The organism is Psychrobacter sp. UBA6766 (assembly GCF_002453355.1).
Taxonomy (GTDB): domain Bacteria; phylum Pseudomonadota; class Gammaproteobacteria; order Pseudomonadales; family Moraxellaceae; genus Psychrobacter.
The window spans coordinates 136,051-179,073 of record NZ_DKGQ01000025.1; the positions used below are offsets into that span (position 1 = coordinate 136,051).

The window sequence follows — 43,023 nt, forward strand, 5'->3', positions numbered from 1 at the left end:
TTAAAAACTCGCTGTTTAAAAATTGGTTGTTCCAGAGTTGGTAGTTTTAAAAGCTGCCTATAGCGTAACAAGAATGGCTGGCATACTTGGTTATGAAGCGTGCCAATTGCATAGTATTTGGTTATGGTGTGTATACCCTTTGCAAGGCAGCCGTTTATAAAGCCGTTAGAGATAAAATAAGAGATTTATAAAAAAGTTGGAAAGGGCTGATATCAGTTTAATGAGTAAAAGATTAACGAACCAAGCGATTAAGGCCATCGGCAAAAGCTTTTTTATCACGGTCGCCGTACGGTCTTTGTCCGCTCATTTCTTGCAATTCAAGCACGCCGGTACCGCGCATGGTATCCATAAAATCACGCATGTTAAGCTTTTGCTTGATATTATTTTTATCATAAACAACGCCGCGCGTGGTAAGCACCATACCGCCTTTATCCAAAATATCATTGGCCAACGGAATATCGCTCGTAATTGCTAAATCACCTGCTTGGATTTGCTCGACGATATAATCATCAGCTTTATCAAACCCCGATGGCACCACGGTCATAACGAGCAATGGTGATTTACGCAGTTTGATTGGCTGATTGGCGACAAATATCGCCATGGTTTGTGTACGCTCAGCGGTTTTGATAATCAAGTCTTTAGCTATCAATGGCACTGAATCTGCATCTACCCAAATCTGCATTATTTTTGAGCCTTGTCTGTTTTTAATAATGCCTCTCTCAAAGCGTCTTTTGAGCTATCTTTCACACTGCTCTCAGTATCTTCTAAAGCACTATTACTATTAGGTTCGGTGCTGTTTGTTTCCTCTAGTGTTTTTGCCTGATTCTCGGTAATAGTAGGCGCTAATTTCTTATCAAGGCCTACTTTATTAGGCAAGATAGCAACCAGCTTAGCGAGGGCAGGCTCTAAATCCGCAACGTCATTTGGCATCAAGGTAATATGGGCAATCTTACGATCTTCGCGTTCGGCCTTGTGGTAACTATGATAATGAGCACCATCGATACTTAATACCGCATTGATATCAGGATACTGACCTAAAACGTTGAGCATAATCGCCGGATGAACGTTGTCGGTATCGCCCAGTGGTAGATTCACCACTGCGCGAATATGATTCTCAAACTGACTGGTGATAGCACCTTCGATACTCCAATGTCCGGAGTTATGGACGCGTGGGGCGATTTCATTTGCTAACAGATAGTCGTTACCGCGAGCATCTTTACTGACAAACAGCTCAAGTGCCATGACACCGACATATCCTAAATGGTTCATCACTGTAGTAATCGCATTGGTTGCTTGCTGAAATAAATGGCTCGTACCAACCGCAGGCGCGCGGGTTTTGGCCAAAATACCATGATGATGATGGTTTTCGACCAAATCATAGCAGCGCACTTGACCGTTTTGTGCGCGAACAGCAATGATAGACACTTCACGGCTAAAGTTAATAAAGCCCTCGGCGATTAAGGGTGCGGGCGCGGATGTCAGTGAGCCTTTTCCACTAACCGCATCTTTAAGATCTTGCCAAGCGGCTTTGATATCGTTTTCTTCCTTGATAACAAACTGACCTTTACCGTCATAACCACCGCGGCTGGTTTTGAGGACAATCGGCAATCCTAACTCATCACAAGCCTGTGTTAATTCAGCTTCAGAATTGACCGCCATAAATGGCACGGTGGCGATATCAAGCTCATTAAACAACTGCTTTTCTTTTAAGCGGTCTTGGGCGATATCAAGGGCGATCGGCGGCGGGAACATGCCTTGTTTGTTGCCAGATTTTGATAAATTAGCCAATTGCTCGACAGTTGCTGTTGGCGTGTTTTCAAACTCCAAAGTAAACACGTCAGCTGCCGCGATAAATTCATCTAATTGCTCACTAGGAAAAACTTTCCCATACAAACTGGCTGGGCATTCGGCATTGTCTTCTAAAAACACACACTGATAACCGAGCGGCATAGCAGCTTCGGCAAGCATCATACCAAGCTGACCACCGCCTAAAATACCGATGGTACGAATGGTTTGGGTAACAGGATAAGCGTTTGCGGTAGTCATGTCAGGCTCTTTACATTTAAAATGAATAAGGGGTTTGGTGTATGAATCTCTAAGAACACGATATTAAAAGACGGCATTAAAAATAGGAAAAGGTGCACTGTATGCACCTTATATTTAGTAGAACTCATTTGGATATAAATATCAAGTTTAGACCATCAATAGCAAGATTATTTATGTTAGCGATGTTTGCTAGAAGTTAGCATCAATCTAGTTGGTTTTATGGATTTTTTATGGACTAACGATACCAGGCGTTGGACTCGCAAGAATGGTGTCGGTTTGCGATTGGCGTAAGATATCAAGCCTTGTGGCAATTGACTTATCATGCAGGGCTAGCACTTGAATGGCAAGGAGAGCAGCGTTATACGCGCCAGCAGTACCAATGGCTAAGGTACCTACGGCCACGCCTTTGGGCATTTGTACAATAGAAAGTAGACTATCCCAACCACTAAGCATCGATGATTTTACTGGAACCCCAAATACAGGCAATGGCGTTTGGCTGGCACACATACCAGGCAGGTGCGCTGCACCGCCAGCGCCAGCGATAATCACTTGTAAGCCGTTGCTTTTAGCGCTTTTAGCATAATCAAACAATCGATCAGGCGTACGATGCGCGGAAACCACTTCGCACTCAAAAGCGATATCAAAGTCTGCAAGCAACTGTGCCGCCGCACTCATGGTTGCCCAATCAGACTGAGAACCCATGATAATGCCAACTTTTGGCTGACCCGCAGGGGAGGTGATGGGACCGTTTTGGTCGATAGCAGCGTTTTGTTTGGCAGAGTTTTCAGTAGCGGATGTAATGCTCATGCTTTGATATCCTCAAAAAGACCATCATACAAAAGTTTTGCTACTTTCGTAAAGCCAAGTTTACTGTTTCATACCAAAGCAAGCTAAATAACGCTATTTTTTAGATTTTTCCTTGCGTCTTAGTTTTTGTCTTCGTCTTCATCATGGCGATATTGCACAAAGTTACTGGCCTTCAATGGCAATGGCTGCGCGGTATCAAGTTGATAACAGGTCATATAACCGCTATCCACTGCTGCTGAATAATCGGTGCAAACCACCTGCGAGCTTAATGGTTCAGGATTGCCAGTGAGCCAATAATGACCAACAAATACAGGCTTATGAGTTTTAAGGGCAAATTCAATGTTTTCTGCCAAGGCATCATTTGGAATCTGTGCCAATCCTGACTTGGGCGCCCGAGCTATCTCGTGAATAGTGCGTTTATTCAACTCATCAAGCCACCATCTTACGCGAACTTGTGAGCGCTCCGCACCATCTTTATCAACCATGACCAAACCATCAGGTAATGCCGTTTCTACGCCTTTTAGTACGCGCTCAAGCGCTTCATAAGCGAGGCTGTGTTTTTGTAAAGTGGCAATCACCCCTTCAGGCGTTAAGCAGTTGTCAGCAGTTAACAAAGGCTTTAAGACCGCCATGCTATCGACATCCCAGCAAGCGTGTACAAAACAAGCGTCATTGGTCTCAAGCCAGAGTGGAATCTCATAAAAGCGCTGTAGCCAATATTGATGGGCGTCTGAGCCAAACGGTAATTCGGCTAAAAACGCTTCGTGTTGACGTACGTGAACATCGCTATGCGAGCGTAGATAGCGCTCAGGTTGCTTTGGGTCAGGCATAGCAAAGGCCAAGGCATTATATTCATGATTGCCCATCACCGCATCGGCAACGCCTGCATCTAGCATCGCAAAAACAATCTCAAGCGTAGCAACCTGCTGCGAACCCCGGTCAATCAAATCGCCAATAAATAGCGCCCGATGACCTGACGGTGGTACAAAGTGGGTACCGTTATGCACATAGCCCAATTGTTTTAACAGCCCAACCAGCTTGTCTGCATACCCGTGAATGTCACCAATAATATCTATAATCATAATTATTTATCAAATGTTAAATGGTTTGTTCAAAATGAAATTACTAACAATATAAAGCAACCTCGTTAACTGCAATGGCCGCTCAATTACTAAAACTACCGTTATAAACTAAGCTTGGACTTCAACTTTTTCAACTGAAATTTACCACTATTACTAAAACCCAGGGGATAGTTTCTAAAACCCAGGCGATAATAATGCATTTAAAAAGTGTGGCAGTACTCGTGGTTCTAAAATAATGGTCGCAATCACCCCAAACGCGCCGCCCCACATATGTGCCATATGATTGATGTTAGAGCCGCCGCGTTTATCGGCGTAAATACTATAAGCGACATAGGCGACGGCAAATAGTATGGCTGGAATAGGAATAATGGCAAATAGATAAATCTTTTCCCATGGCGCAAGCAAAATAAAAGCAAATAAAACAGCTGATACCCCGCCTGAAGCGCCAAGGCTTAAATAACTGGCGCTCTTTTTGTTCTTAAGGTAGCTTGGAACCATCGCGATTACGATGGCTAACATATAAAAAATCACGAAACCGTAACCGAATAAAAATGACTGATACAAGCCTTCGATAGCACGACCAAAAAAGTACAGGGTGAACATATTGAAGAGCAAATGCATGGCATCGGCATGGATAAAGCCATGCGTTACAAAGCGATCCCATTGGCCATTGTTCACGGCCGGCGGATAAAAGATCAGCCGATTAAACAAGGCCTTATTTTGCCACGCCAATAAACTGACAATAACGGTGATGAGGATAATAAGTGTCGTGTGGTTAAGCAAAGGACAATCCTTAGGCCGAGCCTGATAGATGGCAGTGGTAGAGCGTCGTGCTTAAAGCCCAAGTGTATTGGCTAGATAATAACGAATAATAATTATATCACTTATTATCTATAACTAATATTTATGAATAAGTCCCTATAAATACTTACTACCTATTAATAATGCTAACGATTGGAGCGTGACACGAACGTCGATACAGTATTAAGTCGATAACAATATTAATAAGGCAAAAGACTGATAAGTGACAAAAGTATGCTTTAATAATTGTTTATAGTGAATAATATAACAGGGTGTCTAAACCAATGAGTAATACTTCGTATACTGACCGTAATGATTAACGACAAAATGATAAGTAAAATTAAAAATACGTAATAGAAGGTTATAAAGAACAAGCAATTTATATACCAACATAACCCATTAAGCGGTTAATTTCGTAGGTGTTCTAAAATTTGCTCATTAAAAAATAAACTGCCGTTATATATCTTAAATCGTCGCCCACAGTCGCTCCAAAGGCCGTAACTTATGAATATTATCGACCAATTAGAACAGATAGTGACCCCAGCCGTTTTAGGTAGTCTTGTTAATAGTGACCCTATTAATAACAACTGTGCCGATAGCGGTCATATTAGTGGCGTCTACGCTAATAGCGCAAGCTTCATTGAAAACAGCAGCGTTTCCTATGTCAGCTTATTAGAACAGGTTTATGCCATTCTTGCAGCGCGATTGGCGTTGCCGCAAGTTTACTCGCAACTACTGCGCGATGATTCGCTGATTGCGAATGATAATATAGTAGAGGCGCCTTTATTTGAGCAGCTATGGGAAGCGCCAAACGCGCGTCAAACTATTATTCAAGAGCTTGCAGCAACCCATCATGTTGATGAGATTACTACCATGAAGCTCATTATGAATGCCGCACCGCTTGCTTATCGTGAGCTTAAGGTAATGGCAAACGGACAGTTTTTACCCGCATTTTTACAAAGCGCGCAACCGTCATTGCGTCATTATTTGCCGATATGGGCAGCGCCTATCATTACTGCAACACAAAATGCTACCGCGACGCAAAACGCTACAGATGAATTGTTTGATTATCAAAACGCGGTAGTCAACGATGCGGAAATCGCCGTCGCGCCTGTCTCATTAAATAAGCATGACAGCGCTGAAGCAAGCGTGATAACTTCTACTGCAAATTTGGCAGCCAACCCTGTTAGCACCAGTTTTGATGATTCTCTTAGTGCAGCGACTATAGATACAAATGCCCTAGATACGGACGCTATCCATGTCAACCCTTCTGAGCACTATTTAGCAGAAAACGCTAGCCTAAAGCGTGAGAAAGTACGAACCCGCAACCAACGCAATGATTTGCTGATACGGGTGTTTTTATTATTGGCAGCCATTGCAGCGATTGGCCTGATATGGGCTTTATTAATTAAGCCTGATGACGCGCCGCCCGTGGAACCAGTAGTCACAGCTACCTCTGCCGCGCCGCCTACAGATGAGGCACCAACGCAGGTTTTGACTCCTGCCGAGCTTATCGTTGGTGTGGATGATAGTGGGAGCCTATATACTTGTAGCGCCTCTGTCGGCGATGCCGAGCTACAAAGCACGCTGCAACAGGCGCTCAATAGCAGTTTTGGTGAGCAGGCGAGTATGTGTCAATTTACGGTACAAGAGGGCGTTGCCAGAAATATTGCCAATATGCCCATTGGGGCGCTACCCAATATCTTGACATTACTAAGGGCTACACCATTCTCCCGTCTACAGTTGCAAAACGACCGCGTGACAGTAGCAGCGCCCGACACGCTGCAATTGCAGAGATTAACCACCGATATACGCACTCTATTACCAGCAATGATGGTCGACAGTACTGCGCCATTGCCGTTACCTAACAATGGTGAGAATAGTATAGGAACAGATAATGGGGCGACGATGAATGACGCAAACAGTCAATTTACCAATGATGGTAGCGGCGCAAACGAACAGTACGCTGCTAATAATGCCAACAGCAATAATGATTATCAAGCCGCTGACGATGATACGGGAGATAGCGTGACGCCTGCACCTGCGCGTAGTAGTAATTTTAATAATCCGCCCAGATATAATGAACCTAGAGCCAACGAACCTGTTAATAACGTTCCTAGAAACAATGACCGTCCAGCATCAACAAGGCCACCAGGACCTTTTTCAGAATCAGAAGTAGATGATATGGCAAGCAGTGTGATTGTGGCAGAGCCTGCACAAGTAAGATAAGTGGCTAAGAAAATAAACCTCGTTATTATAAAAACAATGATAAACAAAGAAAGCAAAAGGAGTGCAGTTTCATAATTGACTGCGCTCCTTTTTGTTAGTAGCAAAATGAAGATAACGAAAATAAAAAGGAGCTATTTTAAATCTCCATTACAATTTTAAATCTTCATTACAAATGGCTACTTACACCATGAGGCGTCAGACTGTTAATTATACGAATGTTAGAGATTTGTACTCTATACACCTTACCGTTACGAGTAACAAATGAAACATTACTTAACGTAGCAATTGCACAACAGCCTACTAATTGTGAACGCAGCTTTAATAATTCTATAATAATAGAAGTTGAATATAGAGGACGCTGATATTTATTATATTGGTTTTCTATTATGATGACTTTTTATTAAATAATCAGTCAATAAGTTAAATATCGATTACTAGTTGTTAAGTATTAGTGTTCTATTTTTTTATTTTTGAGAATTTATTTTATATCAAACAAACTATTCAAAATAATGATTAATTGAGGAATGAGATTATGGATATTATCAGTCATTTGACACGGACGGTTAGCCCAGCGGTACTAGGAGACGATCGCGATCCCGCCAAGCAAAATTTACTCGAACAATTTTATGCTATTTTTGCGGCCCGCCTAGCAGACAACGACACCTACAATCGTTTTGCTAATGCAAATATCGCGCGTGACGATCAAGGATTTTATGATCAAGTATGGACCGAGAGCGCGCACCGCGACCAGATCGCCCGTGAACTTTCGGGCAAACACAATGTTGACGTCACTGCTACTCGTGGTTTAATTGCGATGGCCGCCCCTCTTGCGTATCACGAAATAAAAAGCTTAGCAGGAACCACACCAGTCCCACAATTTTTGAATGACAATTTGGCCAGTTATCAGCACCATATCCCGGCGTGGGCAAGCACCGTCTTGCCTGTTGGCATGGTTGCTGCGGCACCTGCTGGCGTGCATATGTCTGATACGGTCAGCACAGATCCGATCCGCCGACAAGAGGAAGAAAAAGGCAGCTTTATGAAAGCGCTGCTCCCGATTATTGGCTTGATTATTTTAGGAGCATTGGCGTGGGCGCTGCTAAGAGGTTGCCAAGACAATCCTGAGCCAGTCGCTACGCCAGTTGCTACTGAGCAACAAGCAGCCAATGATGGTCAAACCGCGGTTGCGGCTGACATTGAGCCAGCTTCTTTGCGTATTGCGACTGGTGAAAATAGCGAATTGTACGCTTGCCGTATGAACGTTGGTAATGAGACGTTACAAGGCAATATTATGGATGCCTTGACCACATCATTTGGTGATGAGGCCAATAATTGCCGTGCCGATGTTGACGATAACTTCTCGATAGACATGCCTGCTGCCGCTCAGCTTTCTTCTATCTTGCCCATCGTGAAAAATGTACCAAATGCTAGTATGCTGATTAAAGGCGACAATATCACTGTAAATGCTCCTGATGCTGCGGCATTAGACAAACTGGTTGCCGATTTACAGGCAGCAGCACCAGCGATGACCGTACAAGCAGAAAGTCCGCTAGATGAGCAAAGCGAGATTGATAATAGCTTAACGGCGTCGCAAACCGCGATGGACAACCTTGGTGAACATCCAGATCCTCGCGATGTAGCGCGTGCGTTAAGTCTACAAGTAGTAAATTTTGAAGTAGATAAAGCCGTTATTCCGGAGGCTAATAAGCCTTTGTTAGACAATGCGGTTAAGATTATGGAACAAGTTCCAGATATGAAGCTCATGATTATTGGCCATACAGACAAAACTGCCGATGCTGCCTATAATATGAAACTGTCACAAGAGCGTGCGCAATCGATGAAAGATTATTTGGTTGCTCAAGGTGCCGATCCAAGTAAGCTCATGACCAAAGGTATGGGTGAAACAGATCCAATTGCTGATAACGCTACTGAGCAAGGTCGTTTCCGCAACCGCCGAATCGAATTCGTTGTTTATGATGAAACTACGATGGCTAACGATGGTATGGCGATTAGTAATAATGCGCTTGATCCAGATTTAAACCCACTAGACAATAATAACGATGATGTTCTGCCTGATGGTGATGACCGTACAGGGAACAATTTACCCGCACCTAAAAGTTCGATACCAACACCAAATAGTAAACCTATTGACCCAGACTTGAATCCATTAGACCGTAACAATGACGACATCTTGCCGGATGGCGATGATGCCAGTCGTGGTAGTGCCTTAGACCCAAAAGCCAGTAACTAATATTGGATTTTACTGACTTATAGCCAGTCAGTTTTCAATGAAGTATTCATAATGAAGTATTCATAATGAAAAAACCGCATCTTAATAAAGGTGCGGTTTTTTATTTTATTAAATAAATTTCGCCTGTTTAAATGTATTACTTATAAGCCGTTGGGTCTTTTAATTCAGCATGCGCAGTGGTTTGAGTATCTGCCTGACTCACAAAAAAGGTCTGTAAGATATTATTTTTTGCTTGTTGCCAATAATCAAACTGCTGGCACGTCGATTCAAGGGCGCCTTGCCAGACAGGAATCTGTCCACGCATGGTTTTGATACGTTTTTGGTTGGGATAGGGCAGCTCTTGAGCCGCTTTGGCAGCCTCGTGAGCCGCAACGCGATCATTACAGACCAAGGCAATATCGCAGCCGGCTTCAATCGCTGCTTTAACACGGGCGCCGACATTGCCTGCTGCTTTCGCGCCCGCCATCGATAAATCATCAGAAAATAAAACCCCATCAAAATTCAGCTGCTGACGTAAGATATCTTTGAGCCAAATTTTTGAAAATCCTGCGGGTTTATTATCCACTTGTGAGAAAATCACATGCGCGGGCATTAACGCATCAAGCCAAGGCAGCGTCTGGGCAAAAGGTTGCATATCACTATTGATAATCTCATCTAAGCTGCGCGTATCAATGGCTTCTGCCACATGTGAGTCAGGCGCGATGGCACCATGACCGGGGAAATGCTTCCCGGTAGTAGCCATCCCCGCTGCTTTCATCCCGCGCATAAATTGGCTTGCCAAAGCAATAATGGCTTGCGGTTCATGATGAAAGCTACGATCGCCAATCACTTGGCTAATACCACCTCTATCGAGTACTGGCGCAAAGCTTAAATCGATGCCGACCGCCAATACTTCTGCTGCCATCAAATAACCACAATCGTAAGCGCGATCAAGGGCTTGGTTGGGGTCTTCGTTGAACAAATCGCCGAGCCTACCCATTGCTGGCAATGGCGTAAAACCTTGACGCAATCTAGCAACGCGGCCGCCTTCTTGATCAACGCCAATCAATAAATCGGCATTATGCTGGCGTATATCGTCACACAAGGTTCGTACTTGCGACGCATCTGCCACATTACGCGCGAATAATATGACTCCGCCAATTTGTGCTTGTTTGATTAAACTGACATCTTCAGCAGTCAGTGCGGTACTATCGATATCAATCATTAAGACGCCATACATTGCGTAATCCTTATCAGGCTATACTATTATTTTTACGGTTAAATTTTAATATGGAACCATATTATCAGTTAGATTCGAAAAAGCGCTTAGGAATGACGCTCACTATTTCTTGTCAGCACTTTTTTACCGTTACCTTTTTACCGTTATGGTTTTTTTGGCACTATCAACCACCATTCTGCATTATATTATGACAGTTATTGCAAGATGAGCATAATAGCGCTGCTTAATTGATTTAAATAAGGTTACTTTAAATGATTGATTTGGCTGAGTTGTTGAAGACTTATCAAATAAGCGCATGCAAGTTATTTGTTAAAAAATTTGGACATTAAGCAATAGATAATAGCGATATTGTGTGTAAGATAGTTTATACAGTTTGAGACAGTGACCTATTTATAGCTGTGCTAGTATTGACTGATTTTTTAATGATAAAACTAAAATAATTATCATGTATCTGCGTGCTTTGCTAGTATTGACTGATTTTTTAATGATAAAACTAAAATAATTATCATGTATCTGCGTGCTTTTAATGCTAGCGTAACGCATGGTTTAATGGTAAATATAATAGAACGAAAAACCGCTGAATTTTGTAGATAATAGTCGATTAGGCGACCTTTGTTAACATCAACAATTGAGCAAGTTTGCATGCTTTTAACTGAAAACAATTAGGTATATATGATGAAAAAACAACCAGCACAGTGGTTACTCAGTGCAGCGTCAGTGGGCGTCGCTGGTCTTATCCTTACTCAAAGCTACGGCACCGCAGTGGCTGATAGCAATACTGCTGGCTTTAAGGCGACCCCTGAGCAACAGGTTACCACCCGCCAAGTAGCCGCTTTGCTGGATCGTAGCCACTATCTTAATAAGCCACTCGATAGCGCAACGGGAAGCGAGATTCTGTCTATGTATATTGACAGTCTCGATCCAAACCATACCTTATTTTTGCAATCTGATGTCGATGAATTTAAGAAAAAATATGCCGATGAATTTGCAGCTCGTCTAAAACGTGGCGACTTGTCCGCTGGAGTAGAAGTCTTTGAGCGCTATCGTAAGCGCTCTAATGAATATTTTGCCCTATCAAAACAAATGCTCAAGACCAACATTGATTTGACCAGCAAAGATAGCATCGTCCTTGACCGCGAAAAGCTCAATCATTTTAAAACCAAAAAAGAGCAGCGTGACTATTGGACGCGTCAGCTGAAGTTTCAGCTGATGAGTATTACCCTAGGTCAAGAGGACGAGAAAGCAAAAGAAAAAGTCTTTTTAAGTAATCCTGATATCACGCGCGGGCAAGACTTGGTGCGTAATGACGAGCGCACGCCGAGTGAGATTTTGCTCAATCGCTTATCGCGTCAGCAAGAGCAGCTTGCCCGTCTAAAAGACGATGAAATCATGGAAACCATCTTGAATACGGCGATGCTCACTTATGATCCGCACAGTAATTATTATGCGCCAATTCAAGCCAATGAGCTGCAAATTCAATCAAGCTTACAGTTAGAAGGGATTGGGGTTTCTATCCGTCCTGACCGTAAAAACCCAGATTATACCCGCATCGTTACCTTAGTAGATGGCGGTCCAGCGGCCAAATCTGGTCAGATTAAGCCAAATGATTTGATTATTGGTATTGCCAAAGACGGCGAAACCATGATTGACGTGGTAGGTTGGTCAACCCGTGAGATTGTTGGTCTGATCCGTGGCAAGCGCGGCACATCGGTGACTATTAAAGTACGTCAACCGAATACGCCTGATGCCAGCGCCCGTAATGTGACCGTAGTTCGCGATATTATCCAGCAAGAAGAGTCGGGTGTAAGACAGCGTGTCGTCGAAGTGCAGCGTCCTAATGTCGATAAAACGCCAAAACGTATCGGTGTACTTGAAATACCCAGTTTTTATTTAAACTATCGCGCCCGTCGTAATGGTGAAGAGTATCGTAGCGTCAGTGACGATACCGAAAAAGCCCTTAAAGCGCTCAATAAAGAAAACATAGACGGTTTGGTGGTTGATTTACGTAATAATCCGGGTGGTTCGCTTGATGAGGTGGCTAAGATGCTCGGCTTCTTTATTAAGAGTGGTCCATTGGTGCAAATCCGCGATAATCGCGGCAACATTCAGGTCTACCGTGATGACGATGGCGGCGAGCAACTTTATGATGGCAAGATGGTTGTTCTTACCAATCTTGCTTCAGCGTCCGCCAGCGAGATTTTTGCCGCCGCAATTCAGGACTATGGTCGCGGCTTAGTGGTCGGTAGCACAACAACTGGTAAAGGTTCAGCGCAAATCCAGCTAGACAGCTTGGCTCTGGGGACGGCAACCTTAACGCAGCGTAAGTTCTACCGCATCACTGGTGGTAGTACGCAAAATAAAGGCGTGGTACCTGATGTTGAATTGGTTAACATTTACGATGATGCAACCTTTGGTGAGCGCGCCCAAAAAAACGCCTTACCGTGGGATACCATTAAAACCGCACCTTATAAGCCTGAAGGCAAGTTCTCGAACAGTACGCTAGCGACGCTAAATCAGCAATCAAAAATCCGGCAGCAAACAAATCCGCAGTTTGTTTATTTATCAACGCTAAACGATATTCGTAATATGGAAGATGAGAAAAAACCGATTCCTCTTGATATCAATAGCCGCCGCGCCAAAATGCAGCTGATAGAAAAACGCTCACTGGAAGCTGAAAATAAACGCCTTATCGCAACGGGTGAGCGTCCTTATGCCAATTGGAATACCTACCAAGCCGCAATGGATGCAAAATTTGAAGAGCGCAGTCAGATGAAAGAAAGTGAGCGCCCTGAGCTACCTGAAGACGAAGCCTTTATTAAAGAAGCGGCGTATATTATGCTCAGCGCCGATGCAGAAGTGCAGACCAGTCCAGAAGAAAAGCTATAGAAATTTCAATTTTCAAAGCGTCGCTATCGTCATTAAAAATGCGTGTAAGCATATGCTTACACGCATTGACGTTTGAACCTCTTACTAACCTAGGGTCAATCTGCGATTATACCTGTACGGCTCGATTGAACGAAACGGTTCATAGGTACTAGGGATTGGTACTTTAAAGGTCGTATCAGGGAAAGGTGGTTTGTTAATTAGGGATGATAAGGCTGGATGCCTAAAAGTTATAAGATGCTCCGGGATTAAGTATCTGATAACATTAACATGGATGGTTAGTGATAAAAGCCGCATAATGCTTGTCGTTATGCGGCTTTGTTACGTCTGAAATAGCTTTTAATCCAAAAACTTTATTAAAATTAATCCAAAAAAAAGGTCAGTAGTTTGCGCTACTGACCTTTTTAATTAGGCGAAAATATTATCGGCCATAAACCGTTATTTTTCGCCTAACCAGCATATATTTTACGCTTATACGTCTTACGCTAATCTTAAAAAAAGATTAGTGCTCAACACCACCAGCGCCATGGACATGACCATGGTTTAGTTCATCTTCAGTAGCTGCGCGAACTTCTTGAATTTCTACATCAAACGTCAAACGCTTACCAGCCAATGGATGGTTTGCATCAACCGTTACTTCTTTGTCGTTTACATCAGTAACGGTAACTAACATAACTTGACCGCCGGCTTCGGACTGAAATTGCATCCCAGGCTGGATATCATCAACGCCTTGGAAGTTTTCGCGTGGTACATGTTGTACCGCTTGTTCTTGGTATTCACCGTAACCTTCAGCAGGTTCTACAACGGCATTGACTCTTTCGCCAGCAGATTTGCCTTCTAGTTGTTTTTCAAGACCTGGGATGATGTTGCTATGGCCATGCAAATACGCAAGCGGTTGACCTTCTGGTGACTGGTCAAGGATATTGCCTTCATCGTCTTTTAGAGTGTAGTTGAACTTGACGGCAGTGTCTTTTGCGATAGTAGTCATAAATTATCCTAAATATGTCGTTATTGAAATTTAAATACGGTTGCAATAAACCTAAAAAAGCCAATCAGCCAGCCAAATAGCCACGTCATCAGTTAATTATCATCAGTTTATTAAGGTAACTTTAGCAGTTAGCATCTTTAATTGCGATGCTTCCCATCGGTTTCAAGGTTAAAGTTCTAAAAAATGCCAATTATTTGGCAAATTAATGTAAATAAATATAATTTTTTCAGTTTTTGCTCTTGGTAAAAGCAAGAGGATAAAGTTTGCCAGTTGCGTTTTTGCATAATGGCTCCTACCATAAGCATAAACATAAGGATAACAACGATTATGAATACATTTTCTCAAGTTTTACCGGCTGATAATTTAAGTCAGCAGAGAGCAGATATCTTTTACCAATTTAATTTTGCGCGCTTTTTAGAGCATTTGGTGGATGTATCGCTCACCTTTACCGCGGGTACTGACGCCCCAAGTTTGTGGTTGCCAGCATGGATACCAGGAAGCTATTTAATGCGCGAATTTGCCCGCAATATCACTGCGGTGCATTATAAAATTATGGATAGCCAAGCTGATGATAGCAATACCAATACTGAATCTTATCGCGGGCAAAAAACCGATAAAAACACGTGGCAACTACCACAAGTGCGAGCAGGGCAGAGCATACGTGTCCATTACGAAGTATATTGTTATGATTTATCCGTGCGTACCGCGTATGTCGACCAACAACGGCTTTATGGCAATTTTACCTCGCTTGCCTTAGCGATTGATGGGCAAGAACAAAAAGCAGTAGATGTTGATTTAATCGTACCAGCAGCATTTTTAACTGACAAAGACGCTAGTCGTGTGCGTTTGGCATGCGGACTTGCGGTCGTAAACTCACAGAGTACTATACAAATAAAGAGTAGTAAGCCGCAAATATACCATCTACAAGCAGACAGCTACCATGAGCTTATCGATCATCCGTTTGAAATCGCTGAGCAAGATAGTTTTGATTTTATCATTCAAGATGATAAGCATCAGACGCTTAGCCATCATTTTTATCTTTCAGGTAAGCATAGCGCCAATATGGGGCGCTTGCAGCAAGACGTCACCCAAATCTGTCAGACTTATTTAGATTGGCTTGGCGATGCGCCATTTAATGATTATACCTTTATGACTTTTGCCAGTGGTCAAGATTATGGTGGTCTTGAGCATATCGATTCGACCAGTTTAATTACCCCGCGTCGTGATTTACCCAATACTGATGAGCCAAAAGTACCAAGTAGCGATTATCAACGCTTTTTGGGTTTATGCAGCCACGAGTATTTTCATGCGTGGTGGGTCAAAACCGTCCGACCAGATGTAATGTTGGATGTGGATTTGCGCCGTGAAGCCTTTACGCCGCTGCTTTGGGTGTTTGAAGGTTTTACTTCTTATATCGATGATTTCATGTTGCAAGCGTCTGGTGTCATCGATAAAGCAAGCTATCTTAAATTGCTTAGCGAACAAATCAACCGCTACTATCAGACCCCAGGGCGCGCGCATCAAAGCGTTGCTGAGTCGAGCTTTGACGCTTGGATTAAGCTGTATCGCAATGATGAAAATACCGGCAATGCAGGTATCAGCTACTATAATAAAGGCGCATTGGTGGCGTTATGCTTAGATTTAACGTTACTGGCAAAAAGTGCTGGTCGTTATCGTTTGTTTGATGTGATTAAAGAATTTTATAGCCAAGCAAAACAAAATGACAATAAACGCATCGGCATCAGTAGTGCCGATATGGGGGTAGTCATTGGGAAATTTATGCCGTTAGCAGATTGGGAGGAGTTTGAGCGCCGTTATGTCAATGGCGTAGAAGAGCTGCCACTAGAGGCGCTGCTAGTGGCCAATGGTATTAAATTCCACCCTAACAGCAAAGAGACTGCCGATAAAAATATACCTTGGGGCATGCGTTGTAGTGAGACGCCGCTTGGACTAAAGGTTAATCGCGTAAGCCGTGACAGTGCCGCTGCTAAGGCGGGTATCTCAGCGCATGATGTCATCATTGCAATTGACGGTATCAAAGCAGATACCAAGCAATTAGCAACGCTCAGTAATGCCACGAGTTTAGTAGAATGTCATTTGTTTCGCCGTGATGAGCTGATGGTAGTCGAGGTTTTACCTAAAGAATTGTCCGTTAAAGATGCGCAGAACGATATTGAAAACGCATTTCCGCATAATGTCAGCTTACGTTTGGCAAGGGCTGCTATTGACTGCGAAGACGATGGCGATTCTGTAGGGTATGCCAATACTGGAGATACATGGCTAAATGCACTAGCGCGCTATCAAAGTTAATAGACAAGTAATAAAGCGTGAAGACATTAAAAAACCCTTGCTAAACAACGCAGCTTAGCAAGGGTTTATTTTTAACGCTTAGGGTTTTGTAGGCAAAGATGATGTCGTTATAACCATTTAACTTTAAGATTTGACTTTTTCTTTAACCGTTTCTTCTTTAACTGCTTCTTTATCTTTAATAACAGCGTCATCAGCATTGCTAATCGCCGTATTAGGAGATTTATTTGCCGCAATCCAGCTTTGCATCAGCTCAATCTCAGGCTGCTGAGCATCAATAATGTCTTGGGCTAACTTTCGCATTTCTTCATCTGTACCGTATTGGAGTTGTACCTTTGCCATGTCCACTGCGCCAATATGATGCGGCAACATACCGCGCGCAAATGCCATATCAGCGTCAGGCTCTGCAATACCGAGCATCATGTCACTATGCATGGTATTCATCCCTTTTGCATATGCCTCTTGCATGGCTTCGGTATTGAGTTTGGGTTTGGGCGCATCAGGATGGCTAGCTAGCCATTTATTCATGATATCGATTTCAATTTGCTGCGAGTCGATGATGTCTTGAGCAAGCTTACGCATCGTCTCATCAGTACCGTATTTTAGCTCAATCTTTGCCATATCTATCGCACCGCGATGATGCCCAAGCATGCCTTTGGCGAAAGCGGTATCAGGATCGTTATAACCCATACCAACCATCATCTCATTGTGCATACTGGTCATCGACTTCGTATAATCTCTAAGCATGTCGGTCATTTCTGCTTTGTATGACGCATCATCGCTCTCAGTCATATCTTGATCGGTATGGGCGTCCCTTTCATCAGTACTTTCGAACGGCTCAGGCATGGCCTGTGTGGCTTCTTCTATCGGAATTACCTTGCTATCATCCGTTGCTGGCTGGCAAGCACTTAGCAGCATGGTAGCAGCCATACTAGTAGCAAACAAAGTAAAACGACGAGAGGCGATCATGACATATCCTTACTATCAAATAAAACAAGAAACAAGCTCAACAAAAAATAAGACAACCAATCAGCAAATTAAGATCAATGAGAAACGCACAAATAGTGCAGTTTTGAATCTTAACAGATAAACCTTACTCGTTCGAGACGCGATGTTTAATAAGTCGTAATCTCTTTAATAACAGCAAAGTTCATTAATAGAAGCTAACAAGGTTAAATTATCAAGCTAATAGCTTAATCGATGATTCCTAACTGTCGACAGCGTCCACTATTTAAGTGAATGCGCACAAATTCGCCAACGCCGAGCGATCCAAGCTCAAATCCTGCCACCGACCAGCGAATCAGACGCAAACAAGGCAATCCCACATGGGCGGTCATACGCCTTACTTGACGATTTTTACCTTCATAAATGGTCAGCATTAGCCATGACGTTGGGACATTTTTACGCTCACGGATAGGCGGATCACGCTGCCATAATACAATCGGCAAATCGGCTTCCTCAACCAATCGTGCAACTGCTGGCAAGGTCTTGCCGTCTTTTAAATGCACTCCCGCCGTCAGTTGCTCTAGTTGATCCGCGCTTACCAAACCTTCGACTTGTACCAAATAGGTTTTACCTTGTTTTTTTTTATTTTGTGCAAAATTCTTGATTGGTGGCGGCTGGGTAATGGCTTTATTCACCCGACCGTCACTGGTCAAAATTAACAATCCTTCTGAGGTCGCATCGAGCCGACCGGCAACGCGAAGCGATTTGTCAGTGAAGTACTGCGATAGAGTGGTATGGTCATTATTGCTGTCATCACGAAATTGACTTTGTACGCCATAGGGTTTGTTAAATAAAATCAGGCTTGAGATGGACATAAAATAGCATTTCCTAAACATAAAATAATTGATATCAGGTAGCGAGCACGAAAGGTTAAGGAAGTTAAAAATAACATTAAGAAGCAGATTATCGTTAAAAATTTTGTTAAAAAATGACGAGGATAAGGATATATTTTATGAACGATAAACGCTGCCTAAAATAACCTTATTGGTATTGTGGTATTTTTAATATTGATAAGTAGGAATGCCGTATGCAAAAGAAAAATTATCAAGCAGACCATAATATTAGTAAGATATTTAAGACAGGTTGCGATATTTTCCTATTACCTAACGTATACGATCTATAAATATCATGAGTAATTACTAAATAAATTTATTAATCCTGCTTATTAAAATGATGTTTTGTTTTATAGATAAATAACTCAGTGAACTTAGCTATATATTAATTTTATATTATAAATTATTAAAAACACTATGTAGTTTATATTTATAAATTATTCTTAGAATCATTCTACATCCTATCTTAAGCATTTTGGATTAGCTGTATTTTTGCATAAGTCAGCAACGTTGATAGCGCTACAATACTGTCCTATTCAAGCCAAAATAACGTGGTTAGCATAACAGAACGCCAAGGATGCTGGCGCTAATAAATATATAAATACTATATAAATAATACTATCAAGGAGTCTGATCCCATGTCATATGATAAGGTTATCGTACCAAGAGATGGCGAGAAAATAACCGCTAACGCTGATTTATCGCTAAATGTCCCCAATCATCCTATTATTCCCTTTATCGAAGGCGATGGCATCGGCGTTGATATCACACCTGTCATGATTAAAGTGGTCGATGCAGCCGTATCAAAAGCCTATAAAGGCAAAAAATCTATTGTTTGGATGGAAGTTTATTGCGGTGAAAAGGCTGCTAAAATTTACGACGGTGAATACATGCCGACCGAAACGCTTGAGATTTTACGCGAATTTCTCGTAAGTATTAAAGGTCCATTGACCACGCCAGTTGGTGGCGGTATGCGTTCATTAAACGTTGCTTTACGTCAAGAGCTTGATTTATACGTCTGTCAGCGTCCGGTACGTTGGTTTGAGGGCGTGCCGAGTCCTGTGAATAGCCCAGAGCTGACCGATATGGTTATTTTTCGCGAAAACTCAGAAGATATCTATGCGGGAATCGAGTGGAAAGCAGGTAGTGATGACGCTAAAAAAGTCATTAAATTTCTAAAAGAAGAGATGGGCGTGACCAAAATCCGTTTTTCAGATGACTGCGGTATCGGCATCAAGCCAGTATCAAAAGAAGGCTCGCAGCGTCTGGTGCGTAAAGCCATCCAGCATGCCATCGATAATGATTTACCCAGTGTCACTCTCGTACACAAAGGTAATATCATGAAATTTACCGAGGGCGCGTTTAAAGAATGGGGCTACGAGCTTGCTGCTGAGCGTTTTGGTGCTGAGCTGCTAGATGGTGGTCCTTGGATGACGATAAAAAACCCAAAAACTGGTAATGAAATTATCATCAAAGACGTCATCGCTGATGCTTTTTTACAGCAAATCCTTATGCGCCCTGCTGAATATTCAGTTGTTGCGACGTTAAACTTAAACGGTGATTATATCTCTGATGCGCTAGCGGCTGAAGTTGGTGGTATTGGTATTGCACCGGGAGCGAACAAAGGCGGTTCAATCGCTGTTTATGAGGCTACTCACGGCACGGCGCCTAAATATGCTGGTCAAGATAAGGTCAATCCAGGTTCATTGATCCTATCGGCGGAGATGATGCTGCGTGATATGGGCTGGACGGAAGCCGCTGACCTTGTTATCGCAGGTATCAAAGGTGCTATCAAAAACAAAACTGTCACTTATGACTTTGAGCGCTTAATGCCGGACGCTATTTTGCTCAGTAGCTCCGAGTTTGGTAAAGCCATTATTAAACACATGGATGCGTAATCGCTTTGTTTTATGATTTATAGCGTAAAAAAATGAACCATCTATATTTTTATAGGTGGTTTTTATATTTATGGACTTTTTAATATTGGTGATTGAATTTTAAATTAGCTGTCGTTTTTACCACGATTTTTACCGCTTCCATTCGCCGTCCACTTAACAACCGATAGGCTGGTTGAAGCCATTAAACCCAGCACTAAATAGCCGATCAATGCGTGTAAGCTTGCTAATACCCGACTGATACCTTGCGGTCGAAAATCACCGTAGCCTGTCGAGGTAAAAGTGACGACTGCATAGTAGCAGCACGCCCAAAAGTCTTGCGAAATAGGATTGCCATCGAGTGTGGTGTCAACGATACCAATTTCATAGTAAAGTGCTGAGAAGGTTAGCAAAAATAAAAAGACGTTGAGCGTTGTCATCGCAAGCTCTTTCCACAAGTTGCCATCATTGCCATAGATGCGCTGCAACGTACTAAACAGCGACCACATAAAAATAGCACAAAATACGAAGGCAAGGCTGATGGTAAGTATATCGCGCCAAATATTATCAGGTAAAAAACGAGCCAGTGAGTACCATAAGCTACCAACGAGGACAAAAATAAAGAGAGTACCTCTAGCCGTGGTTATTTTTTCTAGCATGATAGGGCCTCATCTGTACGTTCAATATTACGCTTAATTACGCTTATCAATAGCTCAAGTGTGATTTTAACATTCGATACTGCATAACAATAGAAGTAGGACGCTTTTATATCCTATATTGTTATGGCTTCGTCATCTTGACCGCTTTGAGCAGCACAGAAACTATAAAAACGCCCCAATAGTCTTAAACTATTGGGGCACTTGATTGATGCTGAATTTAACAAAGTTTGCTAAACCAGCTTAGTTTTATTTGCAACGAAGCATCTATTACAAAGAAGCATCTATTACAAAGAAGCATCTATTACAAGGAAGCAATGGCTTCGTTAAACAAAGTACTTGGACGCATGGCTTTCTCAGCCAATGCTTCATCTGCTAAGTAATAGCCTTTTAGATCCATCGGTTTACCCTGAACTTCATTAAGCTGCTCAACGATAGCGGCTTCATTGTCTTCAAGTTTTTGGGCTAGCGGCGCAAACTGTGCTTTTAGCTCGCTATTCTCATCTTGTGCTGCCAGCTCTTCAGCCCAATATTTTGCCAGATAGAAATGACTACCACGGTTATCAAGCTCGCCGGTTTTACGTGATGGCGATTTGTCATTTAACAGCAGCGTTTCAGTTGCTCTATCGAGCGTATCAGCCAATACTTTCGCTTTAGCATTGTCATCGTTTTTCGCCAAATGCTCTAAAGATTCGGTTAAGGCTAAGAACTCACCAAGAGAATCCCAACGTAGGTGGTTTTCTTCAAGCAGCTGCTGCACGTGCTTCGGTGCTGAACCACCTGCGCCTGTTTCAAATAAACCGCCGCCTTTCATTAATGGCACAACTGACAGCATTTTCGCACTGGTGCCCAATTCTAAAATCGGGAACAAATCGGTCAGATAATCACGCAAAATGTTACCAGTCGCAGAAATCGTATCTAGACCACGGGCAACACGCTCTAAGGTATAACGCATGGCGCGAACTTGTGACATGATTTCGATATGCAGACCATCGGTATCATAATCTTTTAAGTAGGTTTTAACCTTTTTAATCAGCTCATTTTCGTGCGGACGATATGGGTCGAGCCAGAAAATAACCGGAGTATTTGATTCACGAGCTCGGCGTACGGCAAGTTTCACCCAGTCTTGAATAGGAGCATCTTTGGTCTGACACATGCGCCAGATATCGCCTTTTTCAACACGCTGCTCAAGTAAGACTTCGCCTGAGTCAACATCGACAATACGCGCCACACCCGTATCGCTCGATTCAAAGGTTTTGTCGTGCGAGCCGTACTCTTCCGCTTTTTGCGCCATCAAACCAACGTTTGGAACCGTCCCCATAGTGGTTGGGTCAAAGTTGCCATGCCACTTACAGAAATTAATCATTTCTTGGTAAATACGCGCAAAAGTAGATTCCGGCATGACCGCTTTACAGTCATATAATTTGCCATCAGCACCCCACATTTTACCGCCGTTACGAATCATCGCTGGCATAGAAGCATCGACAATCACGTCACTTGGAGAATGGAAGTTGGTAATACCTTTTGATGAATCAACCATTGCTAGACGAGGGCGATGCACTTGACAGGCATGGAGGTCGCGCTCAATCTCTTCACGCAAACTGGCTGGCAATTCGGCGATTTTTTCGTACAGGCTTGCCATGCCGTTATTAACGTTAATGCCTAGCTCGTCAAATAATGCGCCATGTTTTTGGAAAGCGTCTTTATAATAAATACGCACCGCATGACCGAAGACAATAGGATGCGATACTTTCATCATCGTGGCTTTTACGTGTAGTGAAAATAAAATACCCGCTTCGCGGCAGTCTTCCATTTCGCGCTCATAAAATTCAAGCAGCGCTTTTTTGCTCATAAACATCAAGTCGATGACTTCTTTGTCTAACAAAGCAATTTTTGGTTTTAATACTTTGGTTGTACCGTCTTCAAGCAACAACTCCATACGAACGGTACGCGCTTTATCTAAGGTCAGTGATTGCTCACCATCATAAAAGTCGCCACTATGCATGTGCGAAACGTGGGTCTGTGACCACTGTTTCCATTCGCCCATCGAATGCGGATGTTTACGCGCGTAGTTTTTAACTGCTTTTGGCGCGCGGCGATCTGAGTTACCTTCACGTAATACTGGATTTACCGAGCTGCCTAGGCTTTTGCCATAACGACGACGGATTTCTTCTTCTTCTTCGGTTTTTGGCTCGTCTGGAAAATTAGGAATCGCGTAGCCTTTACCTTGTAGCTCTTTAATAGCCGCTTTTAGCTGCTGTACAGAAGCACTGATATTCGGCAATTTGATGATGTTGGCGTTTGGGTCTTGAGTCAATTCACCAAGTGCCGCTAAGTTATTAGGAACGCGCTGCTCTTCGGTTAAGTACTCTGGAAATTCAGCCAACACACGAGCAGCAACAGAGATATCACTGGTTTCAACGTCGATGCCTGCTGTTTGGGTAAAGGCTTTCACAATAGGCAAGAATGATAAGGTTGCAAGCGCTGGGGCTTCGTCAGTTTTTGTATAAATAATTTTTGACATGTTAGTAGGTTATTCCTTGTTGTCATTAATGAGGTCAATAAGGCTGGGGTATTATTTAGTAGAGCTACCCAGTCTTCATACCATAATGGGCTACGGGGTTGGTTCGAGGTTCAATCGAGAATCAAATACATCAGGCGTTTTTATTGCCATCCTTGAGTAGGCCAAGACTGCTAAAAAATATTTCATCGGCAGTCATTTGCTCTGAATTAGCCTTCATTATAAAGTCGCCTTATCAAGCGCTATCTTTCTTAAAGGGTCAGTATCAAAAGCTCACTATCAAAGATCATTGTTAAAAATTTGTGCTAATCATGTACTCAATGCTTACAAATTACAATGATCTGGAAGCGGACGGCTGACGCGATATTATAGTTGATCCACTATAAATCCGATATGATGTCAATCTTGTATATTGAACTAAGTATACTATTTTCGCTCATACCCTATGTATCTGAATTATATTAAGCTAATAATAGCCTTATTCTACCAGTCCTCAGCACCAATATCATCTTTTGCGTGCAATTATCGCGCTTTTAGTCCTATTTTCTGTCCTTGTAGGCTTGTTTGTTAAATGATGAGCTTATCGAAGTCTTAGTTTTTCAAATTATTTGTTTTTAAGATGCTAACTCCATCGAAACTTATCAATTCTTCATATCAATAAAACAGTCAGTTAAGCCATCTGCATTGCTGTCAGTGGCTTTTTATGTGCCTTTGTTTATATGATTTTTGATAAAAGAGTGTTGAGGTATAAAAATGTTAGCGCGAGATAGTTCTTAATTTCTTGTAATGTGACTTTTTGCAATCTGACTTTTTGCAAATTGTGACAGCAAAAATGTCGATATTTGATAGGCTAAAAGGTAAAGAGCAGTGTGTTAAAGAAATTCTAAAAAATAGTGCGGTGATTATGAATTTACAATATGCGTTACTTAATGATAATAGTTGGCAAGATTTGGCTCACTGGCAAACGCCAGACACGCCTTTTATGACATTTGAGTTTTGGCATGCACTTAGTGATACAGGCGCTATTGGCGAAAAAGCAGGCTGGTTGCCAATTTATATATTAATCCATCGTCCAAATGAAGTAGGAAGTGCTATTAACGACACTAGTGCTGATGATGACGATACCGCGCAGCCAACGCTTTCTTCAGAACAAATAGGGCAGCCTGTTGCGGTCATGCCGGTTTTTATTAAAGGTCACCATCGAGGGGAGTTTGTATTTGATCACACTTGGGCCCAAGCCTATGCGCAATATGGTCTCGATTATTATCCGCGTTTGGTGACTAGCGCACCTTATACACCGGTTACTGGGCAACGCTTTTGGTTAGCAGAAGGTGAGGCGCTGAATACTGATATCTTAAAAGCAGCCATCGCAGGGGTCGATGATATTGCTCAGCAAGTCGAAGCGTCTAGCTGGCATGGGTTATTTGTCACCTCTGAGCTGGCTGCTATTGCTAATATGGCACTACCAAATGATATTGATATAGAAAGGGCACTCAATAATCAAGCAAATGGCGCAGCGGTAGAGCCGATTGAATTACCAATACTTGAGCGGCAAGGCTGTCAGTTTTTATGGCAAAATAAACATTTAAACCAAGATAATCAAATAAACCAAGATAATTCGCTAAGCCAAGACAGTCAGCCGTTCGTCAATTTTGAAGACTTTTTGACAACGCTAAGAGCCAAAAAACGCAAAACCATTCGTGCTGAGAGGCGAAAAGTCGCTGAACAAGGTATCACCTGTCAGCGAAAATGCGGCGATGCTATTACTGAAGAAGATTGGAAAGCGTTTTATCATTGTTATGTGATGACCTACGCAGTACGAGGTCAGCAGCCTTATTTAACGCTAGATTTTTTCAAAAAACTGGCTGTTAGCCTGTCTGAGTATTTGATGTTGGCGCAAGCGCTTGATGTCAATGGAGAGATTATTGCCAGCAGTTTATTTTTCTACGATAATCCCGATAGCGAAAACGCCACGCTTTATGGCCGTTATTGGGGCGCGCTGGGTGAGTATGACAGTTTGCACTTCGAGCTGTGTTATTATCAAGGTATTGAGTTCGCTATCGAACAGGGTTTGTCGTATTTTGATCCAGGCACCCAAGGGGAGCACAAGCTTGTCCGTGGTTTTATTCCGACCAAAACTCACTCGTTGCACCGCATTTATGATACGCGCTTTATCCCAGCGATTAGCAATTTTTGCGTAAAAGACCGTATGAATATGGCGCAATATCGCAAGCAGGCGTTTGAGGCGTTACCTTTTAATATTGATAATATGCCAACGTTCAATAGTGCTAATTGATATTTTATTTATCATTTTTCTGTTGCTTCCTGCTTAGCCGTTTTCTATTTAACCACTTTCTATCAGCCATAAACTATGACCAGTAATTCTTCTTGTTCTAACCCATTATTTGCTCCCAGTGAGCTAGTTGATTTTCTCAATACCGAAGGTTCTCTTACGGCTATGCTAGAAGTAAAAGCTGGGCAGCCATTACGCGTTGAGCGTAGTTTTGAGGGTTATCAATTGTTGACCTTGGCGCAAAAAAAGCAACTGGGTGTGCAAGGTGCGGCGTTAAGCCGTCCGTTATTGGCTTGGGTTCGTGAGTCACAGTTGTATGGCAATGATGAACAGCCTTGGGTGCAAGCACAAAGTATTTTTCCTTTAATAAGCTTAAAGGGGTGCGCTCGCCGATTACAGCAGTTGAAAAGTACGCCAATTGGCTATGTGTTATTTAAGCGTAGTCGTACTTTGCCCAATCGACGTTCTATCGAAAAGACGGCAGACGGCTGGCAACGGCAGACGATTTATAATTGGTATGGTCGTAAAATACTTATTAGTGAAACCTTTTTAGAAGCGTTTTTAACTAATGAGGGTTAAACAATTACAATAAAAATTAATATATAAAATCAGTAAGTCGTTTATTTTATTGCGCATTTATTATCATGATAATCTCATTTAAAGCCTTCAGCTTACAGTGAGGTTTTTTTGCGCTCACAGGCCAAAGTTTCATGCTACACTTAATCCATAGCGATGATATCGATGCCTTTATATATCGAATTTATTGCCAAACCAGACAAGCTCTCAACAGGTCGATTGCCTTTGTTTGTCTACTTCAAGCTCCTTTTGCTACTCACTTCTTTTCAATGAAAGTCACCACTAACGACAGTCACTACTTAGGACCTCACTATGTTTAAAGATATTTCTATCAAAGAATTTGATCCAGTACTTGCTGAAGCCATGGCTGCTGAAAGCGTTCGTCAAGAAAATCACATTGAGCTTATTGCATCAGAAAACTATTGCTCGCAAGCAGTGATGGAAGCACAAGGCACCGACCTGACCAATAAATACGCTGAAGGCTATCCTGGTAAGCGTTATTATGGTGGTTGTGAGCATGTCGATGTGGTTGAGCAATTGGCCATTGACCGTGCAAAAGAATTGTTTGGCGCTGAGTACGCCAACGTCCAACCGCACTCGGGTAGCCAAGCAAACTCGGCGGTATTTTTAGCACTACTTGAAGCGAACGATACGGTACTAGGCATGAGCCTAGACGCAGGTGGTCACTTGACTCACGGCGCGCATATTAACTTCTCAGGTTTGAACTACAACGCCGTTCAGTACGGCTTGGCCGAAGAAACTGGCCTAATTGATTATGACGAAGTTGAGCGTTTGGCAAAAGAGCACAAACCCAAAATGATTATTGCTGGCTTCTCAGCGTATTCACAAGTGGTCGATTGGGCGCGTTTCCGTGAAATCGCCGACGAAGTAGGCGCTTACCTTTTAGTAGATATGGCTCACGTTGCAGGTTTGGTCGCTGGTGGTGTTTATCCAAACCCAGTACCATTCGCCGATGTGGTCACAACGACGACGCACAAAACCTTGCGTGGCCCACGTTCAGGAATGATTTTGGCGCGTGATGAGGCACTGGCGAAAAAGCTAAACTCTGCGGTATTCCCAGGCAACCAAGGCGGTCCTTTAATGCACGTTATCGCGGCGAAAGCGGTTTGCTTTAAAGAAGCGCTAGAAGATAACTTTAAGACTTATCAGCAACAAGTGGTTAAAAACGCTCAAGCGATGGCACAAGTTATCATCGACCGTGGCTATGAAATCATCTCTGGTGGCACCGAAAACCATCTCATGCTAATCAGCTTGGTTAAGCAAGAAATGACTGGTAAAGAAGCAGATAAATGGCTTGGTGATGCGTTCATCACGGTCAACAAAAACGCCGTTCCAAACGATCCTAAATCTCCATTTGTGACCTCTGGAATTCGTATCGGAACTGCTGCACTGACTACTCGCGGTTTTGACGAAGCAGATGTCAAAGACGTTGCTACTTGGATTTGTGACGTGTTAGACAGCCGCGGTGATGAAAAAGTCATCGCTGAGACTCGCGAAAAAGTAAAAGCGCTGTGTGCGAAAAAACCTGTCTACGCTAAAAACCAGTAATTCTTAATTATTGAGTTTTCAGCTCTAAATAAAAAACCGCTTAGCTAAATGGCTAGGCGGTTTTTAATTTATCATTTATCTTAATCTAACTGTGTTGCATCACTGGCTTAGAATGGCAACTTGGTAAATATCTGCAATACTGTTGCGTTAACGATATCGACAAAGAAGGCACCAACCATCGGCACAATCAAAAACGCTTTCGGTGATGGCAAGTAGCGATCGGTCACTGCCTGCATATTGGCAATGGCCGTTGGGGTTGCTCCCATACCAAAACCAGAATGTCCAGCTGCCAACACTGCCGCATCATAATCTTTGCCCATGACTCTATAGGTGACGAAATAAGCATAACCAATCATGACGGCAGTTTGCACGAGTAAGATTATCAAGACTGGCCCTGCCAAATCCGTCAATTCCCACAGTTTCAATGACAATAGCGCCATGGCTAAAAACAGGCTTAACGACGCATTACCAATCACATCAATCGCACGGTCAAACATATCAAAGTTAAAGACCATGGTCAGCGCATTACGAATAACTACGCCGCCTGCCAATGCCCAAACGAAGGTAGGTAATTCAAATGCCGTGCCTTCTGCAACAATGGTCATCAAATCAGCAAACGCTAAAGCACCTGCAAACAATGCCAGACTTTCAATAGTAGAAGAAGCGGTAATCAAACGGATATTATCCGGCTTTTCAAACATCTCTTCATGTCTGTCATCACCGTCTTTGTCATGCTTGGTACTGTATAACGACTGCTGGCCAGCAAGCTTTTCAACATCACTTTGGTTTGGATTGATGGGCGCAGGCTTAATGCCCATTTTATTGATCAATCTGCGTGCAACAGGGCCACCAACCAGACCACCTGCGACCAAACCATAAGTCGCAACGGCAATACCGAGGGTTGTGGCACCAACCACACCATACTGTTCTTCCAATACCACACCCCATGCCCCAGCAGTACCATGCCCACCAGTTAAGGCAATAGAACCTGTCACCAAGCCAAGTAGTGGATCAAGCCCAAGCGCGCTTGCCATGGCGACCCCAACCACATCTTGCAAAACAATAAAGACCGATACAACGATGGTAAAAATCAGTAACGGTGAACCGCCCGCCTTAAGGCGGCCAAAATCAGCACTCAGACCGATTGAGGCAAAGAACATTAGCATGGTCGCTGTTTGTAATGCTTGATTGAAGTTAAAGGTATAACCCCAAACCAAATTAAGCGCATACACAATGGCGGCGGCAACCAGACCACCTGCCACAGGTTCTGGAATATTAAAGTCCTCTAAAAACTTTATCTTCTTGACCAAGAAGCGCCCAAGTAACAGCACTAATGTTGCGAATATTAGCGTGTAATATCCATTTAATGTGACTTCCATGAGTTCATCCTTTCTATAAATATAAATTTACCTGAATTCGGTATAAAGCTGTTTTTATCTCGAATTTAGGTTCTGGTCGTCTTGCTATTTTTACTGTTAAATCGTACCTATTAAATTGCTGCTATTAAAAAGCATCTATTCAAAAGCAGGGTCTGAGTCACCTACAATCCATAATCGCAGTTCGCCAAAATCTTCACAGGCGTCTTTAATGATAGGCTTAAAGACATTAAAGTCCTCAGTGTTGATTTTTTCTACCTTATTTAAGTAAAGGGTAAAGTCTGTGATATCGATATTGGTCAAACCGTCCCAAGCGCTGTCCCAATTATGGTTGAGGTTACGTAGATAGCCATCAGTTGAATGGAGGGCACGCCTTAACATTCTTGGGTGGCAAGGGACAAAATCTACGCTGGGCTTAAAATTGCCGCAGTTATAACGCGTCATTCATTAGGAGCGACTTCAGCTGTGCGCCATTGATTGTTATTAGCATTTCAATAATTAATCCTTTTACTTTGCTCGGTGCAACCTCTTGTAGCGGGACCGTTATTAAGCAAAATAATTTTTATTTGGCCTATATAAGACCTCTGTTTATAATAAAAAAAACGTCAGCAATTAAGCTGACGTTCTGTAACAATTATACTGCACACAGTATTACAAATTGTATTGAAGACGTAATAAGTTACATTCGTGTTTCACCTTGACCATAAACAATCCACTTTTGTGAAGTTAAGCCTTCCAGTCCAACGGGACCACGTGCATGAATCTTGTCCGTTGAGATACCGATTTCTGCACCTAATCCATACTCAAACCCATCGGCAAAACGGCTAGAAGCATTAATCATCACGCTTGCTGAATCGACTTCGCGGATAAAGCGTTGCGACTTGGTATAATTGTCGGTAATGATAACGTCAGTATGATGGCTGCCGTGAGTATTGATATGCTCAATCGCCTCGTCAATGCCCGATACGACTTTAACCGCTAAAATAGGAGCAAGATATTCGGTATCCCAATCTTCGCTAGTCGCTGCGGATAGATGACCCTTAAGAGCCGTGTTATCATTTAAGACAGCCTGTGATTTCTCATCGAGGCGCAGTTGCATGGCGTCATCTGCTGTTACAATGGCTTCAGCAATTTTTGGTAATAGTTCATTGGCGACTGCCTCATCCACCAGCAGCGTCTCCATAGTATTACAGGTGCCGTAGCGATGGGTTTTGGCATTGACGCTGACTTTAATCGCTGTTTCTGCATCGGCGTCGCTATCGATAAAGGTATGACAGTTACCATCTAAATGTTTAATCACAGGGACGCGGGCATCGCGGCTGATACGTTCAATCAAACCTTTTCCGCCGCGTGGCACGATAACATCGACATAGTCTGTCATGGTGATGAGCTCGCCAACCGCCGCGCGATCCGTCGTTTGCAATACTTGAACGCTGTGCTCGGAAAGGCCAGCTTTTTTGAGACCTTGTAGAATGCATTTAGCAATCGCTTGATTAGACTCAAATGCTTCAGAGCCACCGCGCAAGATAATTGCGTTTCCTGATTTTAGCGCGAGCGATGCTGCCTCCAGAGTAACGTTTGGACGCGACTCATAAATCATCCCGACCACGCCGAGTGGCACGCGCATCTTACCCAGATGAATGCCCGATGGCTGATACGTCATGTCTGTGACTTCGCCGATAGGGTCAGGAAGAGCGGCGACGTCTTTTAATCCCTGTAACATGCCATCGAAGCGTGCATCATTTAGTTCTAAGCGGTCTAATAATGCCGCGTCTAAATCGTTGTTTTGACCATTATCCATATCGATTTTATTGGCTGCTAAGATGTCTGCCTTGGCGCTTTTTAACACATTATAAATCGCCATGAGCGCTGAATTTTTATCACCTGTACTGGCGGCAGCAAGCGCTCGCGACGCTGCTCGTGCTTGTTTTCCGACCGTTTGCATATAAGCGGTAACATCTGTGGTATTCGATTGACTCATAAATTAACGTCCTTATATCTTCAAGAATTACAAAAATATGTTATTTAACGCCCTGGTGGCGTTCTGCTATTTAACATAGAGGAGATGGGGACGATAGTAAAGTCGATTTTGTGAACACAGACCATTTATCAAGCACTGCAGAGTTTTTTAACTTTATTTCAATATTTTTAAATTCTAATGTTTTTAATAAGTCATCAACCGTTAGAAAACAGTTTGCGGTTACGTATTTTTAACAGAACTGCGCTGTAACTGCTAAGGTAGTCACCATAAATCGTGAGTATAGTGAGTGCTAAGACAGTCAATCAATAAGCTATCAGTGACATGCATAGCAATTGATTGATGTAATAAAGTGATAAATGTTAGAAAGATTAATAGATTAAAGACTCATGATGGAGAATAAAATGGCTATTAAAAATAAAGCATATAAAAACTGGTTGACGGTAGGCTTGGTGGCAGCGGCATTAAGTGTTAGCGCGTGTGGTAAAAAAGACGAGCCTCCAATGGACGTTGAGCCAGCAGCTGATGCGCAAACAGCGGTAGAAAATGATGCTACTGGCGTTGCTACTGCGAACAGCACGGATGGTGTTGCCACTGCGGACAGCACTGATGATGTTGGCGCTGCAAGCGCGAACGAACCTATCACTGGTAACGTCACTAACGATACTAATGCCAATACCAATGCTACTACTAATGACGGTATGGCTGTTGGTGAAAATGATGATGTTGGGGTAGCAACTGCTGATGATGCCGAGGTTCTTGATGGTACTGAAAGCGAAGAGCATATTTCGACGTACTAATTTTCATTTGCTAGCTTTACATTGCTGATTTTACACAGTTAGTTTTGACTGACTAATTTAGCAGATAAAACAGCGCTGACGGCGTTAAGATGATAAAATGAGGTCCATAACTGATTGTGCGTTATGGGCCTTATTTTATAGTCGATATAATTTAAAAAGAATATAGTGCGGCTGAGATAAGTTTTGCGAAGCGCTCTGAAGTGCGAAGCATTCAGCAGGCGGAGAGAATTTATCCTAGTGGCGCGCCATTTCGAGTGATTTTTTTTATATTGAACTGACTATATTGTTCAATCCTAACAAGTAAAAAAAGGCAGGGTTTGCCTTTTTATTGCATTTTAGGCGACAATGGCGCACTTTTTTATTCATGTTTTCACTCATATTTATTGGAAGTCTGCTAAACCATGCTTGATACTGCAAAGAATCCGACTCGGCCTATCGCTTTAGATTTACAAGACGTCCATAAAAGCTACGGCTCGTTGGCGGTGTTAAAAGGGGTGTCTCTTACCGCTTATGATGGCGATGTCATCTCTATTTTAGGCTCGTCTGGCTCCGGTAAGTCAACCTTGCTGCGCTGTATTAATCTGCTTGAAAAGCCCAATCAGGGTCGTATCATCATCGGTAATGATGAGCTGATACTGAAGCCTACCAAATCAGGCGAATTGCAAGCGGCAGATATCAAACAGTTAGAGAGCTTGCGCGCGCGCGTGGGTTTTGTTTTTCAAAACTTTAACTTGTGGCCGCACAAGACCATTTTGCAAAACATCATCGAAGGGCCAACGCAAGTCTTAAAAATTAAAAAAGACCAAGCGATTAGTGATGCAGAAAAACTGCTTGATAAAGTTGGTCTGCTCGATAAAAAAGATGCTTATCCGGCAAACTTGTCGGGCGGCCAGCGTCAGCGTGTAGCGATTGCGCGCGCCCTTGCGATGCAGCCGCAGGTGCTATTATTTGATGAGCCGACCTCAGCACTCGATCCTGAACTGGTCAATGAAGTGCTTGCCGTCATGCGTGAGCTGGCAGCGGAAGGGCGTACCATGTTGATTGTCACCCACGAGATGCGTTTCGCCCGTGAAGTGTCGAGTAAGGTAGTATTCCTTCACCAAGGTATTATCGAAGAGATTGGCACACCGGAACAAGTTTTTGATAACCCGACGTCTGAGCGCGTAAAAGACTTTATGGCATCCCATCGTCAGAACTCATAAACGGTTTTTAATTTCTCCAATTTGAATACCACTTGTTTAATATTAAAAAAGCTTAAAACGTCAGAATTACGCATTAGTAACTTTCTTAGTGTATTTATTACTCAATAATCACAGTAGGTATGCAAAACGTTTGTTTTTGATATTTGAGTCAGGTATTATCAAAAGGTTTACAGGTAGGTGAGAGTAACGCCTGCTTGTGTCTTCTGTTTATTGACTTGCTTATCTGGCAGGGACGTCAGAGAACAAAATATCAGAACACTATATTAAAAATCCATCAGAATTTAAGGAATGTATGATGCCGAATTCTCGCCTATTGTGGTCATCGATGACCGTCACCGCCGCGCTTATGCTTAGTGCTTGTAGCCAGCCTGCTAATGACGCCGCTGATACCAATGCTGATGCCTCTGCTTCAGAAACGGCTGGCAAGACCATTCGTATCGCTACCGAGGGCGCTTATCCTCCTTTCAACTATACCAATGCTGATGGTAGCTTGGCAGGTTTCGATATCGATGTTGCAAATGCGTTATGTGCGCAGATGCAAGCCAAATGTGAGATTGTTGCTCAAGATTGGGATGGAATTATCCCAGGCTTATTGGCGCAAAAATATGACGCCGTCATTGCTGGTATGTCTATCACTGATGAGCGTCAAGAAAAGGTCGATTTTAGCGAGCCTTACTTTGCCAATACCATGGTGTGGCTAACCGATACCAAAGGCAAATTTGATCCTAAATCCATCAAAAATCTAACCCTTGGGGGCCAGCGTTCAACGACACCTGGCGCTTACCTGCAAGACAATTATGAAGGCAAAAATGGCAATACCGTACAGTTATATGACAATTATGACAATGCCTACTTAGACCTAAAATCTGGTCGTAGTGATGCGGTGCTCGCTGAAAAGGTTTCTGCCAAATCATGGTTAGCTGACAACCCAGAGGGTTTCGGTATCGTGGGTGATGAGATTGATAATAACGATAATATTGCCATTGCTGTCCGTAAAGGCGATCCAATCAAAGACGACTTTAATAAAGCGCTGAGCGAGATCCGTAGTAATGGTGAGCTTGCCCGTCTTGAGCAGGAAAACTTCGGTCAGTAATTTGCTTGATGCGCTTTAAAAAAAGTCTTTAACCGATAGCTATAATCAATAGATTGTTTCGATAAGCGCTAATTAACCAATTTCTGAGCCATTGCGGATGAATAACGGCTGGTAAATATATTAAGGAATAACCCCTATGACCACTTCAATGACATTATCAATGAGCAAAAAAGCGCTTTGGCTTGCGCCGCTTAGTGCCGCAATGCTTATGCTTTCTGCTTGTAACAACAGCTCCACACCCGCAGAAAATACTGATGCTGCTGCTACGAGCGATACACCTTTGCATATAAAAATCGCCACAGAATCAAGTTATAAACCTTTTAGCTATACCGACGCTGATGGCAAATTGATCGGTTATGAGATTGAGTTGGTTGATGCTCTGTGTGCGCAAATGAAAGCTGAGTGCGAAGTCATCTCGCAAGATTGGGATGGCCTCATTCCAGGACTCAATGCGCAGAAGTTTGATGCAGCCATCGCTGGCATGACTATTACGCCTGAGCGCAAAGAAGTCGTAGAATTTAGCGATCCTTACTTTTATACCGGTATTATCTTAATCGGTAAAAAAGGCGATGATATTACGGTAGATAATCTAAAAGGTCAGCCGATTGCGTCACAGCGCTCAACGGTTGCTTCGCAGTATCTGCAAGAAAAACATGCCGACTCTGACATCAAACTTTATGACACTCAAGACAACGCTTACTTAGACTTAACCTCAGGTCGCGTTCGTGGCATGATGTCCGATAAAGTCACTGGTATCGATTGGCTAAAAACCGAAGCCGGTAAAGACTACGAAGTCAAAGGTCAAGAAATCAGTACCAGCAATGATGCCATGGGTATTGCTTTCCGTAAAGGCGATCCATTGGTTGCCAAATTTAATAAAGCCTTGGCTGAGCTAAAAGACAATGGTACTTATGATCAAATCACTGGTAGTTATTTTGGTACCAGCTCAACAGCAGCGGCGCAGCAAGCAGTAGCGACTGAGGGTGTCAAAGAAGTCGTGGTCGTTGACGATGGGAATGTCGATGCTAATGCAGTTATCGCAAACGAAGAGCAAACAGAAGCGGCGACTAACTAATACCGCTCTTAGCTGAGCTTTATGAGTGTTAATAAAAGTTTATCAGCTAGACTTTATTCATTAAGCTCTACTTTTCATATTTAATAAAGCACGTTTTCCCTAAAGCGTGCTTTATAGCGTTTATAGTATTTTACTTAGTGAAAATACTAATTAGTCATACCCAGCCGCAATTTTAAGTCCCGATTCTAAGTAACAGTATTCTAAGTAACGATATCAAGGATGATTATGAGCAACCCTCTTGCCCCCGCCAATATATCTAGTACGTCTGCTATCATTTTATCGTCCAGCAAGCGTTTCTTAAGACCAAAATCACTGCTTGTCATGGCGGCGCTATTGACTTTAACAGGTTGTAGTAACAGTCAAAATGAGTCTGATGACAATGTTAACTCAGAGGCGACTGCGACTAAAGCATCAGAAACGGCTGAAAATAATACCGCTGCGACCGATGATGATAATGTGCTACGTATTGGTACCGAAGGCGCCTATGCACCCTTTAACTATACCAATGCCGATGGGACGTTAGGTGGATTCGATGTTGACATTGCCAATGCTGTTTGTGCCGATTTGCACATGACCTGTGAAATCATCGCGCAAGACTGGGACGGGATTATTCCTGGACTTAAAGCAGGTAAATATGATGCCATCGTCGCTGCAATGTCGGTGACGCCTGAACGTGCAAAACAAGTCGCTTTTACCGATCCCTACTTTAGCAATGCCTTGGTATTTTTAGCCAAAAAAGACAGCAGCTTTGATCCCGCTAATAGCAGCGATATTAATGCGCATTCTATCGCGGCGCAGCGCTCGACTATTTCCTCGCAGTGGTTAGAAAACGCGTATCCAAAAGCTAATATGAAGTTATATGATACGTTAAGTAATGCATTTTTAGACTTGGGTTCTGGCCGCGTCGATGCCATGATATCTGACAAATTGCCAGCGCTAGAGTGGCTTGGCTCACCTTCAGGTAGTAACTATGTGCTAAAAGGTGATGAGATTGATATTAACGATAATTTTGCAATTGCCGTCCGTCCTAACGATGAAGCGCTGCGAGAAAAAATCAATAAATCTTTGGCCAACCTGAAGTCCAATGGAACGTATGATAAAATCAATCAAAAATATTTTGCTGTACCAGAAAATGCAGCGCCTACAGAGGCGACATCAACAGAATCAGTGGCAGATAACGCCGCCCAATAAGCGCTGATTATTGCTATGCTGATTATTGCTATATTAGTGACTGCCTTTATATTGTCATAGTAATCGCGAAGTCATTTACGTATAAAGACATTGCCATCATGGTGATGTCTTTTTTGCTTTTATAACAAACCCTTGTGCTTTTTATGCATTAGAGTCAAAATACCTTAAAAACGTGACGGTACTGCTGGTATAGTTTTTTTGCTTGCTGTGGCTAGCCTACGCAGACAGAGGTTACAAAAAGCTCTTACTGACAGTAATTGAAGAACGTTATCTCTTTTCAATGACCAAATCGACTGTCAACTTTTATCAAATCTCGCTGATTTATTTGATATTTATGCTAATAATTACCTTTTTAGGAAGCGCTTTTATGCGTGAGTATTAACATAGCTGGCAGCGAATATGATAAAATCAGCGCTCATTTCTACTGTGTCAATTTTCGTGGCTATAATCGTATGTATCTGACGTCGATCTATGACGTAAAGGGCCAGTGTCTATTTGGTCCGCAATACGTTTATCAGCAGCGCTCAGCTATTGATGCTGATTCTTTTAACTCATATTTTGCAAATTGCTAATATAAAGAGACTGAGTGGATAATTGTGTTTGATTTACAAGGATTTGGCGCGCTATTACTAAGCGGCGCTACCGTCACTATAAAGCTTGCGTTGACCAGTTTGGTCATCGGTATGGCATTAGGCTTGCTTGGCGCGACAGCAAAGATGTCCAATGTCTGGCTGCTGCGAAAGCTTGCGACGGTCTATACCGCTACCATGCGCGGCATCCCTGAGCTATTACTGGTGCTGTTTATTTATTACGGCGGCTCTATATTGCTCATGAGCATCCTCAAAAAGTTCGGCTATAACGACTATATCGAGATTAGCGCTTTTTGGGGCGGAGTGATGGCGTTATCAATTGCCTTTGGTGCTTATGCGACCGAAATTTTTCGCATGTCCATTCAGGAGATTCCGGTTGGGCAAAGAGAAGCAGCGCAAGCAATTGGCATGCGACCTTTGCAGATCTTTTATCGTATTACCTTACCGCAGGTTTGGCAGATTGCCTTGCCAGGACTGGGGAATTTGTTTTTGGTGTTGCTTAAAGATACCGCTTTGGTTTCGGTTGTGGGCCTAAAAGATATCATGTATCAGTCTTCGCGCGCGGCGCAGTCAACACAGCAGCCGTTTACCTTTTATATGGCAGCGGCGATTATTTATTTGGGTCTGACCATGTTGATTACCGGCTTTATGATGTGGCTTGAGTGGCGCGCCAATCCAGCGGCACGTTATGCTAAAAAGCTCAGCCGTCAAACCAGCCACCATCAAACCACTCAAAGTCAATCGACCATAGGGTAGAGGAGAGATACTATGGATTGGAATTGGCAGGTCATTTTTGACCATATCCCTGACTTATTGGGTGGTGCGGTATTGACCGTCCAGCTAGTAGTTCTTTCAGGAATTATTGGGTTATTTTTTGGTTTGATTTTGGCATTATTGCGATTGTCCAAAAATTGGCTAGTACAAGTCTTACCGTTTTTATATATCTTCTTTTTTCGTGGCACGCCGCTACTGGTACAGATATTTTTGATTTATTACGGCCTTGGACAGTTCGAAGCGGTTCGTGAGTCGTTTTTATGGGAGCCAGTTTTAAGCCAAGCTTACTGGTGTGCCATCATCGCCTTCACCCTTAATACCAGTGCTTATCTGGCAGAGATTATTCGCGGCGCGATTCAAAATATTCCTGTGGGTGAGCTTGAAGCGGCCGATGCTATTGGCATGTCAAAATGGCAGAAGCTCACACGCATTACCTTACCGCGCGCCTTTGGTATCGTTATTCCCGCCTACAGTAATGAAGTTATTTTTATGCTAAAAGGCAGTGCGCTGGCATCAACCATTGCCTTGATGGATATCACTGGTGTCGCTCGAACGATTAGTGCGCGCACTTATACCTTGATGGAACTGTTCTTTGCCGCTGGTATTGTCTATTTATTATTATCTTGGGTGATTTTATTTAGCTTTAGATTGTTTGAAAAACGTATGAATCGTCATGCGAGCTACGTACCGCCAGATGTGATTACCAATACCATTCCTTAAAAGTAGGCAAGGCAAAACAAAAAAGCTATAGTGATCATAAATCCCAAAAACATACCGTAAGGAAGCTGTATGAGCTCGTCACCCCACATGTCCATCGCTAACGCTATTGTTGGTAGCGTGAAAGATGCTGATAGCGCCAATAATACTAATAGTGATACTAACGTTGATACCAATGAACGTCTGCGCGCTTCTATTGGCAAAGTCGTCTGCGTTGGACGCAATTATGCGGCCCATGCGCAGGAATTGGGAAATGAAGTACCCACTACACCGATGCTATTTATGAAACCTGCCTCTGCGGTAGTGTCCACTCGTCATGGTATTGTACGTCCAAACCCCGCCATATTTGGTGAAACCCATTATGAAGCTGAGTTGTGTATTCAGCTATCAGCAGACTTATCAGAGGCCACGATTGAAGAGGCCAAGCAAGCCATCGGCGGTGTAACCTTGGGATTGGATTTGACCCTGCGTGAGCTGCAAACTGAGCTTAAAGCAAAAGGTCATCCTTGGGAACGTGCTAAGTGCTTCGATGGCGCTTGCGTGCTTGGTGACTGGCTTGATCCGCAAACGTTTGGTGACTTTGAAAACGTGCATTATCAGCTGTTTATCAATGAGGCGCTAAAGCAAGACGGCGATAGTGCTCTGATGCTATTCCCTGTTCATAAGTTATTGGTCAATATCAGTCACGCCTTTAGTTTGCAAGCAGGTGACGTGATTATGACAGGGACACCAAGCGGCGTTGGCGTATTACAAGCGGGTGATGCGTTGATTTTAAAATTAGGCGCTCATGAATGGCAAGTGCAGGTTAAATAACCATTGATTATTTGATTAACCTCACTATCTTTTAATAATGAAACCTCAGATCTAATCTGGGGTTTTTATTGTTAGGTGTATCGCAACAATATTGTATGTATATTAAGAGATATATTTATATTAAAGGGTATATTTATAAAAAACAGTACTTTGCGTGCCTGTAACTATTCTAACCATAAAAATACCTGACAGTTAAATCATTTGCTTCTGTTTATGCCATTTACAGGCTAGTATGGAAAACATTCTTAATCGTTTGATGTTGCCAAATTATGCCCCTCTCAAAACCTTTAGACACCATTCATGATTTATTTGCTACGACTCGACGTCCATCTGATGATGAGTCAAGGACTGATACAGGCTTTCAAGGCGATGTCTATGAAGCGCTATCAAAACTTGACTATATTTATGTGGATGAGCTGACCGCCGAAAATGTCGATAACAGCGATACAAAACCGCATCAACCTATCTCGCTAGTTGATTTCTTTGAAGGTTTGGCGCAGCTTGCCACAATGGGCGTGGTGGAAGTCACCGATATTGTAGAGGCTATTCATCGTGAGATTCTGCTGCGACCGTTAGGGCGGTTTAATAAAGGCAATGTTGAACACTGGCAGCGCGGTATCACTGGACGGATTTATGGCACGGTACGTCGAACGATGCAATTAGTCGGCAACAATCTTGCTTCAGGACTGCGTCTTTATAACACAGTTTCAAAACCCAAAAAGATACAACCGTTACCCTTAAATTTGCGCCGCGTGGTCAACATCTTAAATGGGGTCATGGGCGATCATCTTATCACCCATCATAATCCATTGGCAGTCTCAATGGTGCTATACGATAAAGACAATTGTGTTCAAAGTGCTGCGCTATCAGGGCGAGTGATGGTGTTATGTCATGGGCTTTGTATGAGCCACTTAAGCTGGCAAGTAACGGGTGAAAATAATCTAGGAGCAATGCTGGTCAGCAATCTGCCAAATACGACGGTTCTGTATGTGAACTACAATACCGGTCGACGTATCTCGAGTAATGGACGTAGCTTTGCCAAGGTTTTGCAAGATTTGGTCGAAAACAATCCAGATATTACTCAGCTTGATTTAATCGGTCATAGTATGGGTGGCTTATTGAGTCGTAGTGCGCTGTTTTATGGTAAAGAGCAAGGATTTAGCTGGGTCAAACGTGTGGGCAATCTGGTTACCTTAGGCTCACCGCATCATGGCGCAAGCTTGGAGCGGATTGGTAATTTTGTTCAATATAAGATTGCCAAGCTGCCTTTTGCGGGTTCATTGGCCAAATTGGGCGACTTACGTAGCGCTGGTATTATTGATCTGCGTTATGGCAGTATTCGCGATGCGGACTGGAAATCTTTAGAGAAGCGCAGTGTGCTACCAGCAGAGTTTCGCCATCCGACGCGCTTACCTTTGCATGTCAATACCTATTTAGTCGCAGCAGCATTGATTGAAACGCATTATGAAAATAAAACCACCAGTTTATTGGGTGATGGACTGGTTTCAGTAGAATCAGCACTGGGTGAATATACCGAAGAGCATACGCTGAGCGTGCCAGAGGGTCATAAGGCGATATTTTATGGCGTCAATCATATGAATCTAATCTATAACGACAGGGTGCTTGCGCAAGTGATTGATTGGTTGGCAGCCAATAAACTAGGCGACGCGCATGACGCCAAATATGCGCTTGATAGTCGTATTTATTCGTATCCAATAGATTATGAGGTCGATATTTAAGGGTTTTTAACACCATAAACGTCATCGTTAGTAGGACTATAAAAACGAACTGCGAGCAATAAAAGCTTAAAAACCCTTAAGCATGACACTTGAGGGTTTTCAATTAACAGAAATAAAATTAAAGGCTACTCAGCGAAAATTGCCGCTACATCGTCTTTATTAAATTTGTAGACCTCACCACAAAATCCGCAGTCCATCTCAAAAGTTCCGCCTTGTTCGTCAACGATATCCAAGGCTTCCGTTTCGCCAATTTGCTCAATCGCCATCTCACACTTTTCGCGTGAACAGGTGCAACCAAACGATAGCGATACAGGCTCAGGGGCAACGACTTTTTCTTCATTATACAAACGGTACAGGATTTCGTTGGCATCAAGCGTGGTCAGCTCTTCTGCTTTTAGCGTGCGCGTCAGCACGCTTAAGCGTGTCCACAAATCATCATCGATACCGGCGTCTCGGTTTTGCTCGACTTCATAGGTTTCGGCAGCAGTACGAGGTAGCATTTGTACCAAGATACCCCCCGCTTGCAAGCCGTCTGAGGCCAAATTAATCAGCGTTGGAATCTGCGCCGATTGTTTTTGGTAATGCGCTAAGCAGTCGGCCAAATTGTCATGGCTGCGCTCAACGATACCTTGATACGGCTCGCCACCATCAGGCTGAATATTGATAAATAACACGCCCTGACCAGCCGCGCCGAGCTCAGCAAAAGCGTCTTTTGCATGGATCATATTGTCCCACGCTTGCACTTGCTCGTCGGTGTCGCTTTTCCAGCTGGCAAGAGCACGAATGATACCGTCCTGGTCGCACTCTGCCATGGCCCAATTGAGCAAGCTATTACTATCTGATGATTGCAATTGAATTGATAAGTGACCGTTAATTTTAACAGTACTGATCAGCAAGCTTGCCGCCGTCAGCATCTCACCCAATAAGCGCTTAATGGCTTCAGGATAAGCTTTTTGGGCAATTGTCGTCGCATAACTGCGCGATAGGCGCACCACATCGCCGCGTACCGGTGAGTCTTCGATAAAAAAGCGTTGGCGTACGTCGTTATCGCGGTGGCTGCTCGCTTGTTGGTCAACATTTGGGGCTTGAGTATCTTGTGTCATAGGTCATAACTAGTATTAAGAAGTTGTTAGCTTTATGGGGATTAACTGGGATTTATCAATTGTAGCGCTTAGATTGAGTGCTAAATTTACGCTATCTATTTTTTCCGCCAATTATCGTAACCGCTTGTATTAAAAGTCTATATGATGCTATATATCATCTGCATTTATGAATTTTTTCGACCATTTATTGAAATAAAACAAGCATAATAATTTAAAAATCTGCCCTATTAAAAAAAGTTTACCTTCATCCCTTAAATTGTTGTACAGTAACATTAAGTTGCATAGTGATAAATAACAGCAACAGCATGGATGCATGGCGGAAAGTCAGCTAAAGGCTTTTATAAAGTCAAATAATGGCTTAAACAACGTCAACGTCCCCTCTTAATTTTGTGCTAATGCGATAAAAGGATGTATCTCATGACCTACTTAATCTCTAAACCTCTAACTCTGGTTGCCTTTATGGCGCTTGGCTTGGCGGGCTGTAATAATAGCAATCAAACCAATACGGAAGCGTCGCCAGCAGATGGGGCGGCTACGACCGAGACCACTGAACAGACAGGAAATGCTAACGGTACGCTACAAAAAATTAAAGAATCGGGCACTATCGTGGTCGGTCACCGTGATTCTTCTAT

Annotated in this window: 33 protein-coding genes and 1 pseudogene; 18 read left to right on the forward strand and 16 right to left on the reverse strand. The window is 42.9% G+C overall.

Going from position 1 to position 43,023, the window contains the following annotated elements; all coding sequences use genetic code 11:
• Positions 1 to 232: 232 nt before the first annotated feature.
• From B4K26_RS05985 to B4K26_RS06005, 5 genes are all read right to left on the reverse strand, one after another.
• A complete protein-coding gene (locus B4K26_RS05985) occupies positions 233 to 682 on the reverse strand; it encodes a YaiI/YqxD family protein (RefSeq protein ID WP_296244144.1) in 450 nt (149 codons plus the stop codon).
• A complete protein-coding gene (locus B4K26_RS05990; RefSeq protein ID WP_296244145.1) occupies positions 682 to 2,046 on the reverse strand; it encodes a 5-(carboxyamino)imidazole ribonucleotide synthase in 1,365 nt (454 codons plus the stop codon). The genes B4K26_RS05985 and B4K26_RS05990 overlap by 1 nt, the downstream gene beginning before the upstream one ends.
• A gap of 228 nt (positions 2,047 to 2,274) precedes the next feature.
• Positions 2,275 to 2,853: a 5-(carboxyamino)imidazole ribonucleotide mutase gene (purE, locus tag B4K26_RS05995; protein ID WP_296244146.1), complete on the reverse strand. Its 579-nt coding sequence runs from the start codon at positions 2,851 to 2,853 to the stop codon at positions 2,275 to 2,277.
• Between the two features lie 119 nt (positions 2,854 to 2,972).
• The gene (locus tag B4K26_RS06000) at positions 2,973 to 3,935 is read right to left on the reverse strand and encodes a metallophosphoesterase (protein ID WP_296244147.1); all 963 of its coding nucleotides are present in this window, start codon (positions 3,933 to 3,935) and stop codon (positions 2,973 to 2,975) included.
• Positions 3,936 to 4,109: 174 nt separating this feature from the next.
• Complete coding sequence (locus tag B4K26_RS06005) at positions 4,110 to 4,718, reverse strand: rhomboid family intramembrane serine protease (protein WP_296244148.1); 609 nt, start codon at positions 4,716 to 4,718, stop codon at positions 4,110 to 4,112.
• A gap of 522 nt (positions 4,719 to 5,240) precedes the next feature.
• Between B4K26_RS06005 and B4K26_RS06010 the strand changes: the two genes are divergently transcribed.
• Complete coding sequence (locus tag B4K26_RS06010; RefSeq protein WP_296244149.1) at positions 5,241 to 6,965, forward strand: hypothetical protein; 1,725 nt, start codon at positions 5,241 to 5,243, stop codon at positions 6,963 to 6,965.
• Between the two features lie 532 nt (positions 6,966 to 7,497).
• A complete protein-coding gene (locus B4K26_RS06015) occupies positions 7,498 to 9,216 on the forward strand; it encodes an OmpA family protein (RefSeq protein WP_296244151.1) in 1,719 nt (572 codons plus the stop codon).
• Positions 9,217 to 9,352: 136 nt separating this feature from the next.
• Here B4K26_RS06015 and nagZ read toward each other — a convergent pair whose 3' ends face one another.
• A complete protein-coding gene (gene nagZ / locus B4K26_RS06020) occupies positions 9,353 to 10,435 on the reverse strand; it encodes a beta-N-acetylhexosaminidase (RefSeq protein WP_296244152.1) in 1,083 nt (360 codons plus the stop codon).
• 675 nt (positions 10,436 to 11,110) lie between these two features.
• Between nagZ and B4K26_RS06025 the strand changes: the two genes are divergently transcribed.
• Positions 11,111 to 13,321 carry a carboxy terminal-processing peptidase gene (locus tag B4K26_RS06025; protein ID WP_296244153.1) on the forward strand — a complete coding sequence of 737 codons (2,211 nt, stop codon included), beginning with the start codon at positions 11,111 to 11,113 and terminating at the stop codon, positions 13,319 to 13,321.
• Between the two features lie 499 nt (positions 13,322 to 13,820).
• Here B4K26_RS06025 and B4K26_RS06030 read toward each other — a convergent pair whose 3' ends face one another.
• Entirely contained in the window at positions 13,821 to 14,306 is a 486-nt protein-coding gene (locus tag B4K26_RS06030) for an FKBP-type peptidyl-prolyl cis-trans isomerase (protein ID WP_296244154.1), read from the reverse strand.
• A 325-nt stretch (positions 14,307 to 14,631) separates the two neighbouring features.
• A complete protein-coding gene (locus B4K26_RS12870; protein ID WP_414708032.1) occupies positions 14,632 to 14,703 on the reverse strand; it encodes an LEPR-XLL domain-containing protein in 72 nt (23 codons plus the stop codon).
• Between B4K26_RS12870 and B4K26_RS06035 the strand changes: the two genes are divergently transcribed.
• Positions 14,691 to 16,616 (forward strand): M61 family metallopeptidase, encoded by a 1,926-nt coding sequence (locus B4K26_RS06035; protein WP_409521350.1) that lies wholly within the window; start codon positions 14,691 to 14,693, stop codon positions 16,614 to 16,616. The two genes, B4K26_RS12870 and B4K26_RS06035, sit on opposite strands and share 13 nt — an antisense overlap.
• A gap of 123 nt (positions 16,617 to 16,739) precedes the next feature.
• On the opposite strand, the gene copM is transcribed toward B4K26_RS06035, so the two are convergent.
• Positions 16,740 to 17,582: a CopM family metallochaperone gene (gene copM, locus B4K26_RS06040; protein WP_296244157.1), complete on the reverse strand. Its 843-nt coding sequence runs from the start codon at positions 17,580 to 17,582 to the stop codon at positions 16,740 to 16,742.
• A gap of 224 nt (positions 17,583 to 17,806) precedes the next feature.
• Positions 17,807 to 18,433, reverse strand: coding sequence for a pseudouridine synthase (locus B4K26_RS06045; RefSeq protein ID WP_296244159.1), 627 nt, complete (start codon positions 18,431 to 18,433; stop codon positions 17,807 to 17,809).
• A 656-nt stretch (positions 18,434 to 19,089) separates the two neighbouring features.
• Between B4K26_RS06045 and icd the strand changes: the two genes are divergently transcribed.
• Positions 19,090 to 20,349, forward strand: a complete 1,260-nt coding sequence (gene icd / locus B4K26_RS06050; protein WP_296244161.1) for an NADP-dependent isocitrate dehydrogenase — start codon at positions 19,090 to 19,092, stop codon at positions 20,347 to 20,349.
• A gap of 104 nt (positions 20,350 to 20,453) precedes the next feature.
• Here icd and B4K26_RS06055 read toward each other — a convergent pair whose 3' ends face one another.
• Positions 20,454 to 20,984, reverse strand: a complete 531-nt coding sequence (locus tag B4K26_RS06055; RefSeq protein ID WP_296244163.1) for an ion channel — start codon at positions 20,982 to 20,984, stop codon at positions 20,454 to 20,456.
• A gap of 301 nt (positions 20,985 to 21,285) precedes the next feature.
• Positions 21,286 to 23,505, reverse strand: a complete 2,220-nt coding sequence (locus tag B4K26_RS06060) for an NADP-dependent isocitrate dehydrogenase (RefSeq protein WP_296244165.1) — start codon at positions 23,503 to 23,505, stop codon at positions 21,286 to 21,288.
• Positions 23,506 to 24,406: 901 nt separating this feature from the next.
• Between B4K26_RS06060 and B4K26_RS06065 the strand changes: the two genes are divergently transcribed.
• From B4K26_RS06065 to glyA, 3 genes are all read left to right on the forward strand, one after another.
• Positions 24,407 to 25,798 (forward strand): GNAT family N-acetyltransferase, encoded by a 1,392-nt coding sequence (locus tag B4K26_RS06065; protein WP_296244198.1) that lies wholly within the window; start codon positions 24,407 to 24,409, stop codon positions 25,796 to 25,798.
• Between the two features lie 75 nt (positions 25,799 to 25,873).
• Entirely contained in the window at positions 25,874 to 26,374 is a 501-nt protein-coding gene (locus B4K26_RS06070; RefSeq protein WP_296244166.1) for a chorismate--pyruvate lyase family protein, read from the forward strand.
• 309 nt (positions 26,375 to 26,683) lie between these two features.
• Complete coding sequence (gene glyA, locus B4K26_RS06075; RefSeq protein ID WP_296244168.1) at positions 26,684 to 27,940, forward strand: serine hydroxymethyltransferase; 1,257 nt, start codon at positions 26,684 to 26,686, stop codon at positions 27,938 to 27,940.
• A gap of 107 nt (positions 27,941 to 28,047) precedes the next feature.
• On the opposite strand, the gene gltS is transcribed toward glyA, so the two are convergent.
• The 3 genes from gltS to B4K26_RS06090 all read right to left on the reverse strand — a co-directional run bounded on the left by gltS (position 28,048) and on the right by B4K26_RS06090 (position 31,297).
• The gene (gene gltS, locus B4K26_RS06080; RefSeq protein ID WP_296244169.1) at positions 28,048 to 29,319 is read right to left on the reverse strand and encodes a sodium/glutamate symporter; all 1,272 of its coding nucleotides are present in this window, start codon (positions 29,317 to 29,319) and stop codon (positions 28,048 to 28,050) included.
• A gap of 135 nt (positions 29,320 to 29,454) precedes the next feature.
• Positions 29,455 to 29,697, reverse strand: coding sequence for a hypothetical protein (locus tag B4K26_RS06085; protein WP_296244171.1), 243 nt, complete (start codon positions 29,695 to 29,697; stop codon positions 29,455 to 29,457).
• Positions 29,698 to 29,995: 298 nt separating this feature from the next.
• Positions 29,996 to 31,297: a glutamate-5-semialdehyde dehydrogenase gene (locus B4K26_RS06090; protein WP_296244172.1), complete on the reverse strand. Its 1,302-nt coding sequence runs from the start codon at positions 31,295 to 31,297 to the stop codon at positions 29,996 to 29,998.
• Positions 31,298 to 31,698: 401 nt separating this feature from the next.
• Here B4K26_RS06090 and B4K26_RS06095 point away from each other — a divergent pair, with 401 nt between their 5' ends.
• The 9 genes from B4K26_RS06095 to B4K26_RS06135 all read left to right on the forward strand — a co-directional run bounded on the left by B4K26_RS06095 (position 31,699) and on the right by B4K26_RS06135 (position 41,288).
• Positions 31,699 to 32,094 carry a hypothetical protein gene (locus B4K26_RS06095; protein WP_296244173.1) on the forward strand — a complete coding sequence of 132 codons (396 nt, stop codon included), beginning with the start codon at positions 31,699 to 31,701 and terminating at the stop codon, positions 32,092 to 32,094.
• Positions 32,095 to 32,495: 401 nt separating this feature from the next.
• The gene (locus B4K26_RS06100) at positions 32,496 to 33,296 is read left to right on the forward strand and encodes an ABC transporter ATP-binding protein (protein ID WP_296244175.1); all 801 of its coding nucleotides are present in this window, start codon (positions 32,496 to 32,498) and stop codon (positions 33,294 to 33,296) included.
• Between the two features lie 292 nt (positions 33,297 to 33,588).
• Positions 33,589 to 34,389 (forward strand): transporter substrate-binding domain-containing protein, encoded by an 801-nt coding sequence (locus B4K26_RS06105; protein WP_296244176.1) that lies wholly within the window; start codon positions 33,589 to 33,591, stop codon positions 34,387 to 34,389.
• A 136-nt stretch (positions 34,390 to 34,525) separates the two neighbouring features.
• Positions 34,526 to 35,464 carry a transporter substrate-binding domain-containing protein gene (locus B4K26_RS06110; RefSeq protein ID WP_296244178.1) on the forward strand — a complete coding sequence of 313 codons (939 nt, stop codon included), beginning with the start codon at positions 34,526 to 34,528 and terminating at the stop codon, positions 35,462 to 35,464.
• 225 nt (positions 35,465 to 35,689) lie between these two features.
• On the forward strand, positions 35,690 to 36,655 hold the full coding sequence (locus tag B4K26_RS06115; RefSeq protein WP_296244180.1) for an ABC transporter substrate-binding protein: 966 nt from the start codon (positions 35,690 to 35,692) through the stop codon (positions 36,653 to 36,655).
• Between the two features lie 596 nt (positions 36,656 to 37,251).
• Positions 37,252 to 38,001: an ABC transporter permease gene (locus B4K26_RS06120; protein ID WP_296244182.1), complete on the forward strand. Its 750-nt coding sequence runs from the start codon at positions 37,252 to 37,254 to the stop codon at positions 37,999 to 38,001.
• Positions 38,002 to 38,013: 12 nt separating this feature from the next.
• Positions 38,014 to 38,739, forward strand: coding sequence for an ABC transporter permease (locus tag B4K26_RS06125; RefSeq protein WP_296244183.1), 726 nt, complete (start codon positions 38,014 to 38,016; stop codon positions 38,737 to 38,739).
• Between the two features lie 180 nt (positions 38,740 to 38,919).
• The gene (locus B4K26_RS06130; protein ID WP_409521349.1) at positions 38,920 to 39,549 is read left to right on the forward strand and encodes a fumarylacetoacetate hydrolase family protein; all 630 of its coding nucleotides are present in this window, start codon (positions 38,920 to 38,922) and stop codon (positions 39,547 to 39,549) included.
• Between the two features lie 269 nt (positions 39,550 to 39,818).
• Positions 39,819 to 41,288: a hypothetical protein gene (locus tag B4K26_RS06135; RefSeq protein WP_296244187.1), complete on the forward strand. Its 1,470-nt coding sequence runs from the start codon at positions 39,819 to 39,821 to the stop codon at positions 41,286 to 41,288.
• 125 nt (positions 41,289 to 41,413) lie between these two features.
• Here B4K26_RS06135 and B4K26_RS06140 read toward each other — a convergent pair whose 3' ends face one another.
• Positions 41,414 to 42,391, reverse strand: coding sequence for an Hsp33 family molecular chaperone HslO (locus tag B4K26_RS06140; protein ID WP_296244188.1), 978 nt, complete (start codon positions 42,389 to 42,391; stop codon positions 41,414 to 41,416).
• Positions 42,392 to 42,808: 417 nt separating this feature from the next.
• On the opposite strand from B4K26_RS06140, the pseudogene B4K26_RS06145 reads away from it, so the two are divergent.
• Positions 42,809 to 43,023: pseudogene (locus tag B4K26_RS06145) on the forward strand (amino acid ABC transporter substrate-binding protein); the annotation flags it as partial.

Excerpts from the sequence above, each read along its gene's own strand:
- B4K26_RS05985 (WP_296244144.1), bottom strand. The coding sequence starts at position 682 with ATGCAGATTTGGGTAGATGCAGATTCAGTGCCATTGATAGCTAAAGAC.
- B4K26_RS05990 (WP_296244145.1), bottom strand. The coding sequence starts at position 2,046 with ATGACTACCGCAAACGCTTATCCTGTTACCCAAACCATTCGTACCATC.
- purE (WP_296244146.1), bottom strand. The coding sequence starts at position 2,853 with ATGAGCATTACATCCGCTACTGAAAACTCTGCCAAACAAAACGCTGCT.
- B4K26_RS06000 (WP_296244147.1), bottom strand. The coding sequence starts at position 3,935 with ATGATTATAGATATTATTGGTGACATTCACGGGTATGCAGACAAGCTG.
- B4K26_RS06010 (WP_296244149.1), top strand. The coding sequence starts at position 5,241 with ATGAATATTATCGACCAATTAGAACAGATAGTGACCCCAGCCGTTTTA.
- B4K26_RS06015 (WP_296244151.1), top strand. The coding sequence starts at position 7,498 with ATGGATATTATCAGTCATTTGACACGGACGGTTAGCCCAGCGGTACTA.
- nagZ (WP_296244152.1), bottom strand. The coding sequence starts at position 10,435 with ATGTATGGCGTCTTAATGATTGATATCGATAGTACCGCACTGACTGCT.
- B4K26_RS06025 (WP_296244153.1), top strand. The coding sequence starts at position 11,111 with ATGAAAAAACAACCAGCACAGTGGTTACTCAGTGCAGCGTCAGTGGGC.
- B4K26_RS06030 (WP_296244154.1), bottom strand. The coding sequence starts at position 14,306 with ATGACTACTATCGCAAAAGACACTGCCGTCAAGTTCAACTACACTCTA.
- copM (WP_296244157.1), bottom strand. The coding sequence starts at position 17,582 with ATGATCGCCTCTCGTCGTTTTACTTTGTTTGCTACTAGTATGGCTGCT.
- B4K26_RS06045 (WP_296244159.1), bottom strand. The coding sequence starts at position 18,433 with ATGTCCATCTCAAGCCTGATTTTATTTAACAAACCCTATGGCGTACAA.
- icd (WP_296244161.1), top strand. The coding sequence starts at position 19,090 with ATGTCATATGATAAGGTTATCGTACCAAGAGATGGCGAGAAAATAACC.
- B4K26_RS06055 (WP_296244163.1), bottom strand. The coding sequence starts at position 20,984 with ATGCTAGAAAAAATAACCACGGCTAGAGGTACTCTCTTTATTTTTGTC.
- B4K26_RS06060 (WP_296244165.1), bottom strand. The coding sequence starts at position 23,505 with ATGTCAAAAATTATTTATACAAAAACTGACGAAGCCCCAGCGCTTGCA.
- B4K26_RS06065 (WP_296244198.1), top strand. The coding sequence starts at position 24,407 with ATGAATTTACAATATGCGTTACTTAATGATAATAGTTGGCAAGATTTG.
- B4K26_RS06070 (WP_296244166.1), top strand. The coding sequence starts at position 25,874 with ATGACCAGTAATTCTTCTTGTTCTAACCCATTATTTGCTCCCAGTGAG.
- glyA (WP_296244168.1), top strand. The coding sequence starts at position 26,684 with ATGTTTAAAGATATTTCTATCAAAGAATTTGATCCAGTACTTGCTGAA.
- gltS (WP_296244169.1), bottom strand. The coding sequence starts at position 29,319 with ATGGAAGTCACATTAAATGGATATTACACGCTAATATTCGCAACATTA.
- B4K26_RS06085 (WP_296244171.1), bottom strand. The coding sequence starts at position 29,697 with ATGTTAAGGCGTGCCCTCCATTCAACTGATGGCTATCTACGTAACCTC.
- B4K26_RS06090 (WP_296244172.1), bottom strand. The coding sequence starts at position 31,297 with ATGAGTCAATCGAATACCACAGATGTTACCGCTTATATGCAAACGGTC.
- B4K26_RS06095 (WP_296244173.1), top strand. The coding sequence starts at position 31,699 with ATGGCTATTAAAAATAAAGCATATAAAAACTGGTTGACGGTAGGCTTG.
- B4K26_RS06100 (WP_296244175.1), top strand. The coding sequence starts at position 32,496 with ATGCTTGATACTGCAAAGAATCCGACTCGGCCTATCGCTTTAGATTTA.
- B4K26_RS06105 (WP_296244176.1), top strand. The coding sequence starts at position 33,589 with ATGATGCCGAATTCTCGCCTATTGTGGTCATCGATGACCGTCACCGCC.
- B4K26_RS06110 (WP_296244178.1), top strand. The coding sequence starts at position 34,526 with ATGACCACTTCAATGACATTATCAATGAGCAAAAAAGCGCTTTGGCTT.
- B4K26_RS06115 (WP_296244180.1), top strand. The coding sequence starts at position 35,690 with ATGAGCAACCCTCTTGCCCCCGCCAATATATCTAGTACGTCTGCTATC.
- B4K26_RS06125 (WP_296244183.1), top strand. The coding sequence starts at position 38,014 with ATGGATTGGAATTGGCAGGTCATTTTTGACCATATCCCTGACTTATTG.
- B4K26_RS06135 (WP_296244187.1), top strand. The coding sequence starts at position 39,819 with ATGCCCCTCTCAAAACCTTTAGACACCATTCATGATTTATTTGCTACG.
- B4K26_RS06140 (WP_296244188.1), bottom strand. The coding sequence starts at position 42,391 with ATGACACAAGATACTCAAGCCCCAAATGTTGACCAACAAGCGAGCAGC.